Raw genomic sequence first — 57,188 nt, 5'->3', positions numbered from 1 at the left:
CGCGGGCACGTTATGCCGGTAGCTCTCATCCGCCACTTCCAGATAAATCGGATCAAACGCCGCCCTTATTTTTGCTTCAATCTGCTCGCGAAACATTTCATTCTCCTTACTACATAGGCTGCGTGCCCTGCACTGTCAATTAAACTTTAGCTGACTTTTTATTAACTCATCGCACTTTTTATTAACTCGTCGCACTTTTACCATAAATTTTTGTCTTAGAAAGCCGAAACTTCAGCTTGGTTTAACAGTATATGAAGTTACGAAACGGTTAAAGAAACATTTTTTGCGGTTCGCGCGGACACGGCGGGAAGATCGGGCCATTACACAATTTACTGCGATTCAGATCTTCCACCGGCGGACGGCAATGTTATGATGTGAGCAATTTATCTCACCCCCCGTGCATCTTAATGATTGAGAAGACGAATATGCTAAAAAAAATATTTTTCCCCCTATTGGCCGCGCTGCTGCTTGCCGGCTGCGCAGGCAAGAGCAACACCCTGGATATCGCGCCTAAAATCGAACTGCCGCAGCAGGATCCGATGATCCGCGGCACCACCGTCAGCGTCAACGGCGCCGATCAGCGCACCGACCAGGCGCTGGCCAAAGTAAATCGCGACGGCGAACTGGTGGTCCTCACCCCGTCGCGCGACCTGCGCTTCCTGTTGCAGGAGGTATTGGAAAAACAAATGACCGCCCGCGGCTATATGGTGGGTCCGAACGGCGCCGTCGATCTGCAGATCATCGTCAACAAACTCTTTGCGGATGTTTCCCAAGGCAATGTGCGCTATAACATCACCACCAGCGCCGATATCTCCATCGTTGCCCAGGCTAAAAACGGTAATAAACAGCTGAAACATTATCAGGCGACCTATAATGTGCAGGGCGCGTTTGTCGCCAGCAACCAGAAAATCACCAATGCGGTGAACAGCGTGCTGGGGGATGTGATCAGCGATATGGCCCAGGACACGAGCATCAGTACCTTTATTAAAGAAAACGCCCAATAATTCCTTTCATCCCCTGCCCGCCACCAGGCGGGCAGTTGCAGGTCCCGCGGTTCCATTGCCCGCGGTTTTGTTGCCCGCAGTTTCATTAATAAAACAGAAAAATCGCCCATGCCTAACCACCGCCTAAGCCTCGCCACCCTCGCCCAGCCGCAGTCCCTGATGTTGCTGTGCCTGGGCTTCGCCTCGGGGCTGCCCCTCGCGCTCACGTCAGGAACGCTGCAGGCATGGATGACGGTGGCCAACGTCGATCTGAAGACTATCGGCTTCTTTTCATTGGTGGGACAAGCGTACGTATTCAAGTTTCTCTGGTCGCCGCTGATGGACCGGTATACGCCGCCGCTGCTCGGCCGGCGGCGCGGCTGGCTGGTCATCACCCAACTGCTGCTGATGGCCGGCCTCATCGCCATGGGCACCCGGGACCCCTCGCAGGACCTGATGCCGCTGGCCCTGCTGGCGGTATGGGTGGCGTTTTGCTCCGCCTCGCAGGATATCGTGTTCGACGCCTATAAAACCGACCTGCTGGCGCCGCAGGATCGCGGCACCGGCGCGGCGGTATCGGTCCTGGGCTATCGTATCGGCATGCTGGTGTCCGGCGGGTTGGCCCTGTGGCTGGCGGATCGGCTGCTGGGATGGCAGGCCACCTATTGGCTGATGGCCGCCCTGATGCTGATAGGCGTGATCATGGCCCTGCTGGCGCCGGAGCCGGACAACGCCATCCCCGCGCCGCGATCGCTGGAACAGGCGGTGGCGGCGCCGCTGAAGGACTTTTTCGGCCGCAACAATGCGTGGCTGATCCTGATGCTTATCGTTTTTTACAAGCTTGGCGATGCCTTTGCCGGCAGCCTCAGCACCACGTTCCTGATCCGGGGCGTCGGTTTTGCCGCCGGCGAGGTCGGGGTAGTCAACAAGACCCTGGGCCTGCTGGCCACCGTGGTCGGCACCCTGGCGGGCGGATTACTGATGCAGCGACTGTCACTGTTTCGCGCCCTGATGTTGTTCGGCCTGCTGCAGGCGGTATCCAATGCCGGCTACTGGCTGCTGGCGGTAACGGCTAAACATATCCTCACCATGGGGGCGGCGGTGTTTGTGGAGAATCTGTGCGGCGGCATGGGCACCGCGGCGTTCGTTGCGCTGCTGATGACGCTATGCAACAAGTCGTTCTCCGCCACGCAGTTTGCCCTGCTTTCCGCGCTGTCCGCCGTGGGCCGCGTCTATGTCGGCCCGATAGCCGGCTGGTTCGTCGAGCTGCACGGCTGGGCCTGGTTCTACGTGTTTTCCATCATTGCCGCGTTTCCCGGCCTGCTGCTGCTGCTGTTATGTCGTGAAACCCTGCGCTTTACCCAGGAAACCAACGGCTTCCTGCGGCGCGATGGTTTTGCCGGCCCTTATCGCTGGGCCCTGCGCCTGCTAATGCTGGGCGCGTTGTTATTGGGCCTGGGCCTGTTCCTGATGGCACTGCAAGCCCTGGAGTGGATGACTGTCACGTCGGTGACCGAATTTTTATGGGAATCAGGGGCGGCGCTGCTGACTTTTGGTATACTCAGTGGATGCTGGTTTGACTTTTTGTCGATGCGGCGCGTAAGAAGAAGAAACGCCCTCTAATCCGGTTAAAAAATAACCGGAAAGGAATTTCCGCCGGCGTAATAATTGGCTGGAAAAAATTATCGGCATATCCAGGGACGATATTTTTTGTATCCGGATACGATATTTTTTTATGCCAGCAGGGTGACAATTCAGGCTGTCTACTATTTTTTAGCGGTCTCATTTACCAATTTGTAGCTTATTTGTCCTAAAATGCTATTACCTTGTTAATGCTATGATACTAAAACCGCGGGGTTATTCTTTCTGACGCCGATAAAACCGCACAAAGGTTTATTTCTCTCTAAGCCTCTGTGGAAATTCATGTTTTGTTATAATTTCGGTTGCCAAAGATTTCATTTGCAAAAAGCGGAAACATGTTTCTGACAAAAGCTTAAGCGTGTTTACAGTAATGCAACCTTCCCGTAAAATGCCCACACACAAGAAACGACATTAAAGCCCTTTTTTTTATTGAGGTCGTTAGATGAGACTCAGGAAATACAATAAAAGTTTAGGGATTCTGTCATTGGTTTGCGCATCCGCCCTGCTAAGCGGTTGCGATATGGCGTTAATGAATCCCAAAGGACAGATTGGACTGGAGCAACGTTCACTCATACTCACCGCCCTTGGGCTGATGTTATTAGTGGTTGTACCTGCAATCGTCATGGCAGTGGTTTTTGCCATCAAATATCGCGCATCCAATACCCAGGCGACTTACAGCCCCAACTGGTCCCACTCCAACAAGGTGGAACTGGTGGTCTGGACTGTTCCAATCCTGATCATTATTTTCCTGGCGCTACTGACCTGGAAATCAACCCATGCGCTGGATCCCAGCAAGCCGATTGCGTCGGAAGCCAAGACCATGACCATCCAGGTGGTCGCCATGGACTGGAAATGGCTGTTCATCTACCCGGAACAGGGTATCGCCACCGTCAATCAGATCGCTTTCCCGACCGATGTGCCGGTCAGGTTTGAAATCACGTCCAATTCGGTGATGAACTCCTTCTTTATCCCGCGCCTCGGCGGCCAGATCTACGCCATGGCGGGGATGAACGCCACGCTGCACCTGATTGCCAATGAGCCCGGCACCTATGACGGCATCTCGGCGAACTTCAGCGGCCGGGGATTTTCCGGCATGAAATTCAACGCGATTGCCACGCCGGACCAGAAAGGGTTTGACGATTGGGTGGCAAAAGTCAAAGCCTCGCCGGAATCGCTCACCACCATGGACGCCTACGAGCAGTTGGCGGCGCCCAGCGAATTCCATCCGGTTGAGTATTTTTCCAGCGTTAAACCTGACTTGTACCATGCTGTAATCGATAAATTCATGGGCAAGGGCAAGAGCATGGATATGACCCAGGAAAAGGGCATGGACATGGGCATGAGTGAGCACTCTCACGCAGGAACCGAGGAATAATGACGATGTTGGGAAAATTAACGCTGGATTCGGTTCCCTACCACGAACCGATTATCATGGTCACCGTCGCCGCCATCATCGTGCTTGGCGCGGCGCTGGTTGCCGGCATTACGTATTTCGGCAAATGGGAATACCTCTGGAAAGAGTGGTTCACCACCGTCGATCATAAAAAAATCGGCGTCATGTACATGATCGTGGCGTTCGTCATGCTGCTGCGCGGCTTCGCCGACGCCATCATGATGCGCTCGCAACAGGCACTGGCCTCGGCCGGCGAGGCCGGTTTCCTGCCGCCGCACCACTACGACCAGGTGGTGACCGCCCATGGCGTCATCATGATCATCTTCATGGCCACGCCGTTCGTGGTCGGGCTGATGAACCTGGCGGTGCCGCTGCAAATCGGCGCGCGCGACGTCGCCTTCCCGTTCCTTAACTCCCTGAGCTTCTGGTTCTTCGTGGTGGGCGTGATATTGATCAACGTCTCGCTGGGCCTGGGCGAGTTCGCCCAGACCGGTTGGGTCGCCTATCCGCCGCTGGCCGGCAAGGAGTACAGTCCCGGCGTCGGGGTGGACTACTGGATCTGGAGTATCCAGATAGCCGGTATCGGGACCACCCTCACCGGCGTCAACTTCTTCGCCACCATCATGCGCATGCGCGCGCCGAACATGCCGCTGATGAAAATGCCGGTCTTTACCTGGGCCGCATTGTGCACCAACGTGCTGATTATCGCCGCGTTCCCGATCCTGACAGTGACCATTGTCCTGCTAACCCTCGACCGCTACCTCGGCACCCATTTCTTTACCAACGACATGGGTGGCAATATGATGATGTATGTCAACCTGTTCTGGGCCTGGGGCCATCCGGAAGTGTATATCCTGGTGTTGCCGGTGTTCGGCGTGTACTCGGAAGTGGTGGCCACCTTCTCCAAGAAGCGGCTGTTCGGCTATACCTCGCTGGTGTGGGCCACCATTGCCATCACCATCCTGTCGTTCTGCGTGTGGCTGCATCACTTCTTTACCATGGGGTCCGGCGCCAACGTTAACGCCTTCTTCGGCATCATGACGATGATCATCGCCATACCGACCGGGGTAAAAATCTTCAACTGGCTGTTTACCATGTACCAGGGCCGCATCGTCTTTAACTCCGCCATGCTCTGGACCATCGGTTTTATCATCACCTTCTCCATCGGCGGGATGACCGGGGTACTGCTGGCGGTGCCGGGCGCCGACTTCGTGCTGCACAACAGCCTGTTCCTGATTGCCCACTTCCATAACGTCATCATCGGCGGGGTGGTGTTCGGGTGTTTTGCCGGCATGACCTACTGGTGGCCGAAGGCCTTCGGCTACACCCTGAACGAAAAATGGGGTATCCGGGCGTTCTGGTTCTGGATTATCGGTTTTTACGTGGCCTTCATGCCGCTGTATGCCCTGGGCTTCATGGGCATGACCCGTCGCCTGAGCCAGCAGATTGATCCGCAGTTCCATATCCTGCTGCTGGTGGCCGCCGGCGGCGCGGCGCTAATCGCCCTCGGCATTCTGTGCCAGGTGATCCAGATCGTGCTGAGCGTCATCCAGCGCGACCAGAACCGCGATTTGACCGGCGACCCGTGGGGCGGACGTACCCTGGAATGGTCGACCTCCTCACCGCCGCCGTTCTATAACTTCGCCGTGGTGCCGGACGTGGACAACCATCGCGATGCCTTCTGGCAGATGAAGGAAGACGGCACCGCTTACCGCAAGCCGACGTCCTATGAACCCATCCATATGCCGAAAAACACCGGCGCGGGCGTGGTGATTGCGGCGTTCAGCCTGTTCTTCGGTTTTGCGATGATCTGGCATATCTGGTGGCTGGCGATTATCGGCTTCGCCGGCATGATAGTGACCTGGATCGTGCACAGCTTCAATGAAGACGTGGATTACTACGTGCCCGTCTCGGAAGTGGAACGCATCGAAAACCGTCATTTTGAAGAAATTAGCGAAGCGGGCCTGAATAATGTCAACTGAGATCCTACATAATCACGATCGCGCAAACGCCCATGACGCGCATGGGCACCACGACGCCGGCGCCATCAAAGTCTTCGGCTTCTGGATTTACCTGATGAGCGACTGTATTTTATTCGCCACGCTGTTCGCCACCTATGCCGTACTGGTCAACAGCACCGCGGGCGGCCCGGCGGGTAAAGACATTTTTGAGCTGCCGTTTGTCCTGGTGGAAACCTTCTGCCTGCTGTTCAGCAGCATCACCTACGGCATGGCCATCCTGGCCATGAACCAAGGCAATAAAAGCCGGGTAAACGGCTGGTTGGGCCTGACGTTCCTGTTCGGGCTGGCGTTTATCGGCATGGAGCTGTATGAGTTCCATCACCTGATCGCCGAAGGCAACGGCCCGGATCGCAGCGGCTTCCTTTCCGGGTTCTTTACCCTGGTGGCGACGCACGGATTGCACGTTACCTCGGGACTGATCTGGATGGCGGTGATGATGGTGCAGGTCGCGAAACGCGGCCTGACCGCCACCAACCAGACCCGGCTGATGTGCCTGAGCCTGTTCTGGCATTTCCTCGATGTGATTTGGATTTGCGTGTTTACCGTGGTGTACTTGATGGGGGCCATGTAATGAGTAGTCATGCAACAACCGGGCACGGCGGTGCCAGCCACGGTAGCCTGAAGTCCTATTTAATCGGTTTTGTCCTGTCGATTATCCTGACGGTCATTCCTTTTGTCATGGTCATGAACGACTCGGCGACTAAAACCACGCTGATTGTCGTCCTGGCGCTGTGCGCCGTGGTGCAGATCATGGTCCACCTGGTGTATTTCCTCCATCTGGATCGCTCTTCCGAGCAGCGGTGGAATGTGGTGGCGCTGGCCTTTGCCGTATTAATAATTGCCATCCTGGTTGTCGGTTCACTGTGGGTCATGCTGCACCTGAACTACAACCTGATGAGCCATTAACCGAGCGCAATCCTGATGATTAAGCAATACCTGCAAGTAACAAAACCAGGAATTATTTTCGGTAATTTAATTTCTGTCATCGGCGGATTTCTACTGGCCTCCAAGGGCCAGATTGACCATGCCTTATTTTTCGCCACCTTGGTCGGTGTCTCGCTGGTGGTCGCCTCGGGTTGTGTGTTTAACAACTTTATCGACCGGGACATTGATAAAAAAATGGAAAGGACCAAGAACCGGGTCCTGGTGAAAGGACTTATCTCCCCGAAAGTGACCCTGGTTTACGCTACGGTGTTGGGTATCGTCGGTTTTGTACTGCTTTATGTGGCGGCAAACCCGCTGGCCATGTGGCTGGCGGTGATAGGCTTTATTGTCTACGTGGGCGTCTACAGCCTGTATATGAAGCGCAGGTCGGTCTATGGCACGCTGATCGGCAGCCTGTCGGGCGCGGCGCCGCCGGTCATCGGCTATTGCGCCGTCAGCGGCCGTTTCGATATGGGGGCGGCGATCCTGCTGCTGATTTTCAGCCTGTGGCAGATGCCGCACTCCTATGCCATTGCCATTTACCGCTTCAAGGATTACCAGGCGGCGTCGATTCCGGTGCTGCCGGTAAAACGCGGCATTTCGGTGACCAAACATCATATCATCCTTTATATCATCGGATTTATGGTGGCCACGCTGATGCTGACGCTGGGCGGCTACGCCGGCTATAAATATTTCATCGTCGCGGCCGCGGTCAGCGTGTGGTGGCTGGGCATGGCGTTGCAGGGGTACAAATCGGCCAACGACGATAAGGTCTGGGCGCGCAAGCTGTTTATTTTTTCCATCGTGGCGATTACCTCGCTAAGCGTGATGATGTCCGTGGACTTTATGGTCCCGGCCGGCACCAGCCTGTTATCCTACGTCTGGTAATTACCCGCAGTGACCCGATGCCGGCAAAGCCCCGGTTTTGCCAGCATCCCTCCCCCGCCGCCGTTGCCATCGAAGCCGTTTTCGCCCCGTCCGCCGGGACCGGTTACATCTGTTAAAAGACGTTCCATTTACCCAAATCGCCTGGCGCATTAAAATGACTTGGGTAGCTCTCTTGAGGTAGTAATGAACGATAATAAAATGACCGGCATCGAACTGCGCGCCACCTGGGGTTTAGGCACGGTGTTCTCATTACGCATGCTGGGCATGTTTATGGTGTTGCCGGTGCTGACCACCTACGGCATGGCGCTGCAGGGCGCCAGCGAAGCCCTGATTGGGCTGGCCATCGGCATCTACGGCCTGGCTCAGGCGGTATTCCAGGTGCCGTTCGGCCTGATCTCCGACCGGGTCGGCCGCAAGCCGCTGATTATCGGCGGGCTGCTGGTATTTGCCCTGGGCAGCGTTATCGCCGCGCTCACAGATTCGATTTGGGGCGTTATCCTGGGGCGCGCGTTGCAGGGTTCGGGCGCCATCGCCGCCGCGGTGATGGCGTTATTATCCGATTTGACCCGCGAACAAAACCGCACCAAGGCCATGGCCTTTATCGGCGTCAGCTTCGGCGTGACCTTTGCCATTGCCATGGTGCTGGGGCCGATTATCACCCATGCCCTGGGGCTGCAGGCGTTGTTCTGGGGCATCGCGCTCCTGGCTCTGGCGGGCATTGCCATTACCCTGGCCGTGGTGCCGGCGGCGAACGCCCATGTGCTAAACCGCGAGTCTGGCATCGTCAGGGGCAGTTTTGCCAAGGTCTTGGCCAACGGCCAGTTGCTGAAGCTGAACGTCGGCATCTTTTGCCTGCACGCCCTGCTGATGTCGAGTTTTGTCGCCCTGCCGCCGATGATGGCCAAAGCCGGCCTGGCGCCCGCCGACCATTGGAAAGTGTATTTGGTCACCATGCTGGTGTCGTTTGCCGCGGTGGTGCCCTTTATCATTTATGCCGAGGTCAAGCGGCAGATGAAACGGGTATTTATGATCTGCATCACCCTGCTGCTGCTGGCGGAAATCGTGCTGCTGGCCGCGGGACAGCATCTGTGGACCCTTTTTGCCGGCATTCAGCTGTTTTTCCTGGCGTTTAACGTCATGGAAGCCATACTGCCGTCGCTTATCAGTAAAGAGGCGCCGGCCGGTTACAAGGGCACCGCCATGGGGGTTTATTCCACCAGCCAGTTCCTTGGCGTCGCCGCCGGCGGCAGCCTGGGCGGACTGTTGTATCAATGGCAAGGCGCCTGGCTGGTATTTGCCTGCGGCGCGGCGCTGGCGGTGGCGTGGTGGATTATCAGCACCACCCTGCGGGAACCGCCTTACGTCAGCAGCCTGCGCATTACGCTGTCGGCGCTGGCGGTAAAGGACGGCGCCCTGGCGGAACGGCTGAAAGCGCAGCCCGGAGTCACCGAGGTGGTGGTGGTGCCCGAAGAGCAAAGCGCCTATATCAAGATTGATACCCAACAGACCAACCGGGGTGAACTGGAGCGATTGGTGAATGCCGCCTGAACCGGGTTCCGGCGGCTGGCGGGGGTTCCGCCCTTAATCGCGAAAATTGGTAAACTGGAACGGCTGGCCCAGTTCGCCGCCTTTGACCAGCGCCATGGCGCCCTGCAAATCATCGCGCGATTTGCCGGTGACCCGCACCTGTTCGCCCTGGATTTGCACCTGCACCTTGAGCTTGCCGTCTTTAATCAGTTTCACCAATTTCTTGGCCAGCGTGGACTCGATGCCTTGCTTAAGCTTGGCCTCGACGCTGTAGGTCTTGCCGCTGCGCGCCATTTCCTCGGGCAGTTCGATGGCGCCGCCCTCGATGCCGCGTTTGGCCAGCTTCTCACGCAGGATCTCAACCAATTGCTGCACCTGGAAATCGGATTCGCTGGTGGCGGTGATGCTTTGATTTTTTTCATTCAGCTCAAAGCTTGCCGGCACGTTGCGAAAATCCCAGCGGGTGGTGAGCTCACGGCTGGCGTTCTCCACCGCGTTACGAACTTCCTGCATATCTATTTCTGAAACAATATCAAATGAGGGCATAATGTGTCTCCGGCTGCCATTCTTTGGCTAGCATCATACCTGCTTGGTTTGCCAGATACAAAATACTGTCCGTGGCATCAACAAAAAACAATAAGCCTGAAACGGCGCTTAACGGACAGCGAAAATGTCTATAATCAATACCAATCAGCGCGCAGGCAGCCGCAAGATGGCTTAATCCATAGCAAAGGTTAAAACATGAATATTACCGTTCTGGGGTGTGGCGCCATCGGCCAGCTGTGGCTGGCCGGATTGGTGCGCCAGGGGCACAATGTCCAGGGATGGCTGCGCGTGCCGCAGTCGTCCTGTACGGTGGATGTAGTCACGCCGCAAGGGGAGATAGTGCAGCTTCAACTGCCTGCCAATAACGCGCTTCACCTGGCCGGCAGCGATTTATTGCTGGTGACACTAAAAGCCTGGCAGGTCTCCGGCGCCATCCGCACGCTGCTGCCCCAGCTCAGGGCGGATTGCGCCATATTACTGCTGCATAACGGCCTGGGCACCCGCGAAGAATTACCTCCCCTGCCCCAGCCGCTGCTGCAGGGGATCACCACTCATGCGGCCTATCGCAGCGACGGCGGCAGCATTATCCATGTTTATAACGGCACCACCCGCATCGGCCCCCTGACGCCCAATGCGCAATCCATCAGCCATCTGGCGGAAGTGCTGCATGACGCGTTGCCCGACGTGGCCTGGCATAACAATATCGCCGCCTCCTGCTGGATAAAACTGGCGTCTAACTGCGTCATCAATCCGCTTACGGCGGTATATGATTGCCGTAACGGCGAGATAGAACAGTATATCGACCAGATCGAAGCCCTGTGCCGTGAGGTGGCCATGGTGATGGACCGCGAGGGATATCATACTTCCTATGAAAGCCTGCTGTTTTATGTCGGGCAAACCATAAAAAGCACCGCCGGCAATACGTCATCGATGCTGCAGGATATCCGCGCCCAGCGGCATACCGAAATCGATTATATCAGCGGTTACCTGGTGCGGAGGGCGCGGGTCCATGGCCTGAGCGTGCCGGAAAACCAACGGCTGTATGAACTGATCAAACAGAAGGAGGACCATTATGGGCGTCTCGGCGATGGTATGTCTGGCGAATGGGAGTGAGGAAACCGAGGCGGTGACCGTGATCGATCTACTGGTCAGGGCCGGCGTCGACGTGACGGTAGCGGGCGTGGGCGCCAAGGATACGCAGGAAATTGTCTGCTCGCGCGGCGTACGGCTGCTGGCCGATGCCCCGCTGGCGCAAGTGGCCGGCCGGGCGTTCGACGCGATCGTCCTGCCGGGCGGCGTCAAGGGCGCCGAGGCCCTGCGCGACAGCGCGACGCTTATCGATTGCCTGCGCCGCGCGCACCGCGCCGGCGCGCTGGTCGCCGCCATCTGCGCGGCGCCGGCGCTGGTCCTGGTGCATCACCGCCTGTTCCCCGAGGCCGGGATGACCGGTTTTCCGGCGCTGAAAGACCGCATCCCCGCGGCGCGTTGGCGGGAACAGCGGGTGGTTTACGATAAACAGGCGAACCTGCTGACCAGCCAGGGGCCGGGAACGGCGATGGAGTTTGCCCTGCATATCATCGCGCGGCTACTGGGTAATGATAAAGCGGCGGAAGTGGCGGCGCAGTTGGTGCTGCCGGCGGGCATGGAGGATTTCGCAACCTGACGGGCCCGCAGCGGCCAAACATATTACCGCAAGCGGTCGGTATCGGCGCGATGATGTTTTACCGGCAGCGGTGTCATTGTCGAAGCGATGGCGCTTTGCCGGGGAAGCGCCATACGCGATCATCAGTCGTTTCACCGGGCCGGCGTTGCGCCGCCCGGTGTGACATGGGGAAATGATTAAGGCCGGTAGACCTTAACGTTGTGAAACCCCTGCTCGCGCAGGTACAGCGCCTGCAACCGGCTCATGACGCCCCGGTCACAATACAGCAGATAGGATTTGCTCTGGTCCAGGGAGCTGAACTGGGCGCCGAGTTTATAGAACGGCAGCGCCTGCACCACGATATTATCCATCAGCAGCGGCTGGCTTTCCTGCTCGTCCACCGGGCGGATATCCAGCACGATATCATTGCCGCCCACTTCGGCGGCGGTTTCCACTTCCACCACGTCCTGGCGGGCCTGCTCGATGATATCGCGGATATCAATGCTGCCGGCGTCGGCGACCGCCCGTTCGAGCACGCTGAAGTCAAAATGCGCCTCTTCCTGCTCGATGCGATGCTTAACCGCCTTGACCGTGGGGCTTTTGGAAATCACGCCGCAGTATTCCGGCATGGTTTTGGCAAATTCCTCGGTGCCGATGGCGCGCGCCATATTGATGATATGTTCTTTATCATGGGAAATCAGCGGCCGCAGCACCAGGGTATCGGAAACGTTGTCGATCAGCCGCAGATTGGTCAGGGTCTGGCTGGAGACCTGCCCAAGGGCTTCGCCCGTCACCAACGCCTGGATGCCAAAACGCTCCGCCATTTGCGACGCCGCGCGGATCATCATGCGCTTGAGCACCACGCCCATCTGGCCGTCGTCGACCTTTTCCAATATTTCGCCGACCACCGGGGCAAAATCAATAGCGATAAACCGCACCCGATGGGAACTGCCGTAGCGGCTCCACAGGTGATGGGCCACCTGACGCACGCCGATTTCATGCGCCGCGCCGCCCAGGTTAAAAAAGCAATAATGCACCCGGCAGCCCCGGCGCATCAGCATATAGCTGGAGACGCCGGAATCAAAACCGCCGGAAATCAACGACAGCACGTCTTCCTGGGTGCCGATGGGGAATCCGCCGATGCCTTCGTGGCGCGCGGTGATCAGCAGCAGGCGATCGTCCTCGATTTCCAGATGGATGGTTTCTGCCGGGTGGTTTAGTTGCACCCGGGTGCCGGCCACGTTCTGGTTCAGGCCGCCGCCGACGTAGCGCTCCACATCCTGCGAGGTAAACTCATGGGTGCCGCGGCGTTTTACGCGCACGCAGAACGTTTTGCCCACCAGGCGGTCGTGATACAGCGCCAGCGTTTGCTCATAGATGTCGTGCATATCCGCATAGGTGTGTTCCTCCACCGCCAGGATATGATGGATGCCGGGAATACGGGTCAACGCCTCACAGATGGCCTGGCGCTTGCTCTCGTCCCTGGCGCGTACGATGATATGATCCCAATGGCGCACTACCGCCAGGGATTCGTCATAGTGTTTCATGACGTTGCGGATATTGCTGGAGAGGATTTTGATAAAGCGCAATCGCACCGATTGACTCTTTATCGTAATTTCCGGAAACAGTTTGATGATAAACTTCATGGCGATAGTCGTTATGTGATCAGAAAAAGGTAACGTAGCGGAACACGTCATATAATGAGATAGGGGGAGTACGGCACCGCGCGCGTGGATATTCCCCCTAGCATCCGAGGCGCGCAGTATATCACTTTACGCCGCGGCATTGAGTCCAATTTGCTTATCATCGCACTCTGGGCTAACGTTGTCTGTTTTCATAAACCATGCCCTCACGTTGGTGAAAAATTTGTTATGCCGAAAAAAGCTGAACAACCCGCCAGTTTTGAAACTGCGCTAAAAGAATTGGAACAGATTGTCACCCGCCTGGAATCCGGTGAACTCCCGCTGGAAGAGGCGCTGAATGAATTTGAACACGGCGTGCGGCTGGCGCGCCAGGGCCAGCAAACTTTGCAACAGGCGGAGCAGCGGGTGCAGATTTTGCTCAGCGACGAAAATAATGCGCCGCTGACGCCGTTTACCCCGGACGCGGAATAAAGCATGGGTGAGTTCGCGTTGCAGCTCCAGGCTTGTCATCAGCGGGTCGACGGGGCGCTGGATCGCTTTTTTTCCTCCCTGGACCAACGGGAACCGCTGACCCAGGCCATGCGCCACGGCGCATTGCTGGGCGGCAAACGCCTGCGCCCGTTCCTGGTATACCGTACCGGCCAGCTGTTCGGCCTGCCGTTGGACGACCTGGACGCCCCGGCGGCGGCGGTGGAATGTGTTCATGCCTATTCCCTGATCCATGACGATCTGCCGGCGATGGACGACGACGACCTGCGGCGCGGACAACCGACCTGCCATATCAAATTTGGCGAAACCACCGCGATCCTGGCCGGGGACGCGTTGCAAACCCTGGCATTTTCCATCCTGGCCGACGCGCCGATGCCGTCGGTGGCGGCGCGGGATCGCATTTTGATGATCTCGGCGCTGGCCCAGGCCAGCGGCGCCGCCGGCATGTGCCTCGGACAGGCGCTGGACCTGGCGGCGGAAGCGACGCCGGTCGGACTGCTCGACCTGGAGACCATCCATCGCCATAAAACCGGCGCGCTGATCCGCGCGGCCGTGAGACTGGGGGCGCTGGCGGCCGGTGAGCCGGGCCTGCTGGCCCTGCCCTATCTCGATCGTTATGCCGCCGCCATCGGCCTGGCGTTCCAGGTGCAGGACGATATTCTCGACGTGGTGGGCGATACCGCGACGCTCGGCAAACGCCAGGGAGCGGATCAACAGCTGGGCAAAAGCACCTACCCGGCGCTCCTGGGACTTGATAACGCGCGCGCCAGGGCACATGATCTGATCCAGGAATCATTAGCATCCTTAAAGCATATCGGGGACCTGGGTTATGATACCTCCGCCCTGAACGCGCTGGCGCGGTTTGTCATTGAACGCGATAAGTAATAAAAAAGCGTCTTTTTTCACCTCAGATATGAGTATCCGATGAGTATTGATCTGACGAAGTACCCGACGTTGGCATTAGCCGAAATCCCCGCCGAGCTGCGGCTGCTGCCGAAAGAGAGTTTAGTGAAGCTCTGCGACGAACTGCGGCAGTTCCTGCTCGATAGCGTAAGCCGATCAAGCGGCCATTTCGCCTCGGGATTGGGTACCGTGGAACTTACCGTCGCGCTCCATTACGTCTATAACACGCCGTTTGACCATGTGGTGTGGGATGTGGGCCACCAGGCTTATCCGCATAAAATCCTGACCGGGCGCCGCGACCGGATCGGCACCATTCGCCAGAAAGGCGGCCTGCACCCTTTCCCCTGGCGCAGCGAGAGCGACTATGACGTGCTATCGGTCGGCCATTCATCCACCTCGATAAGCGCCGGCCTGGGCATGGCGGTGGCCGCCGGCCACGAAGGCAAAGGTCGGCGCACCGTGTGTGTTATCGGCGACGGCGCCATTACCGCCGGCATGGCCTTCGAGGCGATGAACCATGCGGGCGATATCAAGACGGATCTGCTGGTTGTCCTCAATGATAACGAAATGTCGATTTCCGAGAACGTCGGCGCGCTGAACAACCATCTGGCGCAAATCCTCTCCGGCAAGCTTTACTCTACGTTGCGCGAGGGGGGCAAACGGGTGTTGTCGGGCATTCCGCCCATCAAGGAGCTGGTCAAACGCACCGAGGAACATATCAAGGGCATGGTGGTGCCGGGCACCTTGTTTGAAGAGTTGGGGTTTAACTATATCGGCCCGGTGGACGGACACGACGTGCTGGGGCTGGTGCATACCCTGAAGAATATGCGAGCCATGAAAGGCCCGCAGTTCCTGCACATCATGACCAAAAAGGGCAAAGGCTACGCCCCGGCGGAAAAAGATCCCATCGGCTGGCATGCGGTGCCGAAATTCGACCCCATTATCGGCACCCTGCCCAAAAGCGCCGGCGGATTGCCGACCTACTCGGCGATTTTCGGCAACTGGCTGTGCGAAACGGCGGCCACCGACGATAAATTGATGGCGATCACGCCCGCCATGCGGGAAGGCTCGGGCATGGTGCCCTTTTCGCGCCGCTATCCCGGCCAGTACTTTGACGTGGCCATTGCCGAACAGCACGCGGTAACCTTTGCCGCCGGCCTGGCCATCGGCGGTTATAAACCGGTGGTGGCGATTTATTCCACCTTCCTGCAGCGGGCCTACGATCAGCTGATCCATGACGTGGCCATCCAACGTTTGCCGGTGATGTTCGCCATCGATCGCTGCGGCATTGTCGGCGCCGACGGCCCCACCCACCAGGGAGCGTTTGATTTATCCTTCCTGCGCTGCGTGCCCCACATGGTGATCATGACGCCGAGCGATGAAAATGAATGCCGGCTGATGCTGCATACCGGTTATCACTACAACGACGGGCCGTCGGCGGTACGCTACCCGCGCGGCAGCGGCACCGGCGCGGCATTCGCGCCGCTGGCGCCGCTCGCCATCGGCAAGGGAGTTATCCGGCGCCAGGGCGAAAAAATCGCTATTCTCAACTTCGGCACCCTGCTGGCGGAAGCGCGCATCGTCGCCGAACGGTTAAATGCCACCCTGGTGGACATGCGTTTTGTGAAGCCGCTGGATGAGGATTTGATCGAAGATCTGGCCGCCGGCCACGAAGTGCTGGTGACGCTGGAAGAGAACGCCATTATGGGCGGCGCCGGCAGCGGCGTGAACGAGTTCCTGATGTACCAGCGGTTGATGGTGCCGGTATTGAATATCGGCCTGCCCGATCGTTTTATTCCCCAGGGCACCCAGGAGGAAATGCGCGCCGTCCTCGGTTTGGACAGCGCGGGTATCCAGGGCCAAATCGAGCGCTGGCTGGCTTGACGCAGCGGCCCGCCGCCACAGGCGGCTGGACCGGCCAATCAATGATTTTCCTGCAGTTGGCCTTCTTCCACGAGCTCCGCGTTCGGGCGGGACAGCATGGCGGTGGCGATGCCGTTGCCCAATACGTTAATGCCTGAACGGCCCATATCCAGCACATGATCGATCCCCATCAACAGCAATATGCCCGCCACCGGGATATTAAAGCTGGGGATGGTGGCCGCCAATACCACCAGCGCCGAGCGCGGGACGCCGGCGATGCCTTTGGACGCCAGCATCAGGGTCAGCATCAGCATGGTGATTTCCGCGCCGGTTAACGCGATATTATAGGCCTGGGCGATAAACATGGCGGCAAACGAGCAATAGATCATCGAGCCGACCAGATTAAACGAATAACCCAGCGGCAGGACAAACGAGGCGATATTATTCGGGCAGCCGAAACGGCGCAGCTGCTCGAGGGTTTTTGGATAGGCGGCCTCCGAGCTGCTGGTGGTGAACGCCAGCAATACCGGCTCTTTCAGCAGGCTTAGCAGACGGAAGGTGGCGGATTTCAGCACCAGGTAACAAAAGCCGATCATCAGGACGCAGCACAGCACGATCGCCAGGTAATACCCGCCGATAAACGACGCGTAGCTTTTCAGGATGCCCAGCCCTTCGTTGGCGATAACCGATGACACGGCGGCAAAGATGGCGAGCGGCGCCATATACATCACATAACCGGTCACCTTCAGCATGATATGGGAGACCACGTTCAGGCCGTCCACCAGCGGTTTATTGAATTTTTCCCCCAGCGACGCCCCTGCTATGCCGAAAAATAACGAGAATACGACGATTTGCAGGATCTCGTTATGCCCCATGGCGTCGACGATACTGGTGGGAAAGGTATGGGCGATAAAGGTCTTGAACGACATGCCGCTGGCGGCAAGCCCGGTATCCACCGCCTGGGCCGGGATTTGCAGGTTCAGGCCGGCGCCCGGCTGCATCAGGGTGACCACCGTCAGCCCCAGCAGGATGGAGACCACCGAGGAAGAGATAAACCAGATAAAGGCTTTACCGCCCAGGGCGCCGATGGCCGAGGTATCGCCCATATTCATGATGCCGACCGTCAGCGTGGTAAACACCAGTGGGGCAATGACCATCTTGATCAGGCGCAGGAAAATATCGGTTAATAACGCAACGTTGTCCGCATAGGCATGCGCGTTCCCCACGCTGGCAAACTGATGCACCAAAGCGCCCATTAAAATCCCCAGCACCATAAATGCCAGAATGTAGGTGGTTAATTTATTAGATTTAGACATATTTTTCCGGTGTTCAGTTTGAATTACGCGTTTATTGTGGTGTGGGGTTGAGGTTAAGTCGCATAATCATCCTTAATGAAGAGGTAACATTCCATGCAATGGGTCAATAAAACCTGACTAAATGATCAATTTTTACCGCGTGCGGAGGCTGGGATTTACCCGCCGCTCCAACGACGCTTTAACTATAATTTAACCACAGTGAGTTGGTTAACATCACCGCCATCAGGAGATGAACATGCAGTTTACCACGCTTGGCAAGACCGATCTTCGTGTATCCCGCTTATGCCTGGGTTGTATGACCTTTGGCGACCCCGTGCGGGGCAAGCATGCCTGGACCCTGCCCGAGGCGAGTTCCCGGCCGCTGATTAAGCAGGCGCTTGACCTGGGCATTAATTTTTTTGATACCGCCAATAGTTATTCCGACGGCAGCAGCGAGGAAATCGTCGGCCGCGCGTTAAAAGATTTCGCGCCGCGCGACCAGGTGGTGCTTGCCACCAAGGTCTATTTCCCCATGAGCAATCTGGCGGGCGGCCTGTCGCGCGCCAATATCCTGCAGTCCATCGACGACAGCCTGTCCCGCCTGGGCACCGACTATGTCGACCTGTTGCAGATCCACCGCTGGGATTACAATACTCCGCTGGAGGAAACGCTGGAGGCGCTGCATGACGTGGTGCAATCCGGCAAGGCGCGTTATATCGGCGCGTCGTCGATGTATGCCTGGCAGTTCGCCCGCGCGCTATACACCGCCGATCTGCACGGCTGGACCCGTTTTGTCAGCATGCAGGATCAGTACAACCTGATCCAGCGCGAGGAGGAGCGTGAAATGCACCCCTTGTGCCAGGCGGAAGGTATCGCGGTGTTGCCCTGGAGTCCGTTGGCGCGCGGCAGGCTGACGCGGCCCTGGGGTGAAACCACCGCCCGGGAAGCCTCGGACCTGGTCAGCAAGGCCTTGTATGACAACACCGCCGATGCCGACGCCCGCATAGCCGAACGCGTATCGGCGATCGCCGACAGCCGGGGCGTGTCGCGCGCGCAGGTGGCCCTGGCGTGGATATTGAACAAACCGGCGGTCACCGCGCCGATCGTCGGCGCCTCGCGTGCCGAACAGCTTGACGATCTGATCGCGGCCCTGGACGTTACGCTGGATACCCAGGAGATTGCCGAGCTGGAAACCGCCTATGCGCCGCATTACCCGGTCGGGTTCGAATGATCCGCGCCCGGTGGATAAACCATGAGGCGACCCCTTGCCCGAAATGGGCGGGGTTGCGCCACGGCGCGTCAAAAAGGGCCGGCATCACGGCCGGTGGCGGCTTACCGGTAAGTCGGGTTCAAAACAGCGGCCAGTGATGGCCCACCCAGTAGATGATGCCGGCACCGATAATGCCGGCTACAATATCATCAATCATGATCCCCATGCCGCCGTGTACTTCCTGGTCGAACCAGCGTATCGGCCAGGGCTTCCAGATATCCAGCACGCGAAACAGCAGAAATCCGGCCAGCGCCCAGCGCCAGTCGTTGACCGGCAAGGCCATCAGCGTAATCCACATGCCGACGAACTCATCCCAGACCAGGCAGCCGTGATCGTGCACGCGCATATCGCGGGCGGTCTGGTGGCAGGCGTAGACACCCAGGCAGATGCTTAACATCACCACCAGGGAGTAAAGCTGCCAGGGGAGCTGGATAATCAGGCACCAGAGCGGGATTGCCGCCAGGGAGCCGGCGGTGCCGGGCATCCAGGGAAACAGCCCGCTGCCGAAGCCGGTGGCCAGCAGGTGCCAGGGATTGGTTAATTTTACCCGGCCCTTGGCAAGGGCCATCTCCATGGTCATGGCTTACTCCTGGTTAAAATGGTCATAGCCTTGCCAATCGAAGGTCACCGGTTGATTGTCGCGCAATAGCTGCAGGCCTTCGCCGCACGGGCCGATCTGGCCGATACAGGTGAAATCCGCCCCGGTATGCCCTAACGCGACATCCAGCGCGCCGCGGTTGATCTCCGGCACGGTAAAGCAGAGTTCGTAATCCTCGCCGCCGCTTAACGCCCAGCGCAGCGCCTGTTCCGGCGTGGCGTGACGTCGCAGCTCGGTGGAAAAAGGCAGATCTTCCACATGAATGCGCGCGCCGCACTCGCTCTGATCGAGAATATGGCGCAGATCGGACAGGATTCCGTCGGATAAATCTATGGCCGAGCTGGCCAGATCGCGCAGCGCCTGCCCCTGCAGGATGCGCGGCTGGGGACGCAGATGGCGCGACAACAGATATTGCCGGTCCCGCGGCGAATCGACCTGCAGCCGGTCCTGCAATATCGCCAGGCCGGCGGCGCTGTCGCCCAGGGTGCCGGTGACGTAAATCCAGTCGCCGATACGCGCGCCGGATCGGGTGATGGCGCGCCCGGCGGGGATCAGGCCGTGAATGGTCAGCGTCAGGCTGAGCGGGCCGCGCGTGGTATCGCCGCCAATCAGCTGCATGCCATAATAATCGAGCTGTTCATACAGGCTGTCGCTGTAGGCGGCCAGCCAGGATTCATCAATTTCAGGCAAGGTGAGCGCCAGCGACAGCCACGCGGGATCGGCGCCCATGGCAGCCAGGTCGCTGAGATTTACCGCCAGGGATTTGTAGCCTAAATCGGCTGGGGAGATATCCGGCAGAAAGTGAATACCCGACACCAGGGTATCGGTACTGACCGCAATCAGTCGTTTTTCATCAACCGACAGCAGCGCACAATCATCGCCGATACCCACTATGACATCCCGCCGGACACTTCTTACGCGGTTGAAATAGCGGGCAATAAGATCAAATTCGCCACAGGCCATAACCTATCCAAATGTTGTTGTATATGCTATCGCGAAAAAGGGCTGCGGCCGGAAAACCGGCCGGAAAAGCGTTACTTCCTGTTGGGACGGATGTGCGGGGCCGCTTTGTCCAGCACCCCGTTGACGAACTTATGGCTTTCTTCCGCGCCAAAGGTTTTGGCCAGCTCGATGGCCTCATTGATGGCCACTTTATACGGCACATCCAGGCGTTTGCTTAATTCATACAGCGCCAGGCGCAAAATCGCCCTTTCCACATGGCCCAACTCGTCGAGCTGACGTGAAAGGTAGGGTGCCATAAGCTGATCCAGCTCCGCTGCATGCGTCGCCGTACCGGTATACAGCTCGCGAAAATAAGCGATATCCACATCCTTGACATCCTGCTCCGCAAGGAACTGGACTTCAATGTCAGCGATATCGTTATGAGATAACTGCCATGAGTAAAGTGCCTGGACGACACATTCACGGGCACGGCGACGAGCAGCAGGTTTCACGAATTTCCCCTTTACTTACGCTTTGATAGCTTTCAGTACGTTGATCATTTCCAGTGCGGTGAGTGCTGCTTCCGCACCTTTGTTGCCGGCTTTGGTGCCGGCCCGTTCTATTGCCTGCTCAATGCTTTCCGTCGTCAGCACGCCGAAGGCCACGGGCAGCTCACTGCTCATGGCAACGCTTGACAGACCGGAGCTGCATTCGCCGGCGACATATTCAAAATGCGCGGTGCCGCCACGGATTACCGTACCCAGCGCCACCACGGCGTCAAATTTTTTGCTATTCGCCAATGCGCGGGTCGCCAGCGGCAGCTCATAGGCGCCGGGAACCCAGACCACGGTGATATTGTCGTCTTTGACCTGGCCGATACGCTTGAGGGCATCAATCGCGCCTTCGAGCAGGCTGTCGTTGATGAAGTGGTTAAAGCGCGCAATCGCAATCGCTATACGGGCATTCGGGGTTGCAACAACACCTTCAATAACGTTCATGGCTTTCCTTCAATTGGCAAATAGTGGTAATTGCCCACGAGGGGGCGGATTCTAACATATTCTTTTGCCCGCTGCTCGGGCCAATTACTACCAGGGGTAACGCGGTTTAAGCCGCAGGCGGATATCCGGCCCCACCTGGCGCAGGTCGGCCAGGTCAAACTCCGGCGCCCGCGCCAGGGTGTCCAGCCCGGGCAGATCGCACAGCCCACGCGCCGCCGAACCCAGCAGTTTAGGCGCCAGGTACAGAATCAATTCGTCCACCACCCCGGCGTTAAGCAATGCGCCGGCCAGCGAGGCGCCGGCCTCGACCCACAGGGTGTTTACCTGGCGCCGGGCCAACATCAGCATCAGCGCCACGATATCGACGCGCGCCGTGTCGCCCTGGCCGGACGGCAGCGTCAGCTGTTCCACGTCCCGCGGCCATGGCCGGTCGTCCGGCCGCAGCCGGGCAAGCCAGGTCTGGCCGGGCTGGGCAACCAGGCGGTGTGCGGGCGTTACGCGGTTTTGGCTATCGACAACCACCCGCACCGGCTGGCGCAGCGATGCCTGGGCATACGCTTCACGAATACTTTCCGGCAAAGATTCCCAACGCACCGTCAGGGCGGGATCGTCGGCCAGTACCGTGGCGGCGGAGGTCAAAATGGCGCCGGCCCGGGCGCGGAATGCCTGCACATCCCGGCGGGCCTGGGGCGAGGTAATCCACTGGCTTTCGCCGGAGGCCATGGCGGTGCGCCCGTCAAGCGAGGCGGCAAGCTTAAGCTGCACATACGGGAAGCCGGTGCGCATGCGTTTCAGGAACCCCGGATTCAGCGCCTCGGCCTCATTCATCATCAGGCCGTGCTCAACCGATACGCCGGCCTGGCGCAGCAGGTACATGCCGCGTCCGGCCACCTGGGGATTGGGGTCCTGCATCGCCACCACTACCCGCGCCACCCCGGCCGCCACCAGCGCGTCGGCGCAGGGCGGCGTGCGGCCGTGATGGCTACAGGGTTCAAGGGTGACGTAGGCGGTGGCGCCGCGCGCCGCGGCGCCGGCCATGCGCAGGGCATGGACTTCGGCATGGGGCTCGCCGGCGCGCAGATGAAAGCCCTCGCCGATGATGTTACCTTCGCGCACGATGACGCAGCCCACGTTCGGATTGGGCGCGGTGGTAAAACGCCCGCGGCGGGCCAGCCCAAGCGCGCGCGCCATGTAGAATTCATCAAGCTGCATAACGGGGTCCTTAGTCCTGGAGACGGGCGATCTCTTCGCCGAATTCGCGCACATCCTCAAAACTGCGATACACCGAGGCGAAACGGATATACGCTACTTTATCGAGCTTTTTCAGCGCGTCCATCACCAGGTTGCCGATCATTTTACTCGGGACTTCCCGCTCTCCGGTCGCCCTCAGCTGCGATTTGATATGATTGATGGCCATTTCGACATCGTCGGAGTTTACCGGCCTTTTTTCCAGCGCCTTGAGGAAACCGCTGCGCAGCTTGTCTTCATTAAACGGCTCGCGGACCTCGTTACTCTTGATAACCCGGGGCAAGACCAGCTCCGCCACCTCGAAGGTGGTAAAGCGTTCGTTGCATACCAGGCACTGACGGCGCCGCCGCACCTGCGAGCCCTCACCCACCAGGCGGGAATCAATGACCTTGGTATCGACTGCGGAACAAAAGGGACAATGCATATGGCGTCCTGCGCGGCTTAAACGGATAGGGTAGTTTAGCGCGAACCGTGCCGACAACAAAGAGGCGCGCCCAGGGAAAGGGCCGGCTCCGGGGCGGCGAGCGGTTATCATTTCATGACATTCCGCACGTTCCGGGCTAAGCTGTATTTAACTGACAGAAAAAGGAAACTGTTGCTATGACAACCAGTTATCGTTCGCTTTACGCCGGCGCGTCGTTGCTGTTGCTTGCCGGCTGCGCACATCAATCGAACCCTAAAATCCCCGAGTTGAAAAGTGAAATCGTCCAGCTTAATCAACGGCTGCAGTATCTCAATGACGAGGCGTCGGCGTTGATGCAGCAAAATGCGCTCAATGAGCAATCCGCCGACGGCGTCTATATCTATCCGGCGGCGCAGACCGGCGCGCAGATAGACAGCGGTATCGGCATGCTGCTGGTCTCACTGGGCACGGTGGAAGCCGAGGCCAACGGTTCCCGGGCGCTGCTGCATATCCGCACCGCGGACAGGTCGACGCTGCCGGCGTTCCACGCGGTGGTCGACTGGGGCCAGGTTGATCCCGCCTCCGGCAAGCCGCTGACCGCCGATACCCTGAGCCAGCCGATCGTCGTGCCGGCCTCCCTGCTGCCGAAACCGGAAGCCACCATCGAGCTGCGGCTCAGCGGCCTGGCGCCGGAACAGGTGGGTTATATCCGCCTGCGCGATATTATCCGCAATGCCCCCGAAACCCCGCCGGCGCCAGATGCGGTGAAACCGTTGTCGCGTCAATAACCCCGCGTCCCGGCGGCATTTACCCATAAAAAACCCCGCTGGCGCGGGGTCTGTTTTATCACCAGGCGGTGCTTGCGGGCACCGTCCGTTATGGCAGTAGCGAGGGCTGATCGGCGCCCTCTTTCTCGACTTTCTGCTGCATCATGTGTTCGCGCTTCATACCCAGCTTCAGCGCCAGGGCGGAGGCCACATAGATGGAGGATACCGTACCGATGGACACGCCGATAAGCATGGTCAGCGAGAAGCCTTCCAGTATCGGGCCGCCGAAGATAAACAGCATCAGCACCACCATCAGCGTGGTGGCGGAGGTCATGATGGTGCGGCTTAAGGTCTGGGTCAGGGACACGTTGATAATTTCATAAGAGCTGCCGCGACGGATTTTGCGGAAGTTTTCACGAATACGGTCCGAGACCACGATGCTGTCGTTAAGCGAATAACCGATGACCGACATCAGCGATGCGATGATGGTCAGGTCAATTTCCACATGAAACAACGACAGCACCCCCATGGTGATCACCACGTCGTGGGCCAACGCCAGCACCGCCCCCAGCGCCAGGCGCCATTCGAAACGAATGCCGACGTAAATCAGGATGGAGATCAACGCCACCAGCAGCGCCATGCCGCCGGCCTGCGCCAGATCGTTGCCCACGCTCGGCCCGACGAATTCGATGCGTTTGACCACGGCGTTTTGCTCGAAGGTCTGGTTGATCACGCCGAGCACTTTATTGCCCAGTTCCTGGCCCGCGCCATCCTGTACCGGCGGCATGCGCACCATGACATCGCGGCTGCTGCCGAAGTTCTGGATCAGCGGCTCCTTGAAGCCGGCTTTTTCCAGCGCATCGCGCATGGCGTCCAGGTCAACGGATTTTTCCAGGTTCAGTTCAATCACCGTACCGCCGGTGAAATCCAGGCCCCAGTTAAATCCCCTGACCGACATGATGGCGATCGAGATAATCAACAGCGTAATCGAGATACTGAACGCCATATAATCCCAGCGCATAAAGTCATAGACTCTACGGCCGTAATTTAAATCTTCAACACTATGTTGCTGAGCCACAACCCACTCCTAAATTGACAGCTTGTTGATGCGTTTACCGCCGTAAAGCAGGTTAACGATGGCACGCGTGCCGACAATCGCCGTAAACATCGAGGTGGCAACCCCAATCGCGGTGGTGATGGCAAAGCCCTTGATCGAGCCGGTGCCGACCGCATACAGGATGATGGCGGTAATCAGCGTGGTAACGTTGGCATCAACGATACTGGAGAATGCGCCGCGATAGCCTTCATGGATTGCCTGCTGGACCGATCGTCCGTTTTTCAGCTCTTCCTTGATACGCTCGTTGATCAGTACGTTGGCGTCTACCGCCACGGCGAGCGTCAGCACGATCCCGGCAATACCCGGCATGGTCAGCGTCGCCCCCGGCAGCAGGGACATGATGCCCACGATCATCACCAGGTTGGCAATCAGCGCGGTGGTGGCGATCAGGCCGAACTTGCGATACCACACCACCATGAAGACAATCGACGCCACCAGTCCCCACAGGCAGGCCTGCAGCCCCTGGGTAATGTTCTGCATGCCCAGGGTCGGGCCGATGGTCCGTTCCTCGACAATCTGGATCGGGGCAATCAAGGCGCCGGCGCGCAGCAGCAGCGACAGCTGGCGGGCTTCATTCGGGTTGTCGATGCCGGTGATGCGGAAGCTGTTGCCCAGGCGCGACTGGATGGTCGCGACGTTGATAACCTCTTCCTGTTTCACCAGGATCGAGCGACCGTTGGCGTCTTTTTTGCCGCTGTCCTTATATTCCACGAACAGCGTCGCCATCGGCTTGCCGATATTGTCCTTGGTGAAATTGGACATATTGGTGCCGCCGGTGCTATCGAGCGAAATATTGACCTGCGGGCGGTTATATTCATCGGCGCTGGAGGTGGAATCGGTAATATGATCGCCGGTGAGGATAACGCGCTTGTACAGCACCACCGGCTGGCCGTCACGGGTGGATTTCACTTCGGAGTCCCCCGGTACCCGGCCGCTGGCGGCGGCGGTGCGGTCTACCGTGCTGTTGACCAGGCGGAATTCCAGGGTGGCGGTGGCGCCCAGGATTTCCTTGGCGCGCGCGGTGTCCTGGATGCCCGGCAGTTCAACCACGATACGGTCGGCCCCCTGGCGCTGCACCAGCGGTTCGGCCACGCCGAGCTGGTTGACGCGGTTGCGCAGGATGGTGATGTTCTGCTGCACCGCGTATTCCCTGGCCTCACGCAGGCGGGTATCCGCCATGACGGCGCGCAGGCCGGTTTCACCGACGCTTCCGAACACCAGGTCGCGATGGCGCGGGGTCAGGTAGGCGATCGCCTGGTCGCGGGCGGCCGCGTCGCGAAAGCCCACTTCGGTGCCGTTGTTATCGGTTTTACGCACGGTGGCGTAGGGGATGCCTTTTTCACGCAGATCGGTGCGCAGGGTATCCATGGTCTGTTCCTGGAGTTTTCCCAGGGCGGTATCCATATCCACTTCCATCAGGAAGTGAACGCCGCCGCGCAGATCCAGGCCCAGTTTCATTGGTTCGGCGCCCAGCACCGCTAACCAGGGCGGGGTGGCCGGGGCCAGGTTCAGCGCAACGATATAATTCTCGCCAAGGGCGCTTAACAACGCCTCGCGGGCGCGCAGCTGTACGTCCGGATTGGCGAAACGGGCCAGGATGGCGCCATTTTCCAAGGCAATGGACTTGCTGGTGATATTTTGTTCTTTTAACACATTCTGGATCTGGACCAGCGTCGTCTCACTGGCGGCGGCACCGCGCGCGCCAGTGATTTGTACGGCCGGATCCTCACCATATAGGTTTGGAAGCGCATACAGCAGCCCGACGACCAGCGCCAGGATCAGCATGATGTACTTCCATAAAGGATAACGGTTTAACACGGCAGTTCCCTTCGGGAAAATCGTTAATTACAGCGCTTTCATCGTACCTTTCGGCAGAACAGCAGCCACGAAATCACGTTTGATGACCACTTCGTTGGTATCGTTCAGCGCAATGGCGATATAGCCGGTATCCGCGACTTTGGTGACGCGTCCGACCAGGCCGCCGGTGGTCAGTACTTCATCGCCTTTACCGATGGAGTCCATCAGTTTTTTATGATCTTTAGCGCGTTTTTGCTGCGGACGCAGGATCATGAAATAGAAAATCAAACCAAACACCACCAGCATGATCACCAGAGAGTAAGGACTTCCCTGGGACGGACCGGTGGCCGCGCCGGCGGCGTCAGAACTGAAAAAGCTCATTTAAATTCCCTCATTGTTATGTAATTCAACGGCTAAAGGCGGAACGGGTTGCCCCCTCCGACCATAAAATTGTTCCACGAAACGCCCTAATTTACCCTCATCGATGGCCTGGCGTAAACCCGCCATCAGACGCTGATAATAACGCAGGTTGTGGATAGTATTCAGACGGGCACCGAGTATTTCGTTGCAACGGTCGAGATGATGCAAGTACGCGCGGCTATAATTGCGACAGGTGTAACAATCACAATGCTCATCCAGGGTCGATGTATCGCTTTTATGAACGGCGTTGCGGATTTTCACCACGCCGCCGGTGACAAATAAGTGACCGTTGCGCGCGTTGCGGGTCGGCATGACGCAATCGAACATATCGATACCGCGCCTTACCCCCTCCACCAAATCCTCGGGTTTGCCCACGCCCATCAGGTAACGCGGTTTGTCCGCCGGGATTTGCGGGCAGACGTGCTCCAGGATGCGATGCATGTCGGCTTTCGGCTCGCCCACCGCCAGGCCGCCCACAGCGTAACCATCAAAGCCTATCTCTACCAGTCTTTTTACCGATACATCTCGTAAATCTTCGTAAACGCCGCCCTGGATGATGCCGAACAGCGCATTTTTGTTTTGCAACTGGTCAAAACGCTCGCGCGAGCGGGCCGCCCAGCGCAGCGACATCTCCATCGATTTTTTTGCGTAGTCGTGCTCGGCCGGATACGGCGTGCATTCGTCGAAGATCATGACGATATCGGAGCCGAGGTCATGCTGGATTTCCATCGACTTTTCCGGACTGAGGAAAATCGCGTCGCCGTTGATCGGATTGCGAAAATGCACGCCCTCTTCGGTAATCTTGCGGATATCCCCCAGGCTGAATACCTGGAAGCCGCCTGAATCGGTCAGGATCGGACCATGCCACTGCATAAAATCATGCAGGTCGCCGTGCAGTTTCATGATCTCCTGCCCCGGGCGCAGCCAGAGGTGAAAGGTATTGCCCAGCAGGATCTGCGCGCCGGTTTCGGCCACTTCCCCGGGCGTCATGCCTTTTACCGTGCCGTAGGTGCCCACGGGCATAAACGCCGGGGTTTCCACCGTGCCGCGCTCGAACGACAGGCGCCCGCGCCGCGCCAGTCCGTCAGTTTTGATTAATTGGTACTTCACTCGTCCTCCGCCACCGGATAAACAGTCCGGTGCAGTCATTGCCGGCACCCTATTGTCCCGGCAAAAAAGCCCGGCGGATACGCCGCCCGGCCGGTTATGCGTCCCCGATCGCGTCTTGCGACGCCTGTGGATTGGCGGTGATGAACATGGCATCACCGTAGCTGAAGAAGCGGTAGCGTTCGGCGACCGCCTCATTATAAGCCGCCATAGTATGCCGGTAACCGGCGAAGGCGGATACCAACATAATCAAGGTTGACTCAGGTAAATGAAAATTAGTCACCAGCACGTCGATAACGCGAAAACGATAGCCGGGATAAATAAAGATGCTGGTATCGCCGAAAAACGGCGCCAAATCCCCTGCGCCGGCCGCATTGGCGGCGCTTTCCAGCGAGCGCACCGAGGTGGTGCCCACCGCCACCACGCGGTTGCCGCGCGCCTTGCAGGCCAGCACCGCGTCCACCACCGGCTGCGGCACTTCGGCGTATTCCGAGTGCATTACATGTTCTTCGATCCGGGATACCCGCACCGGCTGGAAGGTGCCGGCGCCCACATGCAGCGTGACAAACGCCATCTCGACGCCTTTGGCGCGCAGCGCGTCCATCAGGGGCGTATCGAAATGCAGGCCGGCGGTGGGCGCCGCCACCGCGCCGGGGCGTTCGCTGTAGATCGTCTGGTACAGCTCGCGATCGGCGGCTTCATCCGGACGGTCGATATACGGCGGCAGGGGGATATGGCCGGCGTCGTTGAGGAGCGTCAGCACATCCCGCTGCTCATCGAAGCGCAGCTCGAACAGGGCGTCATGGCGGGCCACCATGGTGGCGTTGATGCTTTCATCGTCGCCCAGCAGCAGCGCGGTGCCCGGCTTCGGGGCCTTGGAGGCGCGTATATGGGCCAGCACGCGGTGCTCATCCAGCACCCGTTCCACCAGTACTTCAATTTTACCGCCGCTGGCCTTGCGGCCGAACAGGCGCGCCGGGATTACCCGGGTATTGTTGAATACCAGCAAATCGCCGGGATTAAGTTTATTCAGCAGATCGGTAAATACGCCATGGGTTATCTCGCCCGACGGCCCGGCCAGCGACAGCAGGCGGCATGCGCTGCGCTGCGGCTGGGGATAATGGGCAATCAGGTTTTCGGGAAGTTCAAATGAGAAATCGGCCACACGCATTTCGGTTCACTTTACTCAAAAAACAGGCGGCTTAGTCTAGGGCTATGTGGCGCGACCTGCAAGAAATAAGCGGATTCAAACGGTTTTTAACCTATACTCTTGGCATGAATTTTCTTGCCCATCTCCATCTCGCCTCGCTGGCGCAAAGCTCGTTACTGGGCAACCTGGTGGCGGACTTTGTCCGCGGCAATCCCGACGGCCAGTTTCCGGAGTCCGTGGCCGCCGGTATCCGCATGCACCGCAGGATTGATGTCATTACCGATATCCACCCCGAGGTCAAGGCCGCCAAGGTGTTATTCAGCAGCGATTACCGGCGGATAGCGCCGATTGCGCTGGATGTGGTATGGGATCACTTTCTGGCGCTGCATTGGCGGCAGGTTGAGCCCGGGCTGTCGCTGCGGCAGTTTATCCTGCGCGCCGAGCGCGAGATTACCCCCGCCCTGCCGGAAACCCCCCCGGGCTTCCAGGAGCTTAATCATTATCTGTGGCGCGAGCGCTGGCTGGAGCGTTATGCCGATCTGGCGTTCCTGGCGCCGGTATTCAACGGCATGGCCAGCCGTCGTCCCCGGCTGGTAGCGCTAAGCGGCATCTTCCCGGAAATCGAGCGGCATTATCCGGCGCTCGAAGCCTGTTTCTGGCGTCTGTATCCGGCGATGATGCAGATGGCGCGCCGGGGGGCCGCAACGCTATAGATTTCGCCGCGGGTTTCACCGCCCGGTCATGTTCGCCTGCCACAATGGGCCGGCATGTATGCCCGACCGGGCGTCTGCCGGCGCGGTAACGATAAATTGTGCTATCTATATATAGCGGCTGGAATTTACCGGACCTGTGGTTAACGAAACTCGCCCTTTCGCATGAAAGGGTTATTTTGTAGTATTAATCTGAATCATTAGCCCTTCAATTGGCCGAAGCTATCTCACCGATTGGCGCCATGGCCTTTTACCACCGGGCGCGAGACCTTATACTGGCCCTCGTTTTGTATTCTTTAATAACATTTAACCTAACCGCTTTTTACAGGAGTACTCATGGTACTGGTAACCCGTCAAGCCCCAGACTTTACCGCCGCAGCTGTATTGGGCAGCGGTGAAATCGTTGAAAACTTCAACCTGAAAAGCCATATCAAAGGCAAACCCGCGGTCATCTTCTTCTGGCCGATGGACTTTACCTTTGTTTGCCCGTCCGAGCTGATCGCTTTTGACAAGCGTTACGCTGAGTTCCAGAAACGCGGCGTGGAAATCATCGGCGTGTCCTTTGACTCCGAGTTCGTGCACAACGCCTGGCGTAAAACCCCGGTGGATAAAGGCGGCATCGGTGAAGTTCAGTACCCGATGGTGGCCGACGTCAAGCATGAAATCATCAGGGCGTACGGTATTGAACATCCGGAAGCCGGCGTTGCGTTGCGCGGTTCGTTCCTGATCGATAAAGAGGGCGTGGTTCGCCATCAGGTGGTCAACGATCTGCCGCTGGGCCGTAACATCGACGAAATGATGCGTATGGTCGACGCGTTGCAATTCCATGAGGAACACGGTGAAGTATGCCCGGCCCAATGGGAAAAAGGCCAGGAAGGGATGGGCGCGTCGCCGGAAGGCGTGGCCAAGTATCTGTCCGAGAACGCCAGCCGTCTGTAGCAGCCTGTGGATATTCCGCCGGCTTGGCGTTGGCGCGATTAAAAAAACCGTCGGTTATCCGGCGGTTTTTTTATGTCTACAAACCAGCGCGTTCCCTTTGACACGTCTTTGAGGGCGATGTTAGCGGGCGGTAGCCAGGCGGCGGGTTTTACGGCGTTGCATCAGGGCGTAGCCGATAAGCAGCAGCGCTATCCAGATTGCCCCGACATATAACGAAATCCGCGTGACCGGGAAATAGCCGATCAGGCCGATGATAAACAGCAGGAACACGACGCCCGCCGCCGACGCCAGCGCGCCGCCCGGCATGGGGAACGCCAGCGCGTTGGTATCCTGGACGCTGAGTTTGCGCCGGAAGGCGATTTGCGAGCATAAAATCATGATCCATACCCATACCGTGGCAAAGGTCGCCAGCGAGGCGATTACCAGGAAGATGTTCTCCGGCATGATGTAGTTCAGGTAGACCGCCAGCAACAGCGCGAACATCATCACCAGCACCGTGACCCAGGGGATGCCGTTGCGGGAAACCCGCGCGAACATCTTCGGCGCATGGCCCTGCCCTGCCATGCCGTGCAGCATGCGCCCGACCCCGAACACATCACTGTTAATCGCCGACAGCGAGGCGGTCAGCACCACGAAGTTCAGGATGCCGGCGGCGGTATCGATGCCCAGCTTCTGGAAGGTCAGCACGAAGGGGCTGCCCGCGGTGCCCACCTGATCCCAAGGGTAGATGGACATGATGACAAACAGCGTGCCGACATAAAATACCAGGATGCGCCAGGGCACGGAGTTGATCGCCTTGGGAATGGATTTTTCCGGTTCGTTGGCCTCCCCGGCGGTAATGCCGATAATTTCAATGCCGCCATAGGCGAACATCACCATCTGCAGCGACAGGATCATGCCCATAACACCGTGGCTGAAAAACCCGCCGTTGGACCAGAGATTATGGATGCCGGTGGGCCGGCCGCCGTTGCCGAGACCCCAGATGATAATGCCGAAGCCGGCCAGGATCATGATGATGATAGTGGCGACCTTAAAAAACGAGAACCAGAACTCCAGCTCGCCGAAGGCTTTGACATTCAGCAGGTTGATGGCGCCGATAATCAGCACCACGCTCAGCACCCAGACCCAGTGCGGCACCGCAGGGAACCATACGCCCATATAGATGCCGAAGGCGGTTACGTCGGCAATGGCGACGATCAGGATTTCAAAGCAGTAGGTCCAGCCGGTGACATAACCGGCCAGGGGGCCGAGGTTATCCTGGGCATAGCGGGAGAAGGAACCGGCATTGGGGCTGTGCACCGACATTTCGCCCAGCGCGCGCATGATGATATAAGCCACCACGCCGCCAATCATATAGGCCAGCAGCACGCTGGGACCGGCCATTTTAATCGCGTCGGCGGAGCCGTAGAACAGACCGGTGCCGATGGCGGAGCCTAAGGCCATAAAGCGGATATGCCGGGTGGTGAGACCCCGTTTTAATGCGGAGGGTTGTTGTTGCATGACCCATTTACCCTGTTTTTTCAATCAACCATAGCCGCGGGACGAACCCGCGGTTAATAAGATACGGAAAGACTATAGACGGACCCTGGCCTCGTGGCGGGCGCCGTATTTATCATAGAGCGCGACCATGACGCCGATGGCGAGCGTCGGCGGCAGCCAGGCCAGTCCCTGTGCCGATAGCGGCAGATGCAGTATCCACTTCGGCAACCATACCTGGAAGGACGAGAGCTTGACGGCGTCCACGCAGCCGAAGACCAGGCTTATCAGCATCGCCGGCGCGATAATCAGGGTGCTGCTGTGCCACCAGCGCAGCGTGAAGCTGAGCAGGATAAGCACGATGCAGGGCGGGTAGATAGCCGTCAGCACCGGGATGGAAAATTGAATCAGATGGCTCAGCCCGAGGTTGGACACCAGCATGGAAAATAGCCCGAGGATAAACACCAGCGTGCGGTAGGATAGCGGCGAATGCTCGCTGAAAAATTCGGCGCAGGCGCAGGTCAACCCCACCGCCGTCACCATGCAGGCGACAAATATCAGGATGGCCAGGAATCCGCTGCCCGCATTGCCGAAGGTATACTGGACATAGGCATGCAGGATCTCGGCGCCGTTTTGCGCCGACGGCAGCAGTACGCTGCTGCCGGAGCCGAGCTTGAACAGCGTGATATAGACCGCCGTCAGGCCGATGCCGGCGATAAGCCCGGCCAGTATGGTATAGCGGGTCAGCAGGGCGGCGTCACGCACGCCGCGCGAGCGGGCTGCGTTGACGATCACGATGCCGAACACCATGGCGCCCAGGGTATCCATGGTGAGATAGCCGTTAACAAAGCCGTTGGAAAACGGCAAATGGGCGTACGCGTCGGTGGCAGGTATGGGGCTGCCCGCCGGCCATAGCATGGCCGCGGCGCCCAGGATCGCCAGGGCGATCATTTTCAGCGGCGCCAGGATATGCCCGACCGTATCCAGCAATCGCCCGGGATACAGCGAAACACCGATCACCAGGGAAAAATAGACCAGGCTGTAGAGAAACAGGGGTAATTCACCCTGGCCGGTAAACGGCGCCAGGCCGACCTCAAAGGATACCGTCGCGGTGCGGGGCGTGGCGAACAGCGGCCCCACCGCCAGATAACACACCACGGCCAGCAGTAATCCCGCCTTCCTGCCGATGGGCGAACTGAGGGCATCGATGCCGCCGCCGACCCGCGCCAGGGCAATGACCGTCAGCACCGGTAGTCCGACGGCGCTAATCAGGAATCCCGCCGCCGCCCACCAGACGTAAGGCCCGGATTGCAATCCCACCATCGGCGGAAAAATGATATTGCCCGCGCCGACAAATAAGGCGAAGGTCATAAATCCTAATGCAAGGATATCTCTGAAGCTTAAACGCTGGTTCATAAAATCTGGTGGTGCCTGTTCGGGAACGAAGAATAAGTAAAACCTATGATGATAAACTCGCTTAGGCTGGTTATGACATCATCGACGACAATAGAATGCCCTACCGGCCACGCCGCAACGGCCGCAATCGTCCGGACCGATATGCTATTCCGCCGCAAAAAACAGCGTGGATAACGCAATAACCGGCGCAATTTAAACGTTTAAAGCGCTTCAAGGCAATAGTCGAAGCCGAAAGCAGAGTGATAATCCAAAAAAAGGCCCGAAAAGCAGTGGATACTTTCAGTTACCGCGGAATTTCTGCTACAAGATAGTTGAAGCAGATCGCTTTTAGCTATAACAGAACCCGATGGATGAAAGAGGCAATCGTGGCGACGGCGCGGCGGCTGACAGCGGTCGCCGCCAACCGGCTGGCATCCGCACCGGCCCGACGAAGGCGCCCGGCCGGTTTATGCGGGTGGGATTACCAGGCGCGGCGCGATACGTCCAGCACCAGCCGCAGCTTGTCCCATTGCTGCTCTTCGGTCAGGCGGTTGCCCTCCTCCGTCGAGGCGAAGCCGCACTGCGGGCTCAGGCACAGCTGCTCCAGGCCGACATAGCGCGTGGCCTCGCGCAGGCGGGCAAGCACCGCCCCGGGGTCTTCCAAATCGCCGCTTTTCGAGGTTATCAGCCCCAGCACCGCCTGTTGATGACCCGGTTTGATAAACCGCAGCGGCTCGAAGCCGCCGGCGCGTTCGGTGTCGTACTCCAGGAAAAAGGCGTCAACCTTCACCTCGCCGAACAGGATAGGCGCCACCGGCTCATAACCGCCCTCGGAAATCCAGGTGGACCGGAAGTTGCCCCGGCACACATGCAGGCTGACCACCAGATCCGCCGGTTTGCCCGCCAGCGCTTTATTCAGCACGTCCGCATAGATGCGCGCCAGTTGTTCCGGATCCTCGCCGCGTTCGCGGATCTGGCGCTGCTGGTCCGTTGAGCACAAATAGGCCCAAACGGTGTCATCCAGCTGCAGGTAACGGCAGCCGGCGTCATAGAAAGCCCGGATGGCGTCGTGCCAGGCCTGGGCCAGATCGGCGAAATACTCCGCCAGATCCGGATAGACCTTGGCGTCGATAGCGCCGCGTCCGCCGCGAAAATGCATAACGCTCGGGCTGGGTATGGTCATCTTGGCCACCGCGTCGCCGGCCACGCTTTGCAGGAAACGGAAGTCCTCCAGCATCGGATGGTGCCGGAACGCCACCCTGCCGGTGACTTTAATGCTGCGCGCCTTGGTCTGCACGCCGGAAAACTGGATGCCCTGGTCGACGTCATAACCTTCCACGCCGTCCAATCCTTCGAAAAAATCAAAATGCCACCAGGCGCGGCGGAACTCGCCGTCGGTGACCACCTGCAATCCCAGTTCGCGCTGCTGCGCAACCACCCGGCGTATCTCGTTATCTTCCACGGCACGCAGCTCAGCCGGGGTAATGTCCCCCTGCTGCAACTGCCTGCGGGCCTGCTTGATCGCCTCTGGGCGTAATAAACTGCCGACGACATCGGCGCGGAAGGGGGGACGGTTTCTTTGCATGTTACAGCTCCGGCATTGCGGGCCTGGTCAAGACCCGCAAACTAATAAGGCTTGGAAAATAGTTGAGAATGTGAATAGTCCCAATGAGAAATAGTTTCCGCGGGTTACCTATGGACATCCAGACGTCTATACTCTGTCACTCATACTAGCACGCGGCCGCACGGCGCACCGGCGAAGAAATTTCACCTTAGTTGAAAATTATTCATGATCAATCGTGCGCGATGGCACCCCCGTCGCCGCCGTTCAGGGATTCACTCCAGCCCGATATCCCGTCGCGCCCGCAGCCTGACCGGCTCCGGCAGAGGCTGGTAACCACCCTGCCGGGCGCGGCCCTGGCCCCGCGGCGATAAAATCCGGTCCATAAAGGCGGCGATCGCCGGCGCCGGCGGTTTATCCGGCGCCTTATTGATATAAATATACAGGTAGCGCACCAGCGGGTAGTCGCCGTTACGCAGGGTCGATTCATCCGGCATCACCTGGCGTCCTGCCTGGTCGGTTAACGGCAGGATCCTGACGCCGGTGGCATGAAAACCCATGCCGGCGTAGCCGATGGCATTGCGTGACGCGGCCACCGCCTGCGCCACCGAGGCCGAGCCGGGCAGCTCATTGACCGACGGCAGCAGATCTCCGCCGCATAGTGCCCGCTGGCGGAAAAAACCATAGGTGCCCGAGGCGGAGTTGCGGCCATAACGCAGCAGGGCCAGCCCGTTCCACGCCCCGGTAAGGCCAAGCTCGTCCCAGCGGGTGATGGCCCGGGCGTCGCCGCAGCTGCGGGTGATGGAAAAAATGGCGTCCAGCTGGCTCAGCCGCAGCGTTGGCAGGGGGTTATCCTGATTGACCAGGATGACCAGCGCATCCAACGCCACCGGCACCGCCAGGGGCGGATAACCGTAACGGCGCTGGAACGCGGCGGTTTCAGCGGCGGTCATCACCCGGCTCATCGGCCCGATCTGCGCGGTGCCGGCGGCCAGCGCCGTCGCCGCCGTGGCCGACCCGCCCGCCTGGATCTGGACGCTGACATCCGGATGATCGCGGCTGAAATCCGCCGCCCATAGGGTCATCATATTCGCCAGCGTATCGGAGCCGCTGCTGGTCAGGTTACCCGACAGCACCGACAGCGGCCGCGCCGCCGCCGGCAATGCCAGCAGCAGGCACAGCAGCCAGCCCAGGGTTTTTACTGCGTTTATCATCAGGGTTTAACACGCGGGGAAGACGTGACGCTATTTTGCGTCAGGGCGGCGGGCACGATCAACCGGTTCGGCAAGGTAAAGAAAAAACGGGTGCCGGCGCCCGGCTCGCTGATGATTTCCAGGCGCGCGTCATGATTGCCGAGCGCATGCTTCACTATGGCCAGCCCAAGGCCGCTGCCGCCGGTCTGGCGCGAACGGGCTTTATCGACCCGGTAAAAACGTTCGGTCAGGCGCGGCAGATGCTCGGGCGCGATGCCCGGGCCGTTGTCGCTGACCTGGAACTGCGCGCCGGCGGCGGTGCGCTGCCAGCAGACTTCGATACGGGTGCCCGGCGGCGTATGAATGACCGCATTGTAAATCAGGTTGGACACGGCGCTGCGCAGCTGTTCCTCATTGCCGCGCACCATCAGCTGTTCGTTAATCCGGAACACTATCTCATGCCGTTGCTGGCTGAGTCCCTCCGCGCTCTGCTGCAAACGCTTGAGGATCGACGGCATGTCGATCCGTTCATTAACCTCGCCCTGGGGCGCGGCCTCGATGCGGGACAATACCAGGAGCTGCTTGACCAGGCGCTCCATGCGCTGCGTTTGATCCTGCATGGTATGGATAGCCTTGGCTCGGATGGTCTCGTCCATGTCCTGGTCGCTCATCATTTCCAGATAACCCTGCAGCACCGTCAGCGGGGTACGCAGCTCATGGCTGGCATTGGCAAAGAAGTTGCGCCGGGCCCCTTCCAGCTGGCGCATCTGGGTGACATCGCGCGCCACCATCAATAACTGATCGTCGGTATAGGGCATGACCCGGAATTCAACGTAACGCTGGTTATTGAGCAGCAATGTCAGCGGGCGCAGGAAGGACCGGCCCTGGATATAGCTGTTGAATTCAGGATAACGCAGCAGGTTAAGGATATGCTGCCCGTTGTCTTCCGGCCAGCGGAACCCGAGCAGCTGTTGCGCCAGGCCGTTGCACCAGAAAATATGACCGTCGTCGGTCAGCATCACCAGGGCGTCCGGCAGGGTTTCGGCGCCGCTGCGAAAGCGTTTAAACAGCGTCGCCAGCTCGCGCCGCCGCCGGCGATGGCGCAGTTGCATCTGATGCAATCCGTAGAACAGCGGCTCCCAGCTCCCCCGCCCTACCGGCGGCGTGCGCCTGAGATCCACCCATAGCCAGCGGGACAGCCGCAGTTGGTAATAATAGTTGCGCACCAGCGCGGCCAGGAGCGCCGCCACTAATAGCCAGGCCGGATGGCCGACAAATATCGACAGCAGCAGGGCGGGCAGGCAAAACAGCCCCAGTTCGAATACCACTTTTCGCCAGGATAAACGTTCTAGCACCGGACGCGCTCCCTTGAAACCGTGTTAATAGCGGGCGGAAAAACGATAGCCGGTGCCGCGAACCGTCTGCACCATACGATCGTGACCGCCGGTTTCCAGCGCCTTGCGCAGGCGACGGATATGTACATCCACCGTCCGGTCCTCTACATACACATTAGTGCCCCAAACATGGTTTAACAACTGTTCGCGGCTATATACCCGCTCGGGATGGGTCATGAAAAAATGCAGCAGTTTAAATTCGGTCGGCCCCATTTCCAGGGCCAGCTCGTTGGACGTCACCCGGTGCGACGATGGATCCAGGCTTAATCCCTGCAGTTCAATTTTATCTTCCACCGCCATCGGCGAAATGCGGCGCATTACCGCTTTGATCCTGGCCAGCAGCTCCTTGGGCGAGAACGGTTTGGTAATATAATCATCCGCGCCCACCTCCAGTCCGCGGACCCGATCTTCTTCCTCCCCGCGCGCGGTCAGCATCATGACCGGAATATCGCGGGTCAACACTTCGCGTTTCATATGTTTGATAAATTGAATTCCCGAACCGCCCGGCAACATCCAGTCGAGCAGTACCAGATCCGGATAAGGCTCCGCCATACGGCTGACCGCCGTGCCGTAGTCTTCGGCTTCGATGGGCTGGAAGCCATTCTGTTCAAGTACGAAGCACACCATTTCACGAATCGGCGCTTCGTCTTCCACGACTAAGATGCGTTTTGCCATTATTTTCCTGCCATTAATCTCTGCGGTTAACGTGCCCGGGCATTATGCGTCACTTTTATGACAGATTTATTAAAATCAGCGATTCGTGCTACAAGCATAGTGGATGGCAATTTTTTGCGGCGCGCCTTCCCGAATAAAACCTTTCCATCGGCATCATCCGGAGGAAGGTTTATACTCAGCCCTGGCTTTTGCACTCTCGCTGGAGCGTCATGCGGATCATCCATACCTCTGACTGGCATCTGGGTCAGTCGTTTTTCACCAAGAATCGCGCCCGTGAGCACAGGGCATTCCTGCAATGGCTGGTGGCGCAGGTGGAAGAGCATCGCATTGACGCGGTGATCGTGGCCGGCGATATTTTTGATACCGGCACTCCGCCCAGCTATGCCCGCGAGCTGTTCAACCGCTTCGTGGTGGAACTCCAGCCGACCGGTTGCCAGCTCATCGCGCTGGCGGGCAATCACGACGCGGTGGCGACCCTGAATGAATCCCGCGCGCTGCTGGCCTGCATGAATACCCATGTTATCGCCGGCACCGCTGGCGCCGGCGCGAACAATGACCGGGACGATGATGAAAACATCGCCCGCGACGATGATGACAGCGGCAGCGAACAGCCGGTATTCCTCCTGCGCGATCGTAGTGGAAACCCGGGGGCGATTCTGTGCGCCATCCCGTTTTTACGCCCCCGGGATGTGCTGACCAGCCGCGCCGGACAATCTGGGGATGACAAACAGCGGGCGTTGATGGACGCCATCGCCGCCCATTACCAGGCGCTTTATGATCGGGCGCTGGCCCTGCGCGCCACGCTGCCCGGCCGTTTGCCGATTATCGCCACCGGCCACCTGACCACGGTGGGGGCCGCCGCCACCGACTCAGTACGCGATATTTATATCGGCAGCCTGGACGCGTTCCCCGCCCAGCTGTTCCCGCCGGCGGACTATGTTGCCCTCGGCCATATCCACCGACCGCAGTGCATCGGCGGCCAACAGCATATCCGCTACTGCGGTTCCCCCATCGCCCTGAGTTTTGATGAAACCGGGCAGCCCAAGCAGGTCAATATGGTCAATTTTGATGCCCAGGGCGCGGCGGAGATCCTTGCGTTGCCGATACCGGAAACCCAGGCCCTGCACCTGATAAAAGGCAACCTGGCGGAAATCGAGGCGCAGCTACGCGCGTTCGGCGATTACCAGGCGCCTACGCCCGTCTGGCTGGATATCGAGGTGGTGACCGACGCCTGGCTCAATGATATCCAGCAACATATCCAGCAGGTGGCGGCCAACCTGCCGGTGGAAATCGTACTATTGCGCCGTAACCGCGAACAGCGGCGGTCGGCCCCGGAGCGCCTGCATCGGGAAACGCTGGTCGAACTGAGCGTCGGCGACGTGTTTGAGCGGCGGCTGGCGCTGATTCCCGGCCCCGCGCCCGGGGATCTGGACCGGCTCCGCCTGCTTTACCGGCAGGTAGCGGCGGATATCCAACGGGGCGCGGCGGCGGAAGATACGCTGTCGCCGGCCCCCGGGACCGATGGGGAAACCCAATGAAAATACTGACGCTGCGCCTGAAAAATATCAATGCGCTCAAGGGCGAGTGGAAAATTGATTTTACCGCCGACCCGTTCGATCGCGCCAGCCTGTTTGCCATCACCGGGCCCACCGGGGCCGGTAAAACCACCTTGCTGGACGCCATATGCCTGGCGCTGTATCACCGCACGCCGCGGCTGAAGGATTCACCCGGTCAGGAGCTGATGACCCGGTTGAGCGCCGAATCCCTGGCGGAGGTGGAGTTCGCGGTGAAAGGCGTCGGGTATCGCGCCTTCTGGAGCCAGCGGCGCGCGAAAAACAGTCCCGGGGGTAAACTGCAGAATATCAGGGTCGAGCTGGCGCGCCTGGACGACGGCGCGATCCTGGCGGATAAGATCGGCGAAAAGCTGCGCCTGACCACCGAACTGACCGGTCTGGATTTCGAGCGTTTTACCAAATCCGTCCTGCTGGCGCAGGGGGATTTTGCCGCCTTCTTAAACGCCGACGCCAAAAACCGCGCCGAACTGCTGGAGGAGCTGACCGGCACCGATATCTACGGTCGCATTTCCGCCGAAATCTTCGAGCGCCATAAAACGGTGCGGGGAGAGCTGGAAACGCTGCGCGCCCGCGCCGCCGCCATCGAACTGCTGAGCGCGCCTCAGCTGCGCGAACTTAACGACGAGCTGGTGCGGTTACGGGATGAGCAGACGCGCCTGAATGCCGAACAGCTGCAGGCGCAACGGCATCAGTCCTGGCTGGAGCGGCACCGGCAGTTGACAGACGCCCTGGCCCAGGCCCAGGCCCAGCGCCAGGCAACCACCACGGCGGCCCTGGAGGCGCGGGAACAGCTCGCCCTGCTGGCGCGGGCAGAACCGGCGGAAGCCCTGCGCCCTTTGCTCGACGAGCGACAGCGCGGCGCGCTGGCCCTGGAACGGGTGGAACAGGCCATCGCCAGCGGGCGCGCCGAGGAACAGCAAAACCAGCAGGCGCTGCAACCTCTGCGGGAGCAGGCCGACGCGGCCCGGCAGGCCTGGGAGGAACACGCCCGCCATCAGCTCGCGCAACAGCGGCTGATTGACGAGCAGATTGTGCCGCTGGACCAGAAAATTGCCGGGCTTGAGCAACTGGCCGGGCAGCAGGAACAGCAGCGGCTGGCGCAAACCGGCCAGCGGCAAAAGAGACTGGCGACGCTTGAGCAAAAGCAGCGTGAGCATCAACAGGCCGGACAGCAGGCGCGGCTTGCCGGGGAATATCTGCGCCAGCATGCCGCCTGCCGTCAGTGGGGCGAGCACCTGCCGCTCTGGCGCGAGCAATTTGCCCGGCGCCGGCGCGAGCAGCGCGACATCGACGAATTAATCCGCCAAAGCGCGGAAATAGCGCAGGAGCAACAGCGCCTTGATACCGCGCGCGCGGCGGAGCTCAGCGCGGCCGAATCCTGCCGGCTGCAGGTGGCGGCCCTGACGGCGCAGCTGGAGGCGCTGCAACGGCGGCGGGATCAACAGGAAGCACGGTCCCCGGTCGCCGCCCTGCGCGCCGAATGGCAGCAAAGCCAGCAGATGCGCGGCCGGCGCGCCCAGTTCACCTCCCTGCTGCCGCAGGTTGAGCGCGTCGCCCGTGATCTGGCGGCAAACCAGACGCGGGAAATCCAACTGCGGCAAGACGGCGCCGATATCAGCGCGGGCCTCGCCGGGCTGCGGCGCTCGCAGGCCGATAAAGCCGCGCTGCTGGCGGAAATCACCGAGCGCTACCGGCTGGAACAACATATCGTCTCGCTCGGCGAACTGCGCGGACAGCTGCATCCGGGCAATCCCTGCCCGCTGTGCGGCGCCACCGAGCACCCCGGCATAGGCTTGCACCAGGGCCTGCAGCCGGAACAGACCGACCGTCGCCGGCAGGACCTGCTGCCGGAGGTGGAAAAACTCAATGCCGCCGTGGTGGCGGCCCAGACCCGCCATGAGATGCTGCTCAATCAGCAGCGCCAGGCGGAGGAAGAACAAGCGCGACTGCGGCAGGAGCTGGCGACGCTCGAGGAACGCTGGCAACAGGCCGCCGCCGCGCTGGATGTCGCGCTGTCGCCCGCCGAACCCGCCGCCGTCGCCGCATGGCTGGCGCAACACGACGCGCGCGAACAGGCACTACACCAGCAGTTGGATGCATGGGAGCAGGACAACCAGCGCTGGCAGGCGGCCCGCGACGCCCTGGCGCAGGCCAATACCGAATGGCAACGTCTGGACTCGCGGCTGGCGCTGAACGCCCAGCGGCGCGAAGCCGTGGCCCAACGGCTGCAACAGGCACAGCATCGCTGCCGTGAACAACAGCACCAGGCCGACCAACTGGCGGCGCAAAATGCCCGGGCTCTTGCCCTGCTCGGCCTGGCCATGCCAGCGGATCCCGGCGTCGAGGCCTGGCTGGCCGAGCGCCAGGAGGAATGGCAGCGGTGGCAATACCACCAGCAGCGGGAACAGACGCTGAACAACGACCTTACCGTCCTGGACCGCGAAATGCGCGACCATCGGGAATCCCTGGCCGAACTGGACCAACAGCTGACCGCCCTCGGGCAGCAACAGCAGCAAACCGGCGACGCGCTGCGGCAGGCGTGGGAAGAGCGCGGCCGGCTGGCGGGCGATCGGAGCGTGGCGCAGCTGAGTGCCCAGCTGCGCGCACGCACGGAGGAGGTCGAACTGTCGCGCCGCCAGACCGAGCGGCAGTTGCAGCAGGCGCAGGAAAAATTGCATCTTCTGGCCGGCGATATCCGGGCACAGCAACGCCAGTTGCAAGAGTTTATCCAGCAAACGCAACGGGCGACGGAAACCCTGCTGGCGGCCATCGACGCCAGCCCCTACGGCACCCTGGCCGAACTGCAATCGGCCCTGTTGCCCCCAGAGGAACGGGACCGGCTGCGCGAACTGCGCGAGCAAATAAAAGAACGGCGGCAGCGCGCGGAAATGCTGCAGCAGCAGGCGGATCTGGCGCTGCGGCAACACCTGGACCAACGGCCGGCCACCCTGAGCGCCGATGCCGATCCGGCAGGCGTTGAGCGGACGTTGACCGATATCAAGACCTTGTTATGGGAACAGGCGCGGCTGCAGGGCAAAGTGCAGCAGCAGCTCGCAAGCCACCAGCAGCGCCAGCACGACCAGCAGGGCCTGCTGGCGGAAATCGCCGCCGGCGAAGGCCGCTATGCGGACTGGAGCTATCTTAATGAGCTTATCGGCTCCAAAGAGGGCGACAAGTTCCGCAAATTTGCCCAGGGCCTGACGCTTGAGCATCTGATCTACCTGGCGAACCAGCAGTTGTCGCGCCTGCACGGCCGCTATCAGCTACAGCGCAAACCCGAGGCGGAACTGGAGCTGGAAGTGGTGGATACCTGGCAGGCGGACGCGGTGCGCGATACCCGCACCCTGTCCGGCGGGGAAAGTTTCCTGGTAAGCCTGGCGCTGGCGCTGGCCCTGTCGGATCTGGTCAGCCATAAGACCCAGATTGATTCGCTATTTCTCGACGAAGGTTTCGGCACCCTGGACGCCCAAACGCTGGATATCGCCCTGGATGCGCTTGATTCGCTCAACGCCACCGGCAAGATGATTGGCGTCATCAGCCACGTGGACGCCATGAAAGAGCGGATTCCGGTGCAAATCAAGGTGAAAAAGGTTAACGGCCTGGGTTTTAGCCGGCTGGAGGCGCGCTTTGCGGTGCGCCCGGAATGATCCTGCGTTGACGGAATTGATCAAACAGCGCGTAGAACATCGTTTCGGTTTCGACGAATTCATGGAAACCGAAACGCCGGGCCTTGCCGCCGTCGGCAAACATATCGTAATCCCAGGAGAAAACGAAATCGGCAAACGGCCACCCCGCCACCGCCTGGTAATCTGGCGCCGATAAGCCATGTTCGCGCGCCAAATCACGCCAGATATCCGCTTTGTCCGCCATGATAGCGGTTAACGGCATTGGCAAGGGCGGAGCCGTCGCCAGACCGAAATAACCGGCAACTTTCGGCCATAGCTCGCTCCAGCGAAACAGATCGCCATTGTTGATGTTAAAGGCCTGATTGCCCGCGTTGGGTTCGGTGGCGGCCCATATCGTGGCCCGGGCGAGCAGCCCGGCATCGGTCATTTCCAGCAGGGCATGGTAAGCGCCCGGTTTGCCGGGAAAACGCAGCGGCACCCCCAGCGCCTTGCTGATCGAGGCGTAAACGGCAATGCTCAGGGCCAGGTTCATGGGTTTACCCAATGAAAAACCGCCCACCACGCCCGGCCTGATGGCCGACCAGGTCCAACGTTTATTCTGCTGGCGCCGCTCCAGGTAGTGCTGCTGGTCGACGTTGAATTCCGGCGGCATATGCCCGGCGTCGGTTTCCCGCGCCGGCGTCTTAAACGGGCCCAGGTGCGCGCCATAGACCTTGTAGCCCTGCATCAGGCTGATATGTTCCAGGCCTTGCGCCACCGGTTCGACGGCCTCGACGACGTTTTTCAGCATCATCAGGTTAGGGCCGACCAGCCCCGCCCAGTCTGGCGCATCCTGATAAGCGGCGTAAAAAATATGGGTGATGCCGGTCAGCGGCCGCAGCGCGCGGCGCGTCGCCTGCGCATCCAGCAAATCCACCTTCAGGTAACTGACCGCCGGGCGCCCGATGCCGCCCCGGCGCGACAGCCCGATCACCTGCCACCGCCGTGATTCCAGCTCCTCGATAAGCCTGCCGCCGATAATGCCGTTGGCCCCGACCACTAACGCAACCTTGGTATTTTGCATACTGCCCTCTTCGGTGAGTGACGATGCGATGACTATAATTGATTAGCTAAACCGTGATAATATGAGTAAAATTACTATCAGTTATAAGATAAAATAATTAATGGCTCGCTATGGATAAACTCACCGCGATGACGACCTTTGTGCGGGTGGCGGAGCTGGGCAGCCTTTCCGCGGCGGCACGCGACCTGGGCCTGACCCAGCCCGCAGTAAGCCAACAAATCGCCGGTCTGGAAAAACACCTGGGCACGTTGCTGTTATACCGTACCACCCGTTCTGTCACCCTGACCGAAAGCGGCAGCCGTTATTATCCGCAGGCAAAGCAGATCCTGATGGCGATGAGTGAAACGGAAGAGGCGCTGCGGGGATTGAACCAAGGTCTGGCGGGCCATTTGCGCATCCATGCGCCAACCGGCCTCGGTCAGCATTATATAACCCGGCTGGCGATAGATTTTCAGCAACGTCATCCCGACATCGTTATCGAACTGCTGCTCGACGATCGGGTGGCGGATGTGGTTAGCGAGGGTATCGATGTGGCGGTGCGGCTCGGGGATCTACGCACCGCCGGGACGGTGGCGCGCCGGCTGGGCACCCTCGCGCGCGTCCTGGTGGCGTCGCCTGGCTATCTCGCCCTCCAGGGCACGCCGCGCACGCCGGCGGAACTGGCCGGACATGCCTATATCCGCTATAGCGGCCGGGGCGACGGCGCCGGCCTGACGCTGATCGGCCCCAAGGGCGCGGAGATAATGACCGTTCACCCGGTATTCCTGGCCAATAATAGCATGGCGCTGATGCAGGCTATCGAGGCCGGCATTGGCATCGGCGGCGCCCAGCTACCGCTTATCCGGCAGCGGCTAACCGGCAAGACCCTGGTGCGGGTGTTGCCCGATTATCATTTTCCGCCGATGGCGGTGCATGCGGTTTATCCCGACACGCGCTTTATTCCCGCCAAGGTACGGGCATGGGTTGATTGTCTGGCCGCGGCCTGGGCTGGCATGGTGTAAACGCCCCGTTTGGGGCGTTTATGATTAAACCTTGCTGGCGGGCGTTCGTAAAGACGCCCTAAACGCGTCCTGATGCCTTCAGAAATGAAAACGATATGCCGTTCTCACTCCCCAGAGGCCGAACAGGGCGCTGACCACCAAGCCAACCAGCAGGGCAAGGAACGACCATAACGCCGAGGTGGCGATGGCCTTGGCAGCCGCGTCGGCCTTTTGTTTCGCCTGCTCTTTCATCTGCCGCAGCTCGCTTCTGGCGCTGTCGACATTATGTTCGAGTTCCTCCAGGCGCTGTTTCACTTCCATGGTCATGCGCTGCTTGCCGCGGATAACGCCGTCGGTGGCCTGGTTAATCTCTTCCGGCGTCATATTGGTATTGCGGGCTAATGCCTGATGAACGTCATCGCGTTTAATATCGACGGATATTTCATCGGCGCGTTGCTTCAGTTTGTCGGATAAGCGATCCATTTCAGCATCCATATTATCCGGTTGTTTCATTATCGCCGTGGCCGCCGCCTGCACATCCCGTTTGGTGGCCGCCAGCTCCCTGGCTAAATAATCCGGCCGCAGGGTTTCCACATTGCTGTTCTGTAATGCCGCCATTACGTTTTGCGGAGTCTTATCCCCCGTCAGGCCGGTATCCACGCCCATCTGCCCCATGGCGTCATCCAGCATATCCTTGATGCCGTCGTCGTCGGTCAGCGAGGACGCCATGCCGGAAATGGTGCTGCCGGTGGCCGAGGCAATCGAGCCGATGAGGTTGCCCGCCGCCCGCATTGCGCCGCCAACCACCATGCTGCTGATGATAATGGCGATAATCAGCGAGGTGGCCCACACCAGGAACCCATGGCTGATTCCCGCCGTACCCGCCAGGCGTCCGGCAACAAATCCGCCCACCGCCAGGCTAATAAGTATTGAAACAAAAGACCAGACGGTAATAGCGGTGCCGACCCCTTCCGCCGGTTGTGCGGAATAAGGATCCACCATGGTAAAACCCAATCCCGCCCCCAATACGGAATGTAATACGGATAAAGCCAAAACGGTAATTACCCCGCCAATAATAGCGCCCCAGGATATTAACCTGCGTTTTGCGTTTATAGTACGCGTTTCCATAGACCATCTCCTGAATATTCACCCCTGTAGCAATAGGCTACGCAATTAACTTAGTTTATGTTTTCGCTATTTCAAGAATACCTAACACTGGAATTTAATATTTATTAGATGATATATGAATTATATTTTCATAAAATGAAGCCAAAACCAGAAAAATCTTTGCCGATTTTAGCGCTGGTATGCGCTATCATGCGCGCTGCGTTTGATCAACTCGCGCGCTTACCGGCGTGCCAGGTCAGGGATTTAACATTATGTTTTGGTTCAAGAATATCATGATTTACCGCCTGAACCGCGATATTACGCTGTCGGCGGAAGAGATGGAAAGACAGTTGGCGGGGTCATCATTTACCCCCTGCGCTAGCCAGGATATGGCAAAATCGGGCTGGGTATCCCCCTTGGGCGACAAAAGCGACGCCTTGACCCATGCGGTCAATGACCAAATACTGATTTGCGTGCGCAAAGAAGAAAAAATACTGCCCTCCTCGGTGGTTAAGCAGGAGCTGAACGGCAAGATCGACAAACTGGAAACCGAGCAAAGCCGTAAGCTGCGCAAAACGGAAAAAGACGCGCTGAAGGATGAAGTATTATTCAGCCTGATGCCGCGCGCCTTCAGCCGTTTCAGCCAAACCTTTATCTGGCTGGACACCGTTAAGGGCCTGGTGATCGTCGACGCCGCCAGCGCCAAAAAAGCCGAAGACGCCCTGGCGTTGCTGCGTAAATCCCTCGGTTCGCTGCCGGTGGTGCCCCTCACCCTCGAAAACCCCATCGAGCTGACCCTGACGCAATGGGTGCGCGGCGGCGAACCCCCCGCCGGGTTCGTGGTTCAGGATGAGGCTGAACTCAAGGCCCTGCTGGAGGACGGCGGCATCATTCGCTGCAAAAAACAGGATCTGGCCAGCGACGAGATTGCCGCCCATATCGAGGCGGGCAAAGTGGTGACCAAACTGGCGCTGGATTGGCAGGAACGGGTACAGTTTATCCTGGCCGATGACGGCACGCTCAAACGCCTGAAGTTTTCGGATACGCTGCGCGAGCAGAACGACGATATCGATCGCGAAGATTTTGCCCAGCGCTTTGACGCGGATTTTATCCTGATGACCAGCGAGCTGGCGGGACTCATAGCACAATTGATCGAGGTCCTGGGCGGCGAGGCCCAGCGCTAGCCAACCCGCGCATAAACGTGAAGCGGACATGACGGGCCTTGCCAATCATGTCCGCTGGCACGATTTTATCATCAAACCCGGGCGCCACACGGGGCGCCGTTTGCCGGATTATTTGCTCAGGTATTTACACAAATAAGCGCTGGCTTCCGCCACCTGCACAATAAATTCGCTCTGTGCCGGAACAAAGAACTTTTCGCCGGGCATAAACACCTGCCAATCGTGTGAACCCGGTAACAACGCCCGCAACGCGCCGTTAATGACGGTCATTTCCTCGGGCTGTGCCGTGGTGAATGTGTATTCGCCGGTTTCCATCACGCCGACGCTGGCGCGACCGATGCTTGAGGAATCAAAACCAATGGACTTCACTTTCCCGGCAAAATACTCATTTACATTCAGCATGGATCCATTCCTTTCGATAATAGTTTCAGTCATTCATAGTAAAAGGCGAATCCCGGATTTGTCACGCCTTATTACCGAGAAATGCCGTCGGGCAGGCAGAAAAATACCGAATGCAAACCCAGGATCTATTAACCAGCGGGAAAAAGAATATTCACTGCGGATATCGGTATAAAAAGTAACCGGACCGCAACGCGGCCCGGCGGGGTAATCATCAGGTCTTGTCTTCACCCTGGTAACGCTCTTTTGCGTCCAGCGCTTCCTGTTCGGTATCATGCTCGCTGATAAGCGTATCGGGCTTGGGGTGGTCCGCCCGCAGCTCAAATACCGGTTTGCTTTTGCCCGGCAGCCCCTTCTCTTTCTTGACGATATGGGCTTCACGGGGGTAAGGGGGTTTACTCGCCATAATCACTTCCTTATTTTATGATTTGGTCGGGTAAGTATAGGCTAATCCACGGGATTGTGCTTTCCGTGCGCGGCGCCAGGCACGGGTAACGGCTTAGCCGGCGGCACAGGGATGAAGCTGTCGCAGTATCGCCGACACCACCCTTTCCGGCGACGCCGAGGCGTCCAGCACATGATGCGCCGCATCCTGGTATAACGCTTCCCTGGCCAGCAGGACCTCGGCAATTTCCTCGGCAATCGGCCGGCCGGTCAGGCTGGGGCGCTGATCTTCCTCGGGAAACGCCTCCAGGCGCCGCGCCAGTACGCCGGCCGGGGCATGCAGGTAGATGACCGTGCCGCTGGCGCGCATAAAACGGCGATTGGCCTCCGCCAGTACAATGCCGCCGCCGGTGGCTATTACCTTGCGACCGCCGGCAACCGCCCGCAGCATCTCGCTCTCTTTCGCCCGGAATCCCGCCCAGCCCTCACTCTCCACGATCTGAGCCACGCTGCGCCCGGTGGCGCGCAGCAGCATCTGGTCGGTATCGGTAAACTCATATCCCAGCGTCAAGGCCAACGCCTGGCCTACCGTGGTCTTACCGCATCCCCTCGCACCAACCATATAAATGGGCTGTGTCATTAACTGCATATCCTTTTTTCCACGACCTTTTCAGTCCAGCTGCGCATCATATCATTGACTTCGCACAGGCACTAACCGGCGAATAGCCCTTTGGCAAAAAGTCGCGGACATGCCCATACGACGCGATACCAACGTCGTTCAGTGGGCATTAAATAACATATTAAATGTGCGGTTGTCCCTGATTTCGGCCTCGGCTGGCAAAAAAAGATATCCGGTCAACGCCGGCGCGATAGGGTAAAAAGCGGGAGAACGGCCGAAGGATGCCGTCATGCCATGCGGCGTCATACGGCGGCGACGGCCCTTCGGGGTGCGGGGTCAGCCGTTCGGTTCGACGACGTCCGCCACGGTGCGCCGCGCATCGGCAAGCGTCAGTTTTTTGCCCATCTTGATAAGCAACGTGCCCGTGGTGCGCATACGCCCGGTGCCGACTACCGCCACCAGTTCGTCCGCCAGCGCGTACAGCGCCACGAAATCGTCTTTATCGGGCGAACCGATAATATCGATGGTATCCCATTTTTCGGCATGACCAAGATACTCATAGCGCACGCCATAATGCTGGGTCCAGAAAAACGGCACTGAGTCGTAGGTTTCCTGATGGCCCGCCATAACGCCCGCGGCCACGCGACCGTGCTGCTGGGCCACGCGCCAATGTTCGATCCGGGTCGGTTTGCCCTTAAGCGGAAAGGTGGCGATATCGCCGACGGCGAAGATATCCTTGCCCGCCGACATGGAGGCGTCCACGCTCAGGCTACCGTCTTTATCCAGCGGCAAATCGTGGATAAAACCGGTCGCCGGCACCACGCCGGTGGCCAGCAATACCCGATCCGCCGCGATGCGTTTGCCGTCTTCAAGCACCACCGCCTCCACCTGGCGGTCGCCGGCAAACTCCGCGGGCAAGCCCTCAATAAACTTCACGCCTTTTTGCTCATGGCGGCGGCGAAAGAAGGTCGCGAGTTCTGTGCCAAACTGCTTCTCGAAGGGCAGCGGATGTTCCGCGATGACGGTGACGTCCACCTCCTGTTTACGAAAAGCCGCGGCGACCTCCATGCCGATAAAACTGTTGCCGATAATCACCAGCCGTTTTTTTTTCTCGACGGTATCGACCAGCGCGGCGGCCTGTTCCCAACTCCTGAGGACCTGGACGCCGAACAGCGCCTTGCCCGGCAGGTCGGGCCGCTGCGGAATGCCGCCGGTGGACAGCAAGAGCTTGCGATAAGTAATGACCTGCCCGTCTTCCAGCCGCAGCTGATGTCTGCCGGTATCCAGCTCCTCGACATTACCGTTGATACGCTCGATTTTTTGCTGCTGATAATAATCATCATCCAGCAGCGACGGCACCTCGTCGATATCCATATCGCCCTGGGGCACAAACTTGGACAACGTGGTGCGATCGTAAGGCGCCTGTTTTTCCCGCTCGATAACGATCAGGCGGCCTTGATAGCCTTTTTCACGCAGCGCCTTGATGGCGGCGCTGCCGCCGGCGCCCACCCCCAACACCACCAGCGCATCCTGGGTCGTCACCTCATCCAGGGGACCATTTCCCGGTTCAGCGTTCGGATCGACCCACAGCTTGCCCTGTTCTATCTTGACCGGATAACGCTTCAGGTCGCGCAGGGAGGGAGGCTCGCACAGCGCGCCTTCCTCAATGGTAAATACCGATTTATGCCAGGGACAAATAAGCTTTCCTTCGCAAAGTGCGCCTTTTTCCAGCGGCGCGCCGGAGTGGGGACAGGTGCCTTCAAGGGCAAAAACCCGATCTCCTTTTTTTATCAGCACAATATCGGTATCGCCGATGCTGACTTTTTTGGGTTCCATTTCCGACAACGCGGTTAACGACATCACTTCTTTATAGGCCACGATAGGCTCCTTCTTTGGTAAAAACCCTACAGTCTGGAGTACTAAAGTTAAGCCTAGCAGCTAAACGCCGGGAGTGAAGTCCAGCGGGACGCGATGAAGGAAGCGGACAGGCGGAACGCCGCCGTGCAGGATTATCGTCTAATCGTTGCTAAACAGATCGCGCAGCCAGGTAATGAATTTTTTCAGCACCTGGCCCAGGCTGGAAACGTCATGCCCAGCGCCGCGCCGCCTGATATGCGCCATTTTTTTGCCACGGACGGCGTCGGCTTCCGGCCAGGTATGGCGCGGGTCGTTCCCCTGGATGGATAACCTGCCATAGCCGGCATTGGATTCGCCGTTGCGTTTTATCATGTTTATTCCTTTTTTTCCCTGGCAAGGGAATAGTCCTGCGGTATATATTCCCGGCAACAACCGGCCATGGATAATGATTTCCATTATTTTTCCATTACGCCGAAATAATGAATTAATGATTAAAGCGTTATTTGATTAATAATACTTTCAAAAAAAGCCGAAAGTCCGCGACCAGGCGGACTTTCGGCCTTCAATAAACGGTTACCGTTATCAGGACTGCATTTATTTACCCGTGGCCTGATGCAGCTGCAGCCGCATTTTTTCGCCCGGCTGGTGCAGTGTCAGGGAAATGATTAACGAGGCCACCAGCAGCACCAGGATCAGTTGGAAGGTGACGATAAAACCACCGAACAGCGAAGCCACGATCGAGCCGATAATACTGCCGATGCCGAAACCCAGGTAAATCACGCCGTAGTTTTTGGTCAGGTTATTCAGGCCGAAGAAATCACTGACCAGCGACGGATAAACCGTGATGGTGCCGCCGAAGCTAAAGGCCACGCAGGCTATGGACATAAAAAACAAGGCCGGGCTGAGATGCACGAATAACAGTGACCCCATGCCGATAAGCGAAATCACCTGCGCCAGCGAAATGACCCGGATACGTGACATGCGGTCCGACAGCACCCCGAGCACCAGGCGCCCGCTAAGATTCGCCACCGCGATAATCGTTACGGCGTTGGCCGCCACCGCCGGGGTTAAATGCACCAGGCTCTCGCCAATATCCTTCGCCACGCCGATAACATACAGTCCGCTCATGCAGGCGGTTAAAAACATCATCGCCAACAGCCAGTACTGCGGGATCCGTACGCACTGCGCCAGTGAGAAATCCCGTGCGGCCCGGGTCTTTTTCACCGCCTGCTGCGGCGCGTCCTTCATCAGCAGTCCGCCGGCGATCGTCATTAACATGGCAATCAGCCCCCACAGCATAAAGGTGGTTCCCAGGCTGTAGTGGGCCAGCAGTTGGCTGTTGATGTATTTAAACCCCAGGCTGCCCAACCCGTAGGCGCCGATGGCGCAGGCGGAAATCACGCCTTTACGTTCCGGAAACCATTTTACGCAATTGGACAGCGTCATCAGGTAACCGATGCCGTCGGCGAAACCCACCAGCAGGCCGGCGCAGATCCATAACATCGTCAGGTTGCTGGCATAGGCGGTCAGGCAGAACCCCACGCCCAGCAATACTCCTGCGCCGAGCGTGACGTTACGCACGCCAAAACGGTCCTGGAATTTGCCGGCCACCGAAGAGGCCACCGCCAACGCCAGGCTCAGCAGTCCAAACGCAAAGGCCACCTGGCTGATAGGCTGATGCAGCTTATCGGCCAACGGACCGTTGAACAGGCTCCAGGTATACACTGAACCCAAGGCGAATTGGGTCACAATGGTCCCGAACAGGGTAAGCCACCGAAGGTGGTTAGCATTTTGCGTCTTCATTATCTGCCTCGCATTAACAATTCTTTTAGAATCGATGCCCGTAAAGCGGGTTAACTGGCCTTACTATAAAGGCGAAGCCGGGGGGGCGGCGCGAATGCGGAATGAGATACCATTAAACAGGAATGAAATGCATCGGTTGAGGTATGAACGGCATAATAAGCATTAACGGTAGGCGAGAGCGGCGGAATTATGATATTTTTCGGTTACGCAAAGTAGACAATTATTAATAGCCGCCGTCAATAGCAACCCATTATTTAACAAATTTTACCTGGCGGTAAATTTAAACCAGCGACGGCTACCAAAAAATATAAAAATATTTTGCGCACTACCGTCACGCTTCCCCGTTCCGCTCGTCCAGGGTGTCGTAATGTTGCCGATCGCGGTGGTAATAGCTCACCCCGATGCGGATAATATCGCGCCCCTGCGACCTGCGGTGCCGGTTAGTGTCGCGCAGGGAATAAATGCACCCGCAGTACTCCTGCTGGTAGAACTGCTCGCGTTTGCTGATATCGATCATGCGCGACGAGCCGCCCTGCTTACGCCAGTTATAATCCCAATAGGTCATGCCGGGATAATGGCCGGCGGCGCGCAGGCCGCAGTTATTGATCTGCTGCATGTTCTTCCAGCGGGAAATCCCCAGCGAGCTGGAGATAACGTTAAAGCCATGTTCATGGGCATAAAGCGCGGTGCGTTCAAAACGCATATCAAAACACATGGTGCAGCGGATGCCCCGTTCCGGTTCCTGCTCCATGCCCTTCGCCCGCGCGAACCAGTTGTCGGTATCGTAATCGGCATCAATAAAGGGCACCCGGTGCTGGTCGGCGAAGCGAATGTTTTCCTCTTTGCGGATCTGGTATTCGCGCCGGGGATGGATATTGGGATTATAAAAAAAGATCGCATAGTCGATGCCGGAAGCGCTGAGCGCTTCCATGACCTCACCTGAGCAGGGCGCGCAGCAAGAATGCAGCAGCAGTTTATCGGCCCCCTGCGGGAGTTCAAGTACAGGTCGGATGAATTCTGCCATGGGCGCTTTCTCTACGGCTAGATAAAGGGTCTGGCCGGCAAATATAGCATAAACCCGAGGCGGGATGGCAGCGCGAGGCTTAACGGGGATAGACAAACGTGCCGGCGGGCATGATGGGCAAGATATCCATCACCCCCGCTTCAAGCTTATATGCACGGTTGTCTGCGGCCGGAAGCCGCCATCAACGGCTCAGCCTATCCGTCAGGCCAGGCGGATCAGCTCATAGGGAATAAAACGTTCCGGTTTGCCTTTCAGTTCCACACAGTTGGCGCGTTCGGCTTTCGCTGCGGGCAGGCCTTCCGCGTGGATAGCCTGCGCGACGGAAAGTTCGCCGGTAGCGGCGATCATCACTTTCTGACCCGCGATGATTGCATTCCTATTCCTGTCATAAACCTGAATCATATTTCCTCCAATGGTTATCTATGATGAAACTATGGAAAGCATAGCGCCGGGAAAATCAAATAAAGTTGAGTTATATCAAATAAATTTTATTGCACCCTTTCCACACGGCGAAAACAGTGGAAAAAATCCTTACCAGCCATCCGGACGTCCATGACATTACCCATTGTGCGTCTGGTAACACATTTCTAATAACCTTTACGCGCGGCTCCTTTATGATTGATGATTATCAAGCTAGATTTAAAGCTATATCCAACGAAAATGCAGACCGCTGCAAACGTGAACAAGGTTAAAAGGTCATCGCCATGCAATCAGAAGAGCAACGTATTATCGAGGGTCTGTTCCAGCGCCTGAAACAGGCAGAGCAGCAAGCCGGGCCTCGTGATGCCGCGGCGGACAGGCAAATCCAGGAGTTTATCCGGCAGCAGCCGGCCGCCCCCTACTATATGGCGCAGTCGATATTGATCCAGGAAGCCGCGCTTAAGCGCCTCCATCACCAGGTGCAACAGCAGGAAGCCGAACTTACCGAACTGAAAAACGCGCCGCCGCCCAGCAGCGGTGGATTTCTCAGCAATCTGTTCGGTGGCGGGGCCGCCAAGGCGGCACGGCCGCAGCCCTCTTCCGCCTGGAATAACCAGCCGCCGCCGCCCGCGGCCGGTTACGGCGGCCAGAGCGCGCCGCCGCCCGGTTACAACGGTTATGCCCAGGGGTATAACCAGCCGCAGGCGGCGCCGCGCGGCGGTGGTTTTTTAGCCGGCGCGCTGCAAACCGCCGCCGGGGTCGCGGGAGGGATGGTGTTGGGCAATATGCTGACCGGCATGTTTCATAACAGTCAACCGGAGGAGATAGTGAATGTTATCGACCAGCCGATGGACGCCGCCACCGATCCCCTGACCAACCAGGATTTCCAAAGCGACAATCTCGATACGTTTAATGATGTCTCGGGCAGCCATTTTCCAGAGGGCGGCGATGATTACCTGGCCGACAACGATTATGGCAATAATGTCGATAACGGTTTTGGCGCGGATGACAGCTTTGGCGCCGATGATGACTTCAGCGACGATGATAATTTTGTCTGATATCCGCTAATAAGGCGCACCGGCGGTGCGGTGCTCAACGTCACGGGCGATTATCTCGGCAATAATGGTAATCTGAATTTCAATGCGCATTTAAGCGGCGACGCGTCCGATACCGAAAGGCTGACTGTCGGCGCCGACACCCTATCTAACGCCGGCCGGGACCTGCGTTCGGGCATGACCCCTTATATTGATCCCATCACGGGCGCGCAATAATCCACCGGCCTATGGATGATTAATGAAGGCGGTCATAACCGCTCCCGTGATGACAGCGGCCAGTTGCGGACCCAAAGCAATCGCTACGTATTACAGCTGGGCGGCGACATCGGCCGGTGGAGCAGCAACAGCCTGGACAGTTTACAACTGGGCGTCATGGCCGGTTATGGTAACGCCCGCAACAATACCGATTCACAAGTTTCAGGCTACAGTTCAAAAGGCTCTGTAGACAGATATAGCGTAGGGTTATAGGGTACCTGGATGGGCGTCCAGGCCGACGACCATACCGAAGCGAACGGTACCCGCGTAACCGGCGACGGCGACGGCAATATCCAGACCCGCGTGGGGGTTAAAACCTATATGAATACCTACGGCGAGCGGGATAAAGAGAAGAATCACACCTTACAGCCCTATGTCGAGGCAAACTGGATCCATAATAGCGACGATTTCGGCGCCATTCTGGACGGCGTCAGCATCAAGCAAGACGGCGCGGCCAACATTGGCCAACTTTGACTGGGCGTAGACGGGCAAATTAATAAAAATGTCAATCTCTGGGGCAGCGTCGTCCAGCAGGTGGGTAATAAAGGCTATAGCGACACCGGGGGCATGATAGGGGTCAAGTACCTGTTCTGACATCAAGTCCCGCTAACACCGCCCCATCTGACGTGTTGCAAGAAGAGCGTGCCGATGGGGTCGGAGCGGGCATGGGCCCGCCCGAGCGCCCCACGGCGCGGTAGGCCCGCTAACGCCGGGCCGTTTAATGACTATTTGCCGCGGCCCTTAATCACCTGTTCGGCCACCGCTTTCGGCGCTTCCGAATAGTGCTTAAACTCCATGGTATAGGTGGCGCGCCCCTGCGACATGGAACGCAGCGTGGTGGAATAACCGAACATTTCCGCCAGCGGCACCTCCGCGCGGATAAGCTTGCTGCCGAGAATATCCTCCATCCCCTGCACCATGCC

General features: G+C 58.8%; 54 protein-coding genes and 1 pseudogene (2 of these 55 running past the window's edge). 23 read left to right on the top strand and 32 right to left on the bottom strand.

What is annotated here, in order from left to right:
- On the bottom strand, nucleotides 1–96 hold the 5' portion of the coding sequence (gene bolA, locus GRH90_RS19920; RefSeq protein ID WP_162367709.1) for a transcriptional regulator BolA. It extends 219 nt beyond the left edge of the window; only the first 96 of its 315 coding nucleotides appear in the window; it begins with the start codon at nucleotides 94–96; its stop codon lies off the left edge, out of view.
- 329 nt (nucleotides 97–425) lie between these two features.
- Here bolA and GRH90_RS19915 point away from each other — a divergent pair, with 329 nt between their 5' ends.
- From GRH90_RS19915 to GRH90_RS19880, 8 genes are all read left to right on the top strand, one after another.
- Nucleotides 426–1,004 carry a lipoprotein gene (locus GRH90_RS19915; protein ID WP_162367708.1) on the top strand — a complete coding sequence of 193 codons (579 nt, stop codon included), beginning with the start codon at nucleotides 426–428 and terminating at the stop codon, nucleotides 1,002–1,004.
- A gap of 108 nt (nucleotides 1,005–1,112) precedes the next feature.
- Nucleotides 1,113–2,606, top strand: a complete 1,494-nt coding sequence (ampG, locus tag GRH90_RS19910; RefSeq protein WP_162367707.1) for a muropeptide MFS transporter AmpG — start codon at nucleotides 1,113–1,115, stop codon at nucleotides 2,604–2,606.
- 460 nt (nucleotides 2,607–3,066) lie between these two features.
- Complete coding sequence (gene cyoA / locus GRH90_RS19905; protein ID WP_162367706.1) at nucleotides 3,067–3,999, top strand: cytochrome o ubiquinol oxidase subunit II; 933 nt, start codon at nucleotides 3,067–3,069, stop codon at nucleotides 3,997–3,999.
- A 5-nt stretch (nucleotides 4,000–4,004) separates the two neighbouring features.
- Complete coding sequence (cyoB, locus tag GRH90_RS19900; RefSeq protein WP_162367705.1) at nucleotides 4,005–5,999, top strand: cytochrome o ubiquinol oxidase subunit I; 1,995 nt, start codon at nucleotides 4,005–4,007, stop codon at nucleotides 5,997–5,999.
- Nucleotides 5,989–6,609: a cytochrome o ubiquinol oxidase subunit III gene (locus GRH90_RS19895; RefSeq protein WP_162367704.1), complete on the top strand. Its 621-nt coding sequence runs from the start codon at nucleotides 5,989–5,991 to the stop codon at nucleotides 6,607–6,609. Before cyoB ends, GRH90_RS19895 begins: the two co-directional genes overlap by 11 nt.
- The gene (locus tag GRH90_RS19890) at nucleotides 6,609–6,944 is read left to right on the top strand and encodes a cytochrome o ubiquinol oxidase subunit IV (protein ID WP_162367703.1); all 336 of its coding nucleotides are present in this window, start codon (nucleotides 6,609–6,611) and stop codon (nucleotides 6,942–6,944) included. The genes GRH90_RS19895 and GRH90_RS19890 overlap by 1 nt, the downstream gene beginning before the upstream one ends.
- Before the next feature lie 15 nt (nucleotides 6,945–6,959).
- Nucleotides 6,960–7,850, top strand: coding sequence for a heme o synthase (gene cyoE, locus GRH90_RS19885; RefSeq protein ID WP_162367702.1), 891 nt, complete (start codon nucleotides 6,960–6,962; stop codon nucleotides 7,848–7,850).
- Between the two features lie 183 nt (nucleotides 7,851–8,033).
- Complete coding sequence (locus GRH90_RS19880; protein WP_162367701.1) at nucleotides 8,034–9,398, top strand: MFS transporter; 1,365 nt, start codon at nucleotides 8,034–8,036, stop codon at nucleotides 9,396–9,398.
- Nucleotides 9,399–9,431: 33 nt separating this feature from the next.
- Here the strand turns inward: GRH90_RS19880 and GRH90_RS19875 are convergent, their stop codons facing one another.
- Nucleotides 9,432–9,923: a YajQ family cyclic di-GMP-binding protein gene (locus GRH90_RS19875; protein WP_162367700.1), complete on the bottom strand. Its 492-nt coding sequence runs from the start codon at nucleotides 9,921–9,923 to the stop codon at nucleotides 9,432–9,434.
- A 195-nt stretch (nucleotides 9,924–10,118) separates the two neighbouring features.
- Between GRH90_RS19875 and panE the strand changes: the two genes are divergently transcribed.
- Together panE and yajL are read left to right on the top strand one after the other, a co-directional pair.
- Nucleotides 10,119–11,036, top strand: coding sequence for a 2-dehydropantoate 2-reductase (gene panE, locus GRH90_RS19870; RefSeq protein ID WP_162367699.1), 918 nt, complete (start codon nucleotides 10,119–10,121; stop codon nucleotides 11,034–11,036).
- Nucleotides 10,996–11,586 (top strand): protein deglycase YajL, encoded by a 591-nt coding sequence (gene yajL, locus GRH90_RS19865; RefSeq protein ID WP_162367698.1) that lies wholly within the window; start codon nucleotides 10,996–10,998, stop codon nucleotides 11,584–11,586. The genes panE and yajL overlap by 41 nt, the downstream gene beginning before the upstream one ends.
- A gap of 176 nt (nucleotides 11,587–11,762) precedes the next feature.
- Here the strand turns inward: yajL and thiI are convergent, their stop codons facing one another.
- Entirely contained in the window at nucleotides 11,763–13,211 is a 1,449-nt protein-coding gene (gene thiI / locus GRH90_RS19860) for a tRNA uracil 4-sulfurtransferase ThiI (protein ID WP_162367697.1), read from the bottom strand.
- 225 nt (nucleotides 13,212–13,436) lie between these two features.
- Here thiI and xseB point away from each other — a divergent pair, with 225 nt between their 5' ends.
- The 3 genes from xseB to dxs are packed head-to-tail and all read left to right on the top strand — an operon-like array spanning nucleotide 13,437 to nucleotide 16,484.
- Nucleotides 13,437–13,679: an exodeoxyribonuclease VII small subunit gene (gene xseB, locus GRH90_RS19855; RefSeq protein WP_162367696.1), complete on the top strand. Its 243-nt coding sequence runs from the start codon at nucleotides 13,437–13,439 to the stop codon at nucleotides 13,677–13,679.
- Nucleotides 13,680–13,682: 3 nt separating this feature from the next.
- The gene (ispA, locus tag GRH90_RS19850) at nucleotides 13,683–14,582 is read left to right on the top strand and encodes a (2E,6E)-farnesyl diphosphate synthase (protein WP_162367695.1); all 900 of its coding nucleotides are present in this window, start codon (nucleotides 13,683–13,685) and stop codon (nucleotides 14,580–14,582) included.
- Nucleotides 14,583–14,621: 39 nt separating this feature from the next.
- Nucleotides 14,622–16,484, top strand: a complete 1,863-nt coding sequence (gene dxs / locus GRH90_RS19845; RefSeq protein ID WP_162367694.1) for a 1-deoxy-D-xylulose-5-phosphate synthase — start codon at nucleotides 14,622–14,624, stop codon at nucleotides 16,482–16,484.
- 38 nt (nucleotides 16,485–16,522) lie between these two features.
- Here dxs and GRH90_RS19840 read toward each other — a convergent pair whose 3' ends face one another.
- Nucleotides 16,523–17,779, bottom strand: coding sequence for a dicarboxylate/amino acid:cation symporter (locus GRH90_RS19840; protein WP_162367693.1), 1,257 nt, complete (start codon nucleotides 17,777–17,779; stop codon nucleotides 16,523–16,525).
- A gap of 235 nt (nucleotides 17,780–18,014) precedes the next feature.
- On the opposite strand from GRH90_RS19840, the gene GRH90_RS19835 reads away from it, so the two are divergent.
- Nucleotides 18,015–18,989 (top strand): aldo/keto reductase, encoded by a 975-nt coding sequence (locus GRH90_RS19835; RefSeq protein ID WP_162367692.1) that lies wholly within the window; start codon nucleotides 18,015–18,017, stop codon nucleotides 18,987–18,989.
- A 118-nt stretch (nucleotides 18,990–19,107) separates the two neighbouring features.
- Here the strand turns inward: GRH90_RS19835 and pgpA are convergent, their stop codons facing one another.
- From pgpA to nrdR, 6 genes are all read right to left on the bottom strand, one after another.
- Nucleotides 19,108–19,608, bottom strand: a complete 501-nt coding sequence (gene pgpA / locus GRH90_RS19830; protein WP_246236165.1) for a phosphatidylglycerophosphatase A — start codon at nucleotides 19,606–19,608, stop codon at nucleotides 19,108–19,110.
- 3 nt (nucleotides 19,609–19,611) lie between these two features.
- The gene (gene thiL, locus GRH90_RS19825) at nucleotides 19,612–20,589 is read right to left on the bottom strand and encodes a thiamine-phosphate kinase (RefSeq protein ID WP_162367691.1); all 978 of its coding nucleotides are present in this window, start codon (nucleotides 20,587–20,589) and stop codon (nucleotides 19,612–19,614) included.
- A 71-nt stretch (nucleotides 20,590–20,660) separates the two neighbouring features.
- Nucleotides 20,661–21,080, bottom strand: a complete 420-nt coding sequence (gene nusB, locus GRH90_RS19820; protein WP_162367690.1) for a transcription antitermination factor NusB — start codon at nucleotides 21,078–21,080, stop codon at nucleotides 20,661–20,663.
- 15 nt (nucleotides 21,081–21,095) lie between these two features.
- Nucleotides 21,096–21,566, bottom strand: a complete 471-nt coding sequence (gene ribH / locus GRH90_RS19815; RefSeq protein WP_162367689.1) for a 6,7-dimethyl-8-ribityllumazine synthase — start codon at nucleotides 21,564–21,566, stop codon at nucleotides 21,096–21,098.
- A gap of 87 nt (nucleotides 21,567–21,653) precedes the next feature.
- The gene (ribD, locus tag GRH90_RS19810) at nucleotides 21,654–22,778 is read right to left on the bottom strand and encodes a bifunctional diaminohydroxyphosphoribosylaminopyrimidine deaminase/5-amino-6-(5-phosphoribosylamino)uracil reductase RibD (RefSeq protein ID WP_162367688.1); all 1,125 of its coding nucleotides are present in this window, start codon (nucleotides 22,776–22,778) and stop codon (nucleotides 21,654–21,656) included.
- 10 nt (nucleotides 22,779–22,788) lie between these two features.
- Nucleotides 22,789–23,238, bottom strand: coding sequence for a transcriptional regulator NrdR (gene nrdR / locus GRH90_RS19805; protein ID WP_162367687.1), 450 nt, complete (start codon nucleotides 23,236–23,238; stop codon nucleotides 22,789–22,791).
- A gap of 176 nt (nucleotides 23,239–23,414) precedes the next feature.
- Here nrdR and GRH90_RS19800 point away from each other — a divergent pair, with 176 nt between their 5' ends.
- A complete protein-coding gene (locus tag GRH90_RS19800; protein ID WP_162367686.1) occupies nucleotides 23,415–24,005 on the top strand; it encodes a SadB/YajI family lipoprotein in 591 nt (196 codons plus the stop codon).
- A gap of 88 nt (nucleotides 24,006–24,093) precedes the next feature.
- Here the strand turns inward: GRH90_RS19800 and secF are convergent, their stop codons facing one another.
- The 5 genes from secF to queA form a co-directional block, all read right to left on the bottom strand.
- Nucleotides 24,094–25,062 carry a protein translocase subunit SecF gene (secF, locus tag GRH90_RS19795; protein ID WP_162367685.1) on the bottom strand — a complete coding sequence of 323 codons (969 nt, stop codon included), beginning with the start codon at nucleotides 25,060–25,062 and terminating at the stop codon, nucleotides 24,094–24,096.
- 9 nt (nucleotides 25,063–25,071) lie between these two features.
- Nucleotides 25,072–26,919 (bottom strand): protein translocase subunit SecD, encoded by a 1,848-nt coding sequence (gene secD, locus GRH90_RS19790; protein WP_162367684.1) that lies wholly within the window; start codon nucleotides 26,917–26,919, stop codon nucleotides 25,072–25,074.
- A gap of 27 nt (nucleotides 26,920–26,946) precedes the next feature.
- Entirely contained in the window at nucleotides 26,947–27,279 is a 333-nt protein-coding gene (gene yajC, locus GRH90_RS19785; protein ID WP_162367683.1) for a preprotein translocase subunit YajC, read from the bottom strand.
- Entirely contained in the window at nucleotides 27,280–28,428 is a 1,149-nt protein-coding gene (tgt, locus tag GRH90_RS19780) for a tRNA guanosine(34) transglycosylase Tgt (protein ID WP_162367682.1), read from the bottom strand.
- 94 nt (nucleotides 28,429–28,522) lie between these two features.
- The gene (queA, locus tag GRH90_RS19775; RefSeq protein WP_162367681.1) at nucleotides 28,523–29,596 is read right to left on the bottom strand and encodes a tRNA preQ1(34) S-adenosylmethionine ribosyltransferase-isomerase QueA; all 1,074 of its coding nucleotides are present in this window, start codon (nucleotides 29,594–29,596) and stop codon (nucleotides 28,523–28,525) included.
- Nucleotides 29,597–29,700: 104 nt separating this feature from the next.
- Here queA and GRH90_RS19770 point away from each other — a divergent pair, with 104 nt between their 5' ends.
- Together GRH90_RS19770 and GRH90_RS19765 are read left to right on the top strand one after the other, a co-directional pair.
- Nucleotides 29,701–30,288 (top strand): acyl carrier protein phosphodiesterase, encoded by a 588-nt coding sequence (locus GRH90_RS19770; RefSeq protein ID WP_162367680.1) that lies wholly within the window; start codon nucleotides 29,701–29,703, stop codon nucleotides 30,286–30,288.
- Between the two features lie 333 nt (nucleotides 30,289–30,621).
- Nucleotides 30,622–31,224, top strand: a complete 603-nt coding sequence (locus GRH90_RS19765; RefSeq protein WP_162367679.1) for a peroxiredoxin C — start codon at nucleotides 30,622–30,624, stop codon at nucleotides 31,222–31,224.
- Nucleotides 31,225–31,344: 120 nt separating this feature from the next.
- Here the strand turns inward: GRH90_RS19765 and proY are convergent, their stop codons facing one another.
- From proY to phoB, 6 genes are all read right to left on the bottom strand, one after another.
- Nucleotides 31,345–32,724: a proline-specific permease ProY gene (gene proY / locus GRH90_RS19760; RefSeq protein WP_162367678.1), complete on the bottom strand. Its 1,380-nt coding sequence runs from the start codon at nucleotides 32,722–32,724 to the stop codon at nucleotides 31,345–31,347.
- 72 nt (nucleotides 32,725–32,796) lie between these two features.
- Nucleotides 32,797–34,116 carry a branched-chain amino acid transport system II carrier protein gene (gene brnQ, locus GRH90_RS19755; RefSeq protein WP_162367677.1) on the bottom strand — a complete coding sequence of 440 codons (1,320 nt, stop codon included), beginning with the start codon at nucleotides 34,114–34,116 and terminating at the stop codon, nucleotides 32,797–32,799.
- 460 nt (nucleotides 34,117–34,576) lie between these two features.
- Nucleotides 34,577–35,680, bottom strand: a complete 1,104-nt coding sequence (locus tag GRH90_RS19750) for a cobalamin-independent methionine synthase II family protein (protein ID WP_162367676.1) — start codon at nucleotides 35,678–35,680, stop codon at nucleotides 34,577–34,579.
- 251 nt (nucleotides 35,681–35,931) lie between these two features.
- Nucleotides 35,932–36,870, bottom strand: a complete 939-nt coding sequence (locus GRH90_RS19745) for a PstS family phosphate ABC transporter substrate-binding protein (protein ID WP_162367675.1) — start codon at nucleotides 36,868–36,870, stop codon at nucleotides 35,932–35,934.
- Entirely contained in the window at nucleotides 36,870–38,204 is a 1,335-nt protein-coding gene (phoR, locus tag GRH90_RS19740) for a phosphate regulon sensor histidine kinase PhoR (protein ID WP_162367674.1), read from the bottom strand. The genes GRH90_RS19745 and phoR overlap by 1 nt, the downstream gene beginning before the upstream one ends.
- Nucleotides 38,205–38,228: 24 nt before the next feature.
- Nucleotides 38,229–38,918 (bottom strand): phosphate response regulator transcription factor PhoB, encoded by a 690-nt coding sequence (gene phoB / locus GRH90_RS19735; protein ID WP_162367673.1) that lies wholly within the window; start codon nucleotides 38,916–38,918, stop codon nucleotides 38,229–38,231.
- Nucleotides 38,919–39,127: 209 nt separating this feature from the next.
- On the opposite strand from phoB, the gene sbcD reads away from it, so the two are divergent.
- Together sbcD and GRH90_RS19725 are read left to right on the top strand one after the other, a co-directional pair.
- Entirely contained in the window at nucleotides 39,128–40,456 is a 1,329-nt protein-coding gene (gene sbcD, locus GRH90_RS19730) for an exonuclease subunit SbcD (protein ID WP_162367672.1), read from the top strand.
- Nucleotides 40,453–44,139, top strand: a complete 3,687-nt coding sequence (locus GRH90_RS19725) for an AAA family ATPase (protein ID WP_162367671.1) — start codon at nucleotides 40,453–40,455, stop codon at nucleotides 44,137–44,139. Before sbcD ends, GRH90_RS19725 begins: the two co-directional genes overlap by 4 nt.
- On the opposite strand, the gene GRH90_RS19720 is transcribed toward GRH90_RS19725, so the two are convergent.
- Nucleotides 44,099–45,181, bottom strand: a complete 1,083-nt coding sequence (locus tag GRH90_RS19720; protein ID WP_162367670.1) for an SDR family oxidoreductase — start codon at nucleotides 45,179–45,181, stop codon at nucleotides 44,099–44,101. The two genes, GRH90_RS19725 and GRH90_RS19720, sit on opposite strands and share 41 nt — an antisense overlap.
- A 110-nt stretch (nucleotides 45,182–45,291) precedes the next feature.
- Here GRH90_RS19720 and GRH90_RS19715 point away from each other — a divergent pair, with 110 nt between their 5' ends.
- On the top strand, nucleotides 45,292–46,182 hold the full coding sequence (locus GRH90_RS19715) for a LysR family transcriptional regulator (RefSeq protein WP_162367669.1): 891 nt from the start codon (nucleotides 45,292–45,294) through the stop codon (nucleotides 46,180–46,182).
- A gap of 78 nt (nucleotides 46,183–46,260) precedes the next feature.
- Here GRH90_RS19715 and GRH90_RS19710 read toward each other — a convergent pair whose 3' ends face one another.
- A complete protein-coding gene (locus GRH90_RS19710) occupies nucleotides 46,261–47,289 on the bottom strand; it encodes an AAA family ATPase (RefSeq protein ID WP_162367668.1) in 1,029 nt (342 codons plus the stop codon).
- A gap of 251 nt (nucleotides 47,290–47,540) precedes the next feature.
- On the opposite strand from GRH90_RS19710, the gene rdgC reads away from it, so the two are divergent.
- A complete protein-coding gene (gene rdgC / locus GRH90_RS19705) occupies nucleotides 47,541–48,452 on the top strand; it encodes a recombination-associated protein RdgC (protein WP_162367667.1) in 912 nt (303 codons plus the stop codon).
- Between the two features lie 108 nt (nucleotides 48,453–48,560).
- Here the strand turns inward: rdgC and ppnP are convergent, their stop codons facing one another.
- The 8 genes from ppnP to ydfZ form a co-directional block, all read right to left on the bottom strand.
- The gene (gene ppnP / locus GRH90_RS19700; RefSeq protein WP_162367666.1) at nucleotides 48,561–48,851 is read right to left on the bottom strand and encodes a pyrimidine/purine nucleoside phosphorylase; all 291 of its coding nucleotides are present in this window, start codon (nucleotides 48,849–48,851) and stop codon (nucleotides 48,561–48,563) included.
- A 211-nt stretch (nucleotides 48,852–49,062) separates the two neighbouring features.
- Complete coding sequence (locus GRH90_RS19695) at nucleotides 49,063–49,254, bottom strand: hypothetical protein (protein WP_162367665.1); 192 nt, start codon at nucleotides 49,252–49,254, stop codon at nucleotides 49,063–49,065.
- A gap of 93 nt (nucleotides 49,255–49,347) precedes the next feature.
- The gene (gene aroL / locus GRH90_RS19690) at nucleotides 49,348–49,872 is read right to left on the bottom strand and encodes a shikimate kinase AroL (protein ID WP_162367664.1); all 525 of its coding nucleotides are present in this window, start codon (nucleotides 49,870–49,872) and stop codon (nucleotides 49,348–49,350) included.
- Between the two features lie 315 nt (nucleotides 49,873–50,187).
- Nucleotides 50,188–51,729, bottom strand: a complete 1,542-nt coding sequence (locus GRH90_RS19685; protein ID WP_162367663.1) for an FAD-dependent oxidoreductase — start codon at nucleotides 51,727–51,729, stop codon at nucleotides 50,188–50,190.
- A 138-nt stretch (nucleotides 51,730–51,867) separates the two neighbouring features.
- Nucleotides 51,868–52,080 (bottom strand): hypothetical protein, encoded by a 213-nt coding sequence (locus tag GRH90_RS19680; RefSeq protein ID WP_162367662.1) that lies wholly within the window; start codon nucleotides 52,078–52,080, stop codon nucleotides 51,868–51,870.
- 222 nt (nucleotides 52,081–52,302) lie between these two features.
- Nucleotides 52,303–53,511, bottom strand: a complete 1,209-nt coding sequence (locus GRH90_RS19675) for an L-lactate MFS transporter (protein ID WP_162367661.1) — start codon at nucleotides 53,509–53,511, stop codon at nucleotides 52,303–52,305.
- A gap of 331 nt (nucleotides 53,512–53,842) precedes the next feature.
- Nucleotides 53,843–54,535 (bottom strand): epoxyqueuosine reductase QueH, encoded by a 693-nt coding sequence (locus GRH90_RS19670; RefSeq protein WP_162367660.1) that lies wholly within the window; start codon nucleotides 54,533–54,535, stop codon nucleotides 53,843–53,845.
- A 201-nt stretch (nucleotides 54,536–54,736) separates the two neighbouring features.
- Nucleotides 54,737–54,937 carry a putative selenium delivery protein YdfZ gene (ydfZ, locus tag GRH90_RS19665; protein ID WP_162367659.1) on the bottom strand — a complete coding sequence of 67 codons (201 nt, stop codon included), beginning with the start codon at nucleotides 54,935–54,937 and terminating at the stop codon, nucleotides 54,737–54,739.
- 302 nt (nucleotides 54,938–55,239) lie between these two features.
- Here ydfZ and GRH90_RS19660 point away from each other — a divergent pair, with 302 nt between their 5' ends.
- Nucleotides 55,240–56,013: a DUF2076 domain-containing protein gene (locus tag GRH90_RS19660; protein ID WP_162367658.1), complete on the top strand. Its 774-nt coding sequence runs from the start codon at nucleotides 55,240–55,242 to the stop codon at nucleotides 56,011–56,013.
- A 24-nt stretch (nucleotides 56,014–56,037) separates the two neighbouring features.
- A pseudogene (locus tag GRH90_RS19655) lies at nucleotides 56,038–56,859 on the top strand (autotransporter outer membrane beta-barrel domain-containing protein); the annotation flags it as partial.
- Nucleotides 56,860–56,990: 131 nt separating this feature from the next.
- Here GRH90_RS19655 and fusA read toward each other — a convergent pair.
- Nucleotides 56,991–57,188, bottom strand: partial view of an elongation factor G gene (fusA, locus tag GRH90_RS19650; RefSeq protein ID WP_162367657.1) — the end only. Its footprint extends 1,902 nt past the window's final position; the window shows 198 of its 2,100 coding nt (coding positions 1,903–2,100); the start codon falls outside the window, past its right edge; its stop codon occupies nucleotides 56,991–56,993.

It is taken from the genome of Acerihabitans arboris (assembly GCF_010131535.1).
GTDB classification, from domain to species: Bacteria; Pseudomonadota; Gammaproteobacteria; order Enterobacterales; family Enterobacteriaceae; genus Acerihabitans; species Acerihabitans arboris.
The sequence above is the reverse complement of the archived record's forward strand: the minus strand, read 5'-3'. Positions and strand labels throughout refer to the sequence as shown.

Bases quoted from the DNA above. Each gene is read 5' to 3' on its own strand.
- GRH90_RS19915 (WP_162367708.1), top strand. From the start codon at position 426: ATGCTAAAAAAAATATTTTTCCCCCTATTGGCCGCGCTGCTGCTTGCC.
- ampG (WP_162367707.1), top strand. From the start codon at position 1,113: ATGCCTAACCACCGCCTAAGCCTCGCCACCCTCGCCCAGCCGCAGTCC.
- cyoA (WP_162367706.1), top strand. From the start codon at position 3,067: ATGAGACTCAGGAAATACAATAAAAGTTTAGGGATTCTGTCATTGGTT.
- cyoB (WP_162367705.1), top strand. From the start codon at position 4,005: ATGTTGGGAAAATTAACGCTGGATTCGGTTCCCTACCACGAACCGATT.
- GRH90_RS19895 (WP_162367704.1), top strand. From the start codon at position 5,989: ATGTCAACTGAGATCCTACATAATCACGATCGCGCAAACGCCCATGAC.
- GRH90_RS19890 (WP_162367703.1), top strand. From the start codon at position 6,609: ATGAGTAGTCATGCAACAACCGGGCACGGCGGTGCCAGCCACGGTAGC.
- cyoE (WP_162367702.1), top strand. From the start codon at position 6,960: ATGATTAAGCAATACCTGCAAGTAACAAAACCAGGAATTATTTTCGGT.
- GRH90_RS19880 (WP_162367701.1), top strand. From the start codon at position 8,034: ATGAACGATAATAAAATGACCGGCATCGAACTGCGCGCCACCTGGGGT.
- GRH90_RS19875 (WP_162367700.1), bottom strand. From the start codon at position 9,923: ATGCCCTCATTTGATATTGTTTCAGAAATAGATATGCAGGAAGTTCGT.
- panE (WP_162367699.1), top strand. From the start codon at position 10,119: ATGAATATTACCGTTCTGGGGTGTGGCGCCATCGGCCAGCTGTGGCTG.
- yajL (WP_162367698.1), top strand. From the start codon at position 10,996: ATGGGCGTCTCGGCGATGGTATGTCTGGCGAATGGGAGTGAGGAAACC.
- thiI (WP_162367697.1), bottom strand. From the start codon at position 13,211: ATGAAGTTTATCATCAAACTGTTTCCGGAAATTACGATAAAGAGTCAA.
- xseB (WP_162367696.1), top strand. From the start codon at position 13,437: ATGCCGAAAAAAGCTGAACAACCCGCCAGTTTTGAAACTGCGCTAAAA.
- ispA (WP_162367695.1), top strand. From the start codon at position 13,683: ATGGGTGAGTTCGCGTTGCAGCTCCAGGCTTGTCATCAGCGGGTCGAC.
- dxs (WP_162367694.1), top strand. From the start codon at position 14,622: ATGAGTATTGATCTGACGAAGTACCCGACGTTGGCATTAGCCGAAATC.
- GRH90_RS19840 (WP_162367693.1), bottom strand. From the start codon at position 17,779: ATGTCTAAATCTAATAAATTAACCACCTACATTCTGGCATTTATGGTG.
- GRH90_RS19835 (WP_162367692.1), top strand. From the start codon at position 18,015: ATGCAGTTTACCACGCTTGGCAAGACCGATCTTCGTGTATCCCGCTTA.
- pgpA (WP_246236165.1), bottom strand. From the start codon at position 19,608: ATGACCATGGAGATGGCCCTTGCCAAGGGCCGGGTAAAATTAACCAAT.
- thiL (WP_162367691.1), bottom strand. From the start codon at position 20,589: ATGGCCTGTGGCGAATTTGATCTTATTGCCCGCTATTTCAACCGCGTA.
- ribH (WP_162367689.1), bottom strand. From the start codon at position 21,566: ATGAACGTTATTGAAGGTGTTGTTGCAACCCCGAATGCCCGTATAGCG.
- ribD (WP_162367688.1), bottom strand. From the start codon at position 22,778: ATGCAGCTTGATGAATTCTACATGGCGCGCGCGCTTGGGCTGGCCCGC.
- nrdR (WP_162367687.1), bottom strand. From the start codon at position 23,238: ATGCATTGTCCCTTTTGTTCCGCAGTCGATACCAAGGTCATTGATTCC.
- GRH90_RS19800 (WP_162367686.1), top strand. From the start codon at position 23,415: ATGACAACCAGTTATCGTTCGCTTTACGCCGGCGCGTCGTTGCTGTTG.
- yajC (WP_162367683.1), bottom strand. From the start codon at position 27,279: ATGAGCTTTTTCAGTTCTGACGCCGCCGGCGCGGCCACCGGTCCGTCC.
- queA (WP_162367681.1), bottom strand. From the start codon at position 29,596: ATGCGTGTGGCCGATTTCTCATTTGAACTTCCCGAAAACCTGATTGCC.
- GRH90_RS19770 (WP_162367680.1), top strand. From the start codon at position 29,701: ATGAATTTTCTTGCCCATCTCCATCTCGCCTCGCTGGCGCAAAGCTCG.
- GRH90_RS19765 (WP_162367679.1), top strand. From the start codon at position 30,622: ATGGTACTGGTAACCCGTCAAGCCCCAGACTTTACCGCCGCAGCTGTA.
- proY (WP_162367678.1), bottom strand. From the start codon at position 32,724: ATGCAACAACAACCCTCCGCATTAAAACGGGGTCTCACCACCCGGCAT.
- brnQ (WP_162367677.1), bottom strand. From the start codon at position 34,116: ATGAACCAGCGTTTAAGCTTCAGAGATATCCTTGCATTAGGATTTATG.
- GRH90_RS19750 (WP_162367676.1), bottom strand. From the start codon at position 35,680: ATGCAAAGAAACCGTCCCCCCTTCCGCGCCGATGTCGTCGGCAGTTTA.
- GRH90_RS19745 (WP_162367675.1), bottom strand. From the start codon at position 36,870: ATGATAAACGCAGTAAAAACCCTGGGCTGGCTGCTGTGCCTGCTGCTG.
- phoB (WP_162367673.1), bottom strand. From the start codon at position 38,918: ATGGCAAAACGCATCTTAGTCGTGGAAGACGAAGCGCCGATTCGTGAA.
- sbcD (WP_162367672.1), top strand. From the start codon at position 39,128: ATGCGGATCATCCATACCTCTGACTGGCATCTGGGTCAGTCGTTTTTC.
- GRH90_RS19725 (WP_162367671.1), top strand. From the start codon at position 40,453: ATGAAAATACTGACGCTGCGCCTGAAAAATATCAATGCGCTCAAGGGC.
- GRH90_RS19720 (WP_162367670.1), bottom strand. From the start codon at position 45,181: ATGCAAAATACCAAGGTTGCGTTAGTGGTCGGGGCCAACGGCATTATC.
- GRH90_RS19715 (WP_162367669.1), top strand. From the start codon at position 45,292: ATGGATAAACTCACCGCGATGACGACCTTTGTGCGGGTGGCGGAGCTG.
- GRH90_RS19710 (WP_162367668.1), bottom strand. From the start codon at position 47,289: ATGGAAACGCGTACTATAAACGCAAAACGCAGGTTAATATCCTGGGGC.
- rdgC (WP_162367667.1), top strand. From the start codon at position 47,541: ATGTTTTGGTTCAAGAATATCATGATTTACCGCCTGAACCGCGATATT.
- ppnP (WP_162367666.1), bottom strand. From the start codon at position 48,851: ATGCTGAATGTAAATGAGTATTTTGCCGGGAAAGTGAAGTCCATTGGT.
- GRH90_RS19695 (WP_162367665.1), bottom strand. From the start codon at position 49,254: ATGGCGAGTAAACCCCCTTACCCCCGTGAAGCCCATATCGTCAAGAAA.
- aroL (WP_162367664.1), bottom strand. From the start codon at position 49,872: ATGACACAGCCCATTTATATGGTTGGTGCGAGGGGATGCGGTAAGACC.
- GRH90_RS19680 (WP_162367662.1), bottom strand. From the start codon at position 52,080: ATGATAAAACGCAACGGCGAATCCAATGCCGGCTATGGCAGGTTATCC.
- GRH90_RS19675 (WP_162367661.1), bottom strand. From the start codon at position 53,511: ATGAAGACGCAAAATGCTAACCACCTTCGGTGGCTTACCCTGTTCGGG.
- GRH90_RS19670 (WP_162367660.1), bottom strand. From the start codon at position 54,535: ATGGCAGAATTCATCCGACCTGTACTTGAACTCCCGCAGGGGGCCGAT.
- ydfZ (WP_162367659.1), bottom strand. From the start codon at position 54,937: ATGATTCAGGTTTATGACAGGAATAGGAATGCAATCATCGCGGGTCAG.
- GRH90_RS19660 (WP_162367658.1), top strand. From the start codon at position 55,240: ATGCAATCAGAAGAGCAACGTATTATCGAGGGTCTGTTCCAGCGCCTG.